Here is a 57,051-nt window from a genome sequence, read left to right as displayed (position 1 = left end):
GACTATCCACCTTTTAACCGCGTAACGATGGATGGGATAGCCATTAGCAGCGAAGCATTTAAAACCGGCAAACGCGAGTTTAAGATTGAAGGCATACAGGCAGCTGGACAAGAGCAACAAACACTTAAAGATCCGCTAAATTGCCTTGAAGTGATGACCGGGGCTATGTTACCCATTGGTTGCGATGCTGTGATTCAATATGAGCTTTGTGAGATTACCAGCGGAATTGCAAAAGTTCAAAGCGATGTAATAACTGTCTTTCAAAACATTCATCCACAAGGCAATGACAGTAAGCAAGGCGATATTTTAATCAAATCAGATACAACCATTACTCCTGCAATTACAGGGCTTTTAGCCGCAGCCGGGCTGACAAAAGTAAGAGTAAAAAGGCTGCCTACTGTTGCCGTTTGCGCCACAGGCGATGAATTAGTTGAGATTGATCAGCAACCACTTCCGCACCAGATCAGGCAATCAAACAGTTACATGTTGTTAGCTGAACTGCAACAAGAAGGCATTGAAGCACAACGCTATCACATAGCCGATGATCCGCAAACTATGCTGGCGCAGCTAAGTACCTTGGTACAATCTAACGATGTGATTATGCTGTCGGGTGCGGTATCTAAAGGCAAGTTTGATCACCTGCCCAATGTATTAAAGCAGTTAGGCATGCAAACCATCTTTCATGGCATTACACAACGCCCAGGCAAGCCGTTTTTATTTGGCGTGATGCCCAACGAAGCACTTGTATTTGCATTTCCCGGTAACCCTATCTCCACGTTTGTATGCTACCAGCTTTATTTCCGTGAGTGGTTATATGCCTGTATCGGCAAAAAACAAAAGACGGCCAAAGCATTTTTGAGCCGTCCTGTATCTTTTAAACCGCAGCTCACCTATCACATGCTGGTAACGCTGAGTTTTGAAGCAGGCTTATTAAAGGCTTCACCTATCAGTAATTCTACCTCCGGCGATTTAATAAGCCTTGCTCATACAGAAGCCATCGTGAGTTTCCCGGCCGACAGGCAAGAATTTGGCACAGATGAACCTTTCGACCTATTGCTTTTAAATTAGTTGGCTTTGGTAAAAGTGTAAGGATCGTACTCCAATCCATCGTTCACCTTTATTTCGGTTGATACTACCTTGCCGTTCTCTGTTTTAAATTTAAGAGGGAAAATACCATAAGCACGATTGTTATAAGTCAACAGCCACTCATTATTGTCCATGTACTGCACAGTAGCTGTCAGGTATTTATGTGAACCAAACTTAATCAGCAGGTCTTTTTTATTGGGTACGATCTCGATTTTTCCATAAAGCTCATTGGTGTAAATCCCTGCATAAGCTTTTAACGGTAATTCAGGCGACTGCCCTTTAACACGCTGCTGCATGCTTTCGGTTTTCTTCACCGTTTCGTCCATTTCCTGGCGGAAACCTTTTAAAGCTTGTTCGCTTCGGTTAACATACGGCACACCTAAGTACGCATCCAATATCTGGTAACGTAAAGCCTCAAAAAAGCTCTGATTATCATTATTGGTTAAAATAGTAATAGCCAGGTGTTCTTCAGGTACAAAGCAGGTATTGGTTACGAAACCGTCTGCGCCACCAGTATGCCAGAAGATCTGCTTGCCATTGTAATCTGCTTCGAATACGCCTAATCCATACCCTTGAAAATGCTGTGGGTAACGTGGCGACAAACGGCTGCTGAGTACGGTGTTCTCATCGCGTGTTTTACGAACAGCCGTCCACGGAATAATTTGCTTGCCCTCAAACTTACCGCTATCCAGCTGCATAGTTAACCATTTAGCCATATCTTTAACATTACTGATAATGCTGCCTGCCGGTGCAAGGTTATCTACGTTATCATAAGGCAGCTCGGTAAGCTTGCCTGTAAAACTGGTGGTGTATGGTTTTGATGCTTCCTTGTAGGTCGCAATCTGGCTGCTCAACGGGTGGGTTGTCGTCATGCCCAGCGGGGTAAGAATATTGTCCTGAACGTACTGCTCCCAGGGTTTACCGCTTACCTTTTCAATCACCTGACCGGCGGTTAAGAAACAGCTGTTGCAGTAACCAAAGTTCTGCCTGAACTCATAAACCGGCTTTAACAGTTTCATCCTGTTCATAATCTCCTGACGAGATAACGTCGAGTTCCAGAAAGTAAAATCACCCTGAAATGTTTTTGTTCCCTGGTGGTGACTAAGCATATCTTTAATGGTTACCAACGCAGTTGTATTAGGATCATACAAACTATAACCCGGGAAATACTTACTGATCTTATCATCCAATGAAAGTTTTTTCTCTGCTTCTAACTGTGCTAATGCCGTGCCGGTAAACAGTTTACTGTTACTGGCAATCATAAACAAAGTATTTTCGGTTACCGGCTCATTGGTTTTAACATCCTTCACGCCATAACCTTTCATTACCACTACTTTGCCATCTTTAACAACGGCAATGGCAAGCCCGGGCAGGTTCCAGTCCTTTAAGCCTTGCTTAACATAGGTATCTAAATCGTTTGTAATAAATGTGGGCTGTTGCGCAAAAGCGGTTACAGATAATAAGCTGGCAAATGCAGCTACCATTAATTTCTTCATACTTTGAGTAGCAGTAGTTATGTGGCGAAAATAGGCATTAGTGTACTTTAAAGAAAATCTATTAAACCAATACGGGTCTTTCTTTGTAATCTAACTAAACATTTACCATTATGGAAACCGCACAAGAAAGAAATATTGCAGCGTTAAATCATTTAATAACAATTGCAACCGATGGCCAGCACGGTTATTCAACCGCTGCCGAACACGCCAAAGACCCGGTTTTAAAAGCTTCGTTTATCAGGTATGCGGCAGAGCGTGCTGAGTTTGCGCACGACCTGCGCACCTTGGTTAATAAAACCGGCTATGAAGCAGACCAGGGCGGTGGCCCGGTGGGCGCATTGCACCGTGCATGGATTGATATTAAAACAGCCGTGACCAGTAACGACAATAAAGCCGTTTTACAAGAGTGTATTACCGGCGACCAGGCTGCCGTTAATGCTTATCAAACCGAACTGAACGACAACTGGCTTACAGACGAGCAAAGATTAGTGTTAGAAAGGCATTTAAAATTGATAAAAGATGCTTTATTTTACGTGGAGGGAGAACATCGCAAACTCAATTAAAAATGCAGATCACTGATGCTAAAAATGTAAAGCGTTTTCAACCCGGGGCTTTTTTTATAAGCCTTGGGATAACGCTTTTTATAGGTATGGTTGCTTCTTACTTTACACGTACACAAATACCTGTATGGTATCGTTTGTTGCTTAAACCTTCATTTACCCCGCCTAACTGGGTATTCCCGGTTGCATGGACAACGTTATACATCCTCATTGCCACAAGTGCCTATCTTGTCTGGAAGCGTCGTTTTACGCGTACCGATTTTAAAAAAACATCGGTTATTTATGCCATACAATTAATGCTTAATTTCTCCTGGTCTATTGTATTTTTCGGTATGCATCAGATATTGGGCGGACTCATCAATATCATTATATTATGGATATTTATCATCCTGAACATCATTGCATTTAGCAAATACAGTAAAACAGCAGCATGGCTACTGGTGCCTTATTTAATTTGGGTGAGTTATGCTACCATACTCAATCTTGCCATTTTGACCTTTAATCCTAACCCTCCAGTTTTGTAACCCCCTGGTTGCAATAATTAATTTTTATTTACTTTTAACAGTAATTTCTGATCACAAAAATCAATGAAAATTAAACTTCTGTTTACTGCGCTACTGCTTTTAGCGGTACGCTTCAGTTACGCCGAAAACGTAGCAATCACCAATTTTATGGCTAAGTCAAATCCATTTGCTGTTGATGAGATTGCCATTGTTGCCACCGATACTGCTAAAAACATTGATGAAAGAGTAAGCGGGAGTTTCATTTTTACCATCAACGGATTTGAGGATACGTTAAAGTTTGATAAGGGTACCGCCTTTTATCATCATAAGATCCAGAAATCAAGCTTCATATATGCCAAGCATCGTAATGACGAAGGCACCTATGGCATGCTATATTATGTTTATAAGCATGGACATGACCTTACCTTGCTACACATTAGCTGGATGTTGTTATTGATTATACCTGTTGGATTAGTGATTATCGCTTACGTGTTTAAGCGCTTTATCATCTTTGCAGTAATCATTTTCTGCATTTTCTTATACTTCAACTACCACAACGGATTAAGCATTCCAACCTTTTTCGAAAGCATTTTTGATGGTTTAAGGCATCTGTTTTAGCAGCAGGCTTTATGATCTTATTTAAAACGGCAAGCCAATACCAAAATTGAGCTGCATGTAATGATAGCGTTCCTGGTTATCACGGTAGTAATTGTCTTTAAATGTGCCGTGGCTAAACAGTTCACCAAAGTGATTAAGCATCACCCACTGATCTGAACCGCTGAATTGTGGGTCTTTAAATTTGAATGCGGCATCAAGCCTGAACACAAAGAAGGTAAGGTCTAAACGGAACCCTGCACCTATATCCATAGCTGATGATTTGAAAAAGTTATTGAATTTGAATATAGCAGCCGATCCGTTTTCTGATCTTGCGGTAGAATCATTTAATCGCCAAACGTTACCAAAATCAGCAAAAAACGCGCCCTTTAGCTTCGAGCCAAAAAAGTCGTTAGCAATCTTATACCTGTACTCGGCATTGGAAATAAATTTGATTTCCCCAAACTGGTCCAGGTATTTAAACCTGTTCAAATCGCTGGAATTATTGTAAAAAGAAGCCCTGTTAAATTGCCCCGGCCCAAGGGTACGTGGCAGCCAGGCACGCATATCGCTTGCACCGCCTGCATAAAAGTTCTTTTCAAAAACCAGTTGCCTGCTGTTGCCATAAGGTATACCAATACCGGGGTTAACACGCAGTATCAGCTGCTGTTCGCCGCCCAAATGCCTGTACCACCTTATATCTCCCTCCAGTTTGGTGTATTGTGAAAACGTATATCCTAAAAACTTACGCTGCCCGAGTGTATCTTTCGGGAAATTCAGCAATTTACTTGCCAGGCTAAGTGTATTGCCACCCAGATCAATAAAGCCACGGAAATAGGTAAAGTCATCAAGCGAATTGAGCTTATTGGCATTTAGCTGGTAGGTGTACTGGCTACCTAAAGTAAATACTGTACGGCCGATTAAGTAAATGTATGAATACCTGTTATAACGCTCTAAAGCCGCTCTGGCTGAATCTACAATAGTACCCCTTGAAAACTCAATGCTGATTGGCGTAAAACTATGCAGCTTGCGAGAAGTCTCCGCCCAGTCATAGGTAAGCGAGTTGATCCAGCTTTGGCGAGTTACCAGGTCCTTTTGATAAAATAACTCATAGTTTGATGAAAACGTAGTATGAGGCACACCGTATTTACCCAGAACAGGCAGTTTAAAAGGAGATATAATACCCGGAAAACTTAAACTACCTCCAATTTTAAAATCCTGATTTTCTATACCGCCTGAATTGGCCGAGTTGCGGTTATTATCAAAGAGGATACTCCAGTTTGTTTTTATTTGCAATATTTCAGCACCTTTAAACAGGTTTCTGTTGGTAAAGGTATTACCAATATTATACCCGTACCTGCCGCCGCTAAAAAGCACCTCTCCCTCTACCCTGTCAGTCATCTGTTTTAACGGAATCATATCAAGCCTTACGTCCAGCCGGTGCGTGCTATCCGGCAGTTTGGTATATGTTGGGTTAGGTACGTTCCTGAACACATTCAGCTCTGACAGCCTTGATGTAGTAAGCGTTTGTTTATCAACATCATACAACTCACCTTTTTTCTGAAACGTGTAGGTTTTAACGATTTTTGGTTTGAATTTATGCGAATAGTCAACAAACCTCAATTGCGAATCAACCTGCACAGTATCCGCCTTGCCAGTTGTTCTGCCATTGCTGTTGGTAACTGAGATGAATGTATTGTTAATGGTGTATACCGGGTGCGATGCCTTACCTATGGGATTACTTATAATTACCTTTAAATCTACCACACTTGCGTTAAAGGTAGAATCATAGTTAAACGTGATGTAAGGCCTTACAAAATCAAAATAACCGTTACGGCGCATTACCAGGTAGAACTCATCGCGGTCATAAGCCAGGCTGTCTGTATCAAACCTGCCACCCGGCTGTATGTGTGAAAACACCGACCTGTTGGTACGATACAATTTACGCACATTAGGGTCGGCTATACTGTCTTGAAATTTCCTGATGTGAAAAAGCGGCCCTTCTTCTGCAGTAAAAGTAAGCGATGCCCTTTTATTTTTAATCGCTACAGAATCGGTAACCTTTGCTTTAAGGTAGCCCTTATTGCGTAAAAATTTCTGTATTTGCAGTCGCGAATACTCTACCAGGTTGCTATCCAAAACTGATGGAGCCTCGCCGATATTTCTTTTCCCGTTTTTACTAAAAGTGAGGTAAAATTGCAGGTTGAGCCAGTTATTGGGCTGCTGTGCCTTATCTATGTACAGGTAAGCGGCTTCGTCGAATTCCTTATCAACACCCTTTATTTTTACATGCCTAACCAACGCCTGGTTATCTTTAAGCTTGCGTGTTAAACTACATGCCGAAAGCAAAAGCAGCGTTAAAATAGTTAATATTGTAAATCGTAAACCCGCGGGCTTGATATATGCTTTCAAAATCTCAAATCAGTTTAATAACTTCCTTACAACATAAAAAATACCGCTGGCAACATCAATTATTTATAGTTGAGGGATATAAATCGGTTACAGAATTTGCACAATCGCATTACGAAACCGACATCATATACCACTTGCCCGAGTTTGCCCCAAAATTGCTGAATTTATCTAAAAAAATAAATTTTCAGGAAATTTCTGCGGCTGAAATGTTAAAAATCAGTTGTCTTAAAACACCGCCCGGGGTACTTGCTCTTGTAAAAATCCCTTTACAATCCGAGCTAAATTACAATTTATTGCACAAAAAGTTTTCTCTGGCGCTTGATGGCGTGCAGGATCCGGGCAATCTGGGTACTATTATCCGTACCGCAGACTGGTTCGGAATCGGTAATATCATCTGCTCTGAAGATACGGTTGATGCTTATAACCCTAAAGTTGTGCAGGCAACCATGGGTTCTTTATCAAGGGTAAATATTCATTATACTAATTTGCCGGACGTTCTACCGCACTTAAACCTGCCTATTTTCGGCGCTTTGCTCAATGGGCAAAATATTTATAATACCAATTTTGGCCATGAAGCGATATTAGTGATGGGAAATGAAGGCAATGGTATACGACCTGAAACAGAGCACATTATAAATACTCCGGTCACTATTCCGCAGGCTGGCAAAGCAGAATCTTTGAACGTTGCTATGGCTACTGCCATTTTTTGTTCAGAAATATCCAGAAATACATTGAAATAAAATTGCCTGTCAACAAATAATTACTATTTTTGCATTCCTTAAAAAATGGTCGGATGGCCGAGTGGCTAGGCAGAGGTCTGCAAAACCTTTTACAGCGGTTCGAATCCGCTTCCGACCTCATCAGGGGATAATTAAAAAATTTAATACCATGGGTGTTACACGTTTAAAAAGAAAAGACAGAAGAAATAAAACCGTATCTCGTTTAGAGGTACAATTCTTGAAACTTGCTACTAACTTAGAGTTAGGCAGCCGTTCAGCAGAGCCAAAAAAGAGCCAGATCGAGAAAAACAACGAAGTTTTAGCTAAACTGGCTGGTAAATAATTTTACCTTTTAAGATCTTTGTTTCATAAAAAAATCCTGTTGGTTTATACCGACAGGATTTTTTTGTTGATCCGCCCTATCAAACCGGGGCCTTCATATATAAAGCCGGTGTATAATTGTATTAATGAGGCACCAGCGTTTAATTTCTCTATCGCATCTTCGGCTGAGTGGATGCCCCCCGCGCCTATTATTGGAAATGCACGGTTTGATTTTTCTGAAAGATAGCGTATCACCTCGGTTGATCTTTTAGTCAATGGCTTTCCGCTTAATCCGCCAGTTTCTTTAGTTATCTTCTCCGGCGAATGCAACCCTTCCCTGCTTATGGTAGTATTGGTTGCAATAATGCCATCAATCCTTGTTTCGGCAACTATTTCAATAATATCGTCTAACTGCTCATTAGTAAGATCCGGGGCTATTTTTAAAAGCAATGGTCGACGGATACCGTTTTTTTTATTCCGTTGCTGCAGTGCCATTAAAATTTCAGTCAAAGGCTTTTTATCCTGCAATGCGCGTAAGCCCGGCGTATTGGGTGAGCTAACATTCACCACAAAATAATCGACCACATCAAACAGCCTGTCAAAACAGATGATATAATCATTTACAGCATCTTCGTTAGCTGTATTTTTATTTTTGCCAATGTTACCACCAATCATTACGCCTTGCTGTACAGCCGGGCGGTTTTTACGCCATTCTGCTATGCGCGCAGCAGCCATATCCACGCCTTTATTGTTAAAGCCCATGCGGTTGATCAGCGCTCCATCAGCAGGCAGGCGAAACATCCTTGGCTTATCATTACCTGGTTGTGGCAGCGGTGTTACCGTTCCAACTTCAACAAAGCCAAAACCAAGGTTAGCCATTTCACTGATGTATTCGGCATTTTTATCGAAACCGGCAGCCAGCCCAACAGGGTTTTTAAATTTCAGTCCAAACACTTCGCGTTCTAAACGCCGATCGTCCACCTGCCAAAGGGAACGGCTTATTGCACTACCGCCAGGGAACTTATTGAAGCGACGAAGATTTTTTACAACAAAGTGATGTACGTTTTCAGGATCGAACTTAAAAAGGAGTGGCTTTATCAACTGATACATGGCGCAAAGTTATCCATTTTTAGTTTCAGGCTTTTATCTTACAAAACAATATTTATATTCGTTGCTGTTGCCGGTTTATGATTAGCGTAATCTGAACCAAAACCTATGAACTACTAACCATAACCCCATGACTAACCGCCGTAATTTCATCACCAAAACCGCTGCTGCAGTTATTGCTTCAACAGCTATACCTAATATCATTTCTTCTGCCTTTGCTGCGGAACGTGGTAAGAAAAAAATCACGCTTGATAACAACAGCATTGTATTGCTTCAGGGTGACTCGATAACCGACTGGGGACGTGATAAAAAAGAGAATACGCCTAATACCTTTGGCATGTTAGGTACTGGTTATGCATATTTTACAGGTGCCGGGTTATTAGATAAGTATGCAAACAAAGGTTTGCAGGTTTGGAACCGCGGCATCAGCGGGAATAAAGTTTATCAATTAGCCGAACGCTGGGACAACGACTGTTTAAATATTAAACCAAACGTTTTAAGCATACTCATTGGCGTTAATGATTTTTGGCACACCCTAAGTGGTGGCTACACCGGCACCGTTGATAAATACCGGACCGATTACAAAGCCCTGCTTGACCGCACCATGAAGGCACTGCCAAATGTAAAACTGATCATCGGTGAGCCGTTTGCACTTAAAGGCGTAAAAGCAGTAGACGATAAGTGGTACCCTGCGTTTGACGAATACCGCACAGCAGCCCGCGAGATTGCCACTCAATACGATGCCGTATTTATCCCCTACCAATCAATTTTTGATAAAGCCCTTGAAGTTGCTCCGGGAAGCTACTGGACAACCGATGGCGTACACCCTAATGTTGCAGGAGCCCATATGATGGCCCAGGCATGGCTGGAAGTGGTGAAAGGATAGTTGATGTTTGTTGCCGGTTGTCTAATGCCAGTTACCGAGTAATATTTATCCTTTTCCTATTGTCATTTGTACAAAGGACTCCTTCGAAGAACGTTAATAAAGAATCTGTTATAATTGATATTTAAGGCAGGGTAGAATAACATTGTTGCCTATTCTACCTCCCCTATTTATTTGCTTCAGTGTGGCTGTTAATAATATTTACAATGCCTTCCTGTTCTATAATTCGCATTCCTAAATGTTCATCGGAAATTCCATCCTTTAACTTATAATCATAAACGGCTTCATTCTCTTCAATAGTAGAACGCAGGCATTTGAAATGCACATTAGGAAGGTCTTGTAATTGAGGAGCCACTTCGGTTATATGGGTTGAAACTATAAATACAGAACCTTTAACTTTAGCCAATGCCCTGATAATAGCAACCGATCCCTCATAGGCATCTTTAACATTAGTGCCTCTGAACAACTCGTCGAATATTACAACTATGCTCTGCAATTCGCCAATAAGGGTAGCTACTTGCTTTATCCTTAACACTTCTGCATAGAAATGGCTATGCCCTACATTGATATTATCGGATAAATTAATTGTAGTAAACAAACCTTTGAAAACAGTAGTGCGCATGCTTTTGGCTGGTACTGCAAAACCCAAATGCGCCAGGTAAACAGCAATACCCACAGCCTTAAGTAAGGTAGACTTGCCTGCCATGTTTGCACCGGTAACAAAACACATATTGCTGTTCTCGCCAAATGAAATACTGTTATCTACCGGATGGGTTAGCATTGGGTGATATAATCCGCCTAATTCTAATACCGGACTGTTATACTCCAACAATTCAGGATAGCAATAATTATCATTTTGCACTTTCTTAGCTACTGCTATGTAAACATCTAACTGGTAAATTACATCCAATACTTCTCTTACCTGTTTGTATGCTGTTTTCCTTAACCATTCGTCCCAAACCTCGGTATCCCATGCGGTAAAACTTTGCGTTTTGTAATTGGATGGCGCACCCTCAAACAGGCTTGCCGTTTTAATAACAGCCGTTTTTAATAATTTGGTAAGTTCCTGATGATACTTTTGCTGTAGCAAATCATGCAGTTGTTTAAATATTTCAACAGCTAACATTACACCACGTTCAATAACATAATAATCATGTTCTGGCATCAGCCTATATTTTAGTTTATCCTTGTATGCTTTTAATTTCGATGCCTTTTTTGTGCGATTAGCACGCAGGTAATGTTCTACAAAATCAATATCATCCCTGTCGAATTTTAATTCGTCAAAATGCTCACCAGTATAACGTATGGCCTCAATTCGCTGTTTAATCAGATTTATATCGGCCAATGGATTTTTAAAGAGGTGTGTTAACAGTTCCACACCACCATAGGTGACCGGGGTAAACAAACTGATGATGCTTCTATCAATGGTTGCCCCAAACAGGGCAAGGTCGCGCTGAGTTTGTTCATCAGTTTTGAAGGATAAGTCTGCCATATAGCCAAAATAAATACTCAACCGGTTAATTAAGACATTAACGATTATTTATTATCCTGAATATAATTTATTACAATGTCTTGTCTCTTGGTTCTTGTCTCTTGGTTCTCTAAACGGTATCTTTGCGGGTAAATGATTGCTATAAATAACCTTACGTTTGAGATTGGTGCGAGGGCCCTTTATGATGAAGCTAACTGGCATATTAAACCCGGAGAAAAGATTGGCCTAATTGGGGCCAACGGTACCGGTAAAACAACATTGCTAAAGCTAATTGTGGGCGACTACTCACCTACATCCGGCACGATATCAAAATCTAAAGAGCTTACCATAGGTTATTTAAATCAGGATTTGCTTTCTTATGCTTCTGATAAATCAATCCTGCATGTAGCAATGGAGGCTTTTGAACGCCAGAACCAACTGCATACCGAGATTGAAAACCTGTTAAAGAAACTGGAAACTGATTACAGCGAAGATTTACTAAATAAGCTGAGCGATAAGCAGCACGAGTTTGAAACACTTGACGGCTATAACATTGAGTATAAAGCACATGAGATTTTAGCAGGTTTAGGTTTTACAGAAGAGCAAACGCACCGCAAGTTAGCCGAATTTTCGGGTGGATGGCGCATGCGTGTAATGCTTGCCAAAATACTGTTACAGGCTCCGGATATTTTACTACTGGATGAGCCTACCAACCACCTGGACTTACCTTCTATCCAATGGCTGGAAGAATACCTGCGCAATTTTGAAGGCGCTATTGTAATCGTATCTCACGACCGTTGGTTCCTTGACCGTGTAATTAACCGTACGGTTGAATCGCGCAAAGGAAAGCTGACTGTTTATGCAGGTAACTACACCTTTTATCTGGAAGAAAAAGCTTTGCGTGAAGAGATACAACGCGGCGAGTTTAAAAACCAGCAGGCTAAAATACGCCAGGAAGAACGCCTGATCGAGCGTTTCCGTGCCAAAGCATCCAAAGCAAAAATGGCGCAATCGCGTATCAAAATGCTGGATAAGATGGAGCGTGTTGATGATGTGGATGATGATAACCCATCAGTAAACTTCAACTTTAAATTCAGCAAGCAATCTGGACGTAATGTTGTAACTATTGAAGACCTGAGCAAAAGCTATCCGGGCCTGCAGATTTTGACGCATACTAATGCCATTATTGAAAAAGGCGACAAGATTGCGCTGATTGGTGCTAACGGACGTGGTAAATCTACCCTGTTACGAATAGTTGCAGGTGCCGACCATGATTTTGAAGGCAAAGCAGAAACTGGCTACAATGTAACCAAAACGTTCTTCGCGCAACACCAGTTAGAATCACTGCACCTGGAGAACGAAATACTTTCTGAGCTGCAATCATTTGCCCCAAAACATACCGACACCGAGCTGCGATCTATTTTAGGTAGCTTCCTGTTCACTGGCGATGATGTATTTAAAAAGATCAAAGTATTATCGGGTGGTGAAAAATCGCGTGTGGCATTAGCCAAGGCGCTTACTGCCGATGCTAACTTCCTGATACTGGATGAGCCTACCAATCACCTGGACATGGCTTCAGTAAATATCCTGATACAGGCATTACAACAGTACGAAGGTACTTTTATTGCCGTATCTCACGATCGTTATTTCCTTGATAATATCGCCAATAAGATCTGGTTTATCGAAGATCAGCAAATCAAGGAATATCCGGGCACATACCAGGAATATGAAGAATGGCAGTCTAAACGTAAACTGGAGCCTAAAGCTACAGCAGCAGCTCAGCCCAAGAAGGAAGAGAAAAAAGAAACAGCCCCTGTTAAGCAACAATCCACATCCGACGATAAGTCTAAACAGATCAAAAAGCTGAACAGCGATCTGCAAAAAATGGAAGAGCAGGTTACCTTACTTGAAAAAGAAGTAAAACAACTGGAAAACAAACTGGCTGATCCACAAGTTTATAACGATAAAACTAAGCTTAACGATACCAATACACAATACAAACAAAAGCAAAACCAGCTGAAACAAGTACAACAGCAATGGGAAACCCTTGCCGAACAAATTTTAGAACTGGAAGCTTAATAGAATGATGATGATGGAGAAAAGACAATTGATTAAAGGGTTACTGTTTATTGTTACAGTTATTCTTTGTATTTTCTCCTTCATTCCGAAATCTGCTGCACAGCAACCAAATTGGGCTGGCAAGTATGAATTTGAAGAGGCTACGTCTGGTTCCTCAAATTCACCTGGAATGGTTATGGAATGGGATTTTACTGTTAAAAAAGTAAATGGTCAATTTCAAGGATCATTAGAAGTTGCAGGACAAACAACCAACTTTACTTATAAAACTGATTTAAAGCTTTCTGGCAATACGATTAATGTGTACTATAACAAGCAAACAGACGGCCCTGTTTATGACGAGGAAGCTTATAAAAAAGGCCAGCTGCTGTTTTCTTTAAGTAATATTAATGGTAAAATTACAACACACTGGGCAGCCTTAAAACCACAGTTAAATGAGAAAGCTCCTGCTGTTTGTAAAAACTGCTTTGTAAGAAAAACTAAGTAATGAAGCAGCTATGGGCTATATTGTTTGTTGCATGTTTTGCTTTTCAGTCACAAGCCCAAATTACTTACACTGACCGTGTTTACCGCCCCAATATAAAAACTGTTGAATTTTATAACAGTGAAAAAGAGGGTTCTTTCCCAATTATATCACTTGGCTCAAACGAACAGCTGCTTTTAGCATTTGACGACCTGACCAACAACAGTGCAACTTACAACTACACCATTGAGCATTGCGATGCTGATTGGAATCCATCACGCATATCGCCTAATGAATATTTGCAGTCGTTCAATGAAGATCGGATAATGGACTATCGTTACTCGGTGAATACTTTAAAAAAGTATGTACACTATGAGTTAAGGTTTCCTAATCAGACCATCGCACCCAAAATTTCCGGCAACTATCTGCTGAAGGTTTATGAGAATGGCGACACTAATAATCCTGTTCTAACCCGCCGCTTTTATGTGGTAAATCAACGTGCAAATATTTTGGCTCAAGTTGTACCTTCAAATAATGTAGCCAGCCGCACCACCAACCAAAAGGTAAATTTTGAAGTTGATTTTCAAGGCTTGCAAATCAATAATCCTTATAGCGATATAAGGGCGTTTGTAATGCAAAACGGCATTTACGAAACTACGCAGATCAACACCAGGCCTACTTTTATTCGTGGCACATCATTGGCTTATAACGATATCAACATAAATGACTTTCCGGGAGGAAACGAGTTCAGGCATTTTGACACACGCTCATTAAGATTAAATTCTGAACGGACACAACGCATTTTTAGGGATACAGCCAACGCAGTTTTGCTTTTACCCGATCGCAGCCGCAGCCAGGAAAATTACCTGTTCACTTACGATAACGACGGTAATTTCTTTATCCGAAACCAGGAAGGACGCGATCCCCGAACAGACGGCGACTATGCACAGGTGTACTTTAACCTGATTGCACCCGGCACATCAACCAATGATGTTTATATAGTAGGTAAGTTTAATAACTACGTAATGGATGCTGCAAGCAAAATGAATTTTGATGCTACACGCGGCGCCTATTACTTTAATACCATGCTAAAGCAAGGTGTTTGCGATTACGAATTTGTTACTCCGGGTAAAGATGGGCACATGGACTTAACCCAGTTTGAGGGTAATCACTTCGAAACGGAAAACACCTACCAGGTACTTATCTATTTTCGCCCGCCCGGATCGCGTTGGGAAGAACTTATCGGCTACAGACAATTAAATTCCACAAACCGATAAGTTTTGCCGATTAATTAAAAGTGATTATCTTTAGAAATATCACTTATTACAATGCAAAATAAAACCAACTCAAAAAAACTTATTGCCACTGTTGTAATAGCGCTTGCGCCACTTACTTATAAAATCTGTAAGGATGTTTATCTGATGGGTGTTAAAGATGGCAAAGCCACACATGCTATGCTCACAAAGGATAAATAGACTTTAGCTTATTAGTTTCCCCTGCTTAAAACTTCATCAATCATACCAAATTCGCGCGCTTCTGTGGCTGTCATCCAGTAGTCGCGGTCAGCAAGGTCGTTGATATGCTGGTAGTCTTGACCTGTGTGCCTTTCAAATATTTCGTATAGTTCGCGTTTTAGTTTAAGGTATTCGCGTATGGCAATTTCCATATCCGAAGCCTGCCCCTGTGCGCCGCCATGTGGCTGGTGCATCATTATGCGTGAATGTGGTAATGCTGCACGCTTTCCCTTAGCCCCTGCGCAAAGCAACACCGCCCCGAAAGACAATGCCACACCCGTACAAATGGTAGCCACATCAGGCGTAACAAACTGCATGGTATCATATATCCCCAAGCCTGCATAAACAGAGCCGCCGGGTGAGTTTACATACATCTGTATATCCTTCTTACTATCGGCAGACTGCAAAAAGAGTAGTTGTGCCTGAATGATGTTGGCCACGTTATCGTCAACTGCTGTGCCCATAAAAATAATGCGGTCCATCATTAACCTAGAAAATACATCCATTTGTGCAACATTCAACTGGCGCTCTTCGGTGATATAGGGCGTCATGGCAAGCGGGGCAGCCATTTCCGAGGTCGCCTTAATATAATCGTCTGCGAAAGTACCGGCAATACGGAGGTGCTTCACAGCATAGCTGCGAAATTCATGTTTATTCATTCCCTTAAATTTTGATTAGTTTTTTGGCCCGAAGATGCTTCTGATCCGCTGTGCGAAGGAACGATGTTCAGGTGTTGACACCAGGTTTTGAAACACAGTTTGAAGTTCAGCCTTAAGCTGTTTACGCCCATAATTGTTTACCAATTCATAAACCTTTTGCTGATCGGCAACTTTACCTTTCAATTCAGGATTAATAATTTGTTTGGCATCAAATAGCAATCGGTCTTCGGCAGTTCCGGTTATAAACAAGTACTGCTCAATGTCCTTCACTTCAATCAATAAAGTCCTCATATTGCAATGCTTGTTGTTTAACGGTGTCTCTTACTTTTTCAAGGCACTTGTATTTTTGTACCGTCGCTGAGCGTTCGCCTGCATAACCAAATACTTCTGCTATTTGCCTCAACGAAATTTTATCGTAGTAAAATGCCTTTAAAAGGTTCATGCATTTTTGCCCTGTGGTTTGCAGGTAATACATCAACCTGTCAGTTGCCGGTTCCGTATAGGCTGATTCGGCAATCAGTATTTCATCTACGCTATCTAAAGACAAATTACCTGCTGCGTTCAGTTTCTTTATCCAGAGGTTTTTGCAGGCTCCCATAATATAGGCTTGCTCATTTTCGATATTCAAACCGGATACAAGCTTTTCATAATAGGCAATAATACCATCCTGAAAAATGTCGTTAGCATCTTCAAGGCTGCCGCCCCTTTTACTGATGTACTTTGCTACAGCGGGAAAAACCATCTGGTACAAAGCAATAAAAAATGATTCGCGTTGAGCTATGGTTGATAGATCTGGCTGCTGTTTCATATCTGCATTTATTACGATGTACCTGATGAATAACAATTATCACCAAAAAGAAAGAATATATTTTACAACTGCAATTAAAGCGTATATGGCTTAAGCAATAAAATTGTGTTAAAAAGTTATCTTTGCCCACTATGATCAAAAAGACACCTACCGATAGCTATACCGTTATGAATGAGTTGGTTTTACCCAATGATACCAACATGCTTGGTAACTTAATGGGTGGCCGTTTATTGTATTGGATGGATATTGCTGCCGGTATGGCTGCACAAAAGCACAGTAACCGCATTGCGGTAACTGCATCGGTAGATAATGTTTCTTTTAAGAACCCAATTAAACTGGGCGATGCCGTGATGATTGAGGCAGTGGTTACCAGGGCATTTAATACTTCGCTTGAAGTGCGGCTGGATGTTTGGTCGCAGAACCTGCCATCGGGAACTAAAATAAAAAGCAACGAAGCTTATTACACCTTTGTAGCGCTTGAAAAAGACGGCCACACCGTAGCCGTGCCCGAACTTACACCAGAAACCGACCGCGAGTTGGAATTATACGATGGTGCTTTACGCCGCCGCCAGCTACGCCTTATTTTAAGCGGGCGTATGCAACCAGACGATGCTACCGAATTGAAAGCATTGTTCACTGCAGCTAAGAAATAACAGCTTTTTATTTCGTTTGTTCTATTAGTCCGTCCTGGTTGATTGACCAGTACTGGGTACCATCATTTACAAATGCCATAAACTGGTGGCTGGTGGCTTCCAATTGTAGCTGATTGTCTTTACCGGCAACTGTAGCCTTTTCAGGGACCGACAGCTCACTTAAACTTGCAGCATACTGTTTATGCTGTTCGTAATATTTTTTCTGCTTGTAGTAAACCAGCCATAATAGCTTTTTCTGATCTTCGCTGTAAGGTAGTACAAACTGAGGCGCTGTTAACTGCTTTGTAAATTGCAGGTATCCCCAACGCTCGGGGTAATGCATGTTGATGATGTTTTGCGGCGACCATACCCAGTTATGTTCGGGGAGCGGATGGCCAAGGCTATCCTTCAATTTTACATACTTGCCATTCTCCACCTTGGTATCCCACTCTACGCGCGAAAAATTGATCCGCCATAAGGTTCCCTCTTTAGGTGCTATATATCTGTCGAACGTAAAAGCCTTAAAGGGAATGGCCATTTCCACCGTCCAGCCTTTGTCCTTGTCAGCCGGATTGTTTAATGTACCCTGAACTTTTACAGCAGAGATCAATCCCGGCGCATCCCAGGCAACAAGTGGGTTGCCGCCATTGCGGTACGACTTATTAAGGAACAGATCGAATATGGTATTTAAGGCATTTACCTCTATCTCAAAATACTCGTGTGTAGTATTCAATGGGTCAATAAATACCTCGAAGTCATTATCATGATAAATCACTTCATCACGCTTTTTCAGTGTTCCCCACACATGGGGGTCATGCAGTTCGGCAGCGATGTACAGGTATTGATCGTCCCAAAGCATTTTTACTTTGGTTGGATAAATAGGCTTCGGGCGGATGTCGCCTTCTATATCTTTAAACTCGCTTGTCCAGGTGGCTTGCTGCCATGCAGCATCGTTGATATTACCGTCGATCTTCGGAGCAGCAGGTGCATACTTAACCACATAATCAAGCGGTGTTTCAAAAAACGGCTTAAAGTCTTTAAAAATATCCTGAGCGAATAAATCAGCCGGAACAGCAAGGCCTAAAAGGCAGGCTATGGAGATAGAAAGTTTTTTCATTACTATGTTAGCTTCCCAATTCGATGATACGGTCAAACTCTTCGGCCTTTAAGCCCATTACCGACAGGCGGCCCTGGCGCACCAAGCCAATATCTTTCAGCTGCTCATCGGTTTTGATCTGTTCTAAAGTAACATGCTTTTTCAAAGCCTCAACCGGCGAAAGATCAACCACTACCCAATTGGTGTCATCAGTAGTAGGATCCTGGTAAGCCTCTTTAACAACTTTAGCAATACCAACAATCTCCTTCCCTTCATTACTATGGTAAAACAGCACCAGGTCTCCCTCTTGCATGGCACGCAGGTTATTACGCGCCTGAAAATTGCGGACACCATCCCAAAAGGTGCGCCCATCCTGATTGAATTTTTCCCAACTGTATTTAAAAGGTTCTGATTTAACGAGCCAGTATTGCATTTCAAATATTTATTTAAAGTATTGTAGAGGCATTTTCTACCGCCAACACCTCAAAGGTGACAAAATGTGGTGAAAATTTAAAATATAAAGTAGCTTAGGTGAAAAAGCAAAAGCAGTATTTAACAATTCGCTTTTGGAGAACTGTTAAGTTTCCTTATTGGGGCCTAAACCCCTAATGGCGTTATATATAAATTGTTTTTTTATGAATTGAGATTAGCAATTCAACGTTGCAATTAAATTTCTATTAATTTAATTAAATTTGAATAACCTAATTACTTAAATATTAATGAACGAACAATTTAAAAAGCATCTTTTTGATGTTGCAGCGACAAGAATTAGACAAAGAGGGATGCCAGTTCCTCTAATGATTTCTGAGTTGCTTAGAGAGACCATAAATACCGGTGTTACTAACATGAGTGAATCTGAATTAAACGACACAAGCAAGAGACAATTGGCTGAGAAAAATCTATTGTTTTTGGTTGATAGTATGATTCAAAGAAGCTTATATGAAGGGCTGCAAACAAGAACATTCTCAAATGCTAGAAAAAGCATTTGTCCTTTATGGCCATTTTGCTAGTTTCTCATGAAAGAAAATCAAAAGAAGGCATTTGATTTTGCAGCAGAGACGACCAAGCAATTAATTACTATAGCGACTGCAATAATAACTCTTACTGTCACTTTTTCAAAAGATATATTGGGTGGTGCTCAAGAGTCAACAAAAACGTTTTTGATTTGGACTTGGGGTGTTTTCATTGTCTCCATTATTATGGGGATAGGCACACTTATGGCTTTAACTGGTCGCTTATTACCAATGAATAAAAACTTAGTTGATCAAACACCACCTTCTGAATCTAATCAACCAGACAATGTAGCCGCTACTATAACTAATCAAGAGGCAATACCAAATGCCAATTCTATAACATCTTCTAATACAGCAGAAACTCTAGTTGATAATACAGATGATATACATATAAATCATCGCAACATTCGATTCTTTTCAATTTCTCAAGCACTATTATTTTGTTTAGCAATTATAATGACTGGAGTATTTGGCTACAAGTCTCTACATATAAAATTGGAGACTAAATCGAAAAATGCATATAAAGTAATAAGGAAATCGATATTAAATGATGATACAGCAACCATCTATATTGATACTTTGTATTTAAAAAAATGATTAGAACTTCATTAATAATTGAAGTATTTTAACTTGTTAAAAATTGAACATTATTCTAAGATACCAGTTCAAGCCAACTTCTCAGAATGCTAAGTACTCATAAAGTACTACTTTGTGCCCCCCTCCTAAAAAAAGCTCTATCCACCATCACCCCAATAACCACCCCTATCGTATAGCACAGAAGATCGCTCCATAAAAAGCCCTGGCCTAAAATAAGCTTGCCCAATAAGGTATGCCTTAAGTTGTTAATCCACGATGCCTGGTAAAGCTGGCTGAACTCTATTGCATAACTGAATATTAGGGAAGCTATAATAGAATAACTTAAAGGTTTGACGATAAATAAGAACCGTGCAATAAAATAGACCATTGTTGCCCAAAGTATATCGCCAATAAACAATGGAATAAATGAAAAATGCCGGGATAGCAGTCCTGCAATTACTGTAAGTGTAGTTAGCAGCAGATATGTTATTCTTGATCGCAGCATAGGGCGGTATTTAAATGCAGGTCAAAGTATATAAAAAAATCGTAATCATTTAAAAAACAATATACTACGTCTTCTTTGTTAGCTTATTTACACAACAGTAAAAGTTTGCTTTTTAACTTAGGGTTGTTAACTTTAGTTGACCTTATGTAAACCCGGCTTAAGCGTTGTAATCACAATAATAACATTTTTGAAGTATGTGCCATGGATACGCTTTTAGCTGTTAACGAATCCGATATTAGTTTTGAGATCTTGTTTCATCAAAATCCGCACCCGATGTGGATTGTTGAAGTAGCAACTTTGCGCTTTCTGCTGGTGAATGATGCTGCCATAAAGCATTATGGCTACAGCTATAAAGAATTTATGCACTCCATCACCTTAGCTGACATACGGCCGAAGGAAGAACAAAAGGATATGCGCACATTGATAAAGCGCATTAAGCATAACCAGACCGTTAAAAAGAAACTTACCCATATCAAAAAAGACCGCTCGCTGATTTATGTTCATATTACTTCATACACGGTATTATTCCATAACCGGGAATGCCGTATGGTATTGATTAATGACATTACCGATCAGATCATTAAAGACCAAAAAATCACGGATGCCTGGAACCGTATCTACCTTACGCTCGAAAGCATTACCGATGGCTTTATTACGATAAGCAATAACTGGCGGATTACTTACTGGAACAAAGAAGCCGAAAAGACTTTTAACATTACGAAGGAAGAAGCTATAGGTAAAAGCTTCTGGAAAGTGTGTCATTATGGGAAAAATGAAACTTTATACGAGGAATTTACGCATGCACAAAAAACCAGGGAAGCAAAAAAGTTTGAGATATACCTCACTTACTATAACAAATGGCTGTGTATCAATATCTATCCCGGCAAAAATGGCTTAACTGTTTACTTTCAGGATATTACAGCTAACAAAAACGTAGAACAACAAATCGAAAATAAGGATAAGCGGCTTGATGAGATCGCCTATCTTAATTCGCACATTATCCGCAAACCTATCGCCAATGTAATTGGAATTGTGCATACACTTGAAGATGACCTGAAAGACGAGCCTCACTATCATCGCTGTTTGGAAATGCTAAAACAAAGCGCCGAGGAGTTAGATGATGTGATTAAGGTGATCAACGCCCGCGCCGAAGATAAATCTGTAGTTCGCCATATGTAAGCTTACATCGGTTCATAAACATTTTATCAATAGCAACTGTTAGTCTTCATAATATATTTGATATGAAGAACGGACTATTTGAATACGGCGACCAGGTTACCATTTCTGCTACGGATGAAAAGGGCATTGTAAATACACAGCAACTTAATGAAGAGGATGCTGTAGAAGTAAAATTAAATTCGGGAGAAATTAAACAGTACGACGCTGACGATCTGGAATTTGATCTCGACTTTCAGCCGGATACTGGCGAGTGATCTTAATGCATGATCTTAAAAACCAGTTCTTTCAGCAGCTCGCCATGTTCAGCTGCTGAATCAACACCCTTGCTTTTAAGGTCGTACTCGCGCAGCAAACCGATGATATACATGGTTCTGTATTGATCATAACTACGGGAAGCCTGCTCATAATCTTTAGTAAAATATGGGCTTATCCCTAATTCTTTGGCAATACTTGCTGACGATTTGTCCTTGAGGTAATGCACCTGCAATATTTTGCTGAAAAAACTATACAAGTTGGCCATTAAAACCACAATAGGATTGGCCTTTGGGTTGGCATCAAAGTAATTAATGATCTGGTTGGCTTTTACTACGTCGCGCTTGGCCAAGGCTGCCTGCAGTTCAAATACATTATATTCTTTACTGATACCGATATTGTCATGTATCTCCTTTAAGGTAATTTCGCCGCCTTCCTGAATATTTAACATCAGCTTATCCAGCTCATTCGCTATTTTAGACAGGTCGTTTCCCAGGTACTCGGCCAGCATGTTTGACGCCTGCGAGTTGATGCGATATTTCTTATCGCTTACATAACCTTCAATCCAGCCAGGAATTTTATTATCATATAGCGATGCTGATTCAAATATCAACCCGTTTTTTTCGATGGCTTTATAAGCTTTCTTCCGCTTATCAAACTTGCCGTACTTATAACAAAAAACTAAAATGGTACTGGCCAGCGGCTTGTCGAGGTAGCTTTGCAGGGGGTTTAGCGTTTTTTTATCATCATCTTCCTTCCCCCACTTTAAATCCTGTGCCTCCTTAACCATTACCACCTGGTAATCGGCCATCATAGGATAGCGCTTCGCGGCATTTAAAACACTGATCATGTCGGTATCCTTGCCGTATAATATGGTTTGATTAAAGCCTTTTTCTGCATCTGGCAATACATGATGTTCGATATAATTGCTTACTACATCAATAAAGTAAGGCTCATCGCCATGCAGCAGATAAACAGGTTTAAACTTGCGGTTTTTTAGATCTTTAAGAATTTCAGGAGCCGTCATACCAATACGGTGCAAATTACAAATTATGCGGCAGGAATAAGGAATGGCCAGGGATTAAAGTTTGTGCGTAGCAGTGCCTTTGCTTTAATATACCCCTTATTAAAGTTACTGCCGGTACAAAGTCTTTAATGTAATATACCCCTTATCAGAGTTTGTGCCGTAGCAAAGTCTCTAATGTAATATACCCCTTATCAGAATTTGTGCCGTAGCAATGCCTTTGCTTTCCCCTTTAAAGGGGAAGACTACCGCCGGTGCAACCTTTAGAAGCGTAAATAAGGGGTCACAATTTTTAATATATACCTCTTATTAGATCTTATGCCGTTAAAAGTCTTATAATGTAATATACCCTTATCAGGGTTACTGCAGGTGCAATGCCTCTGCTTTCCCCTTTAAAGGGGAAGACTACTGTTAGTACAACACCGCACTTGCATTAATAAGGGGTCAACATTCCGCACATTTATAATTATCCATCAAGTTTTGGTAATTTCGCATTGTGAGTTTGTTGCAGCCTTTAAATTTACCACCCTATCCTTTCAAGATCACCGACAACAACGGACAACTTTTCATATTAGATGAAATACGTAAAAAACAAATCGTACTTACGCCCGAAGAATGGGTTAGGCAGCACTTTGTTCAGTACTTAATTCACCATAAAAAATATCCCAAGGGACTTATAAAACTGGAAGGAGGCTTAAAGCTGCATGGTCTTCTTAAAAGATCAGACATTGTGGTGCATGATGTAACGGGTAAAAAGATATTGCTTATAGAATGTAAAGCGCCAACTGTTAATATAGACCAAAAGGTGTTTGACCAGGCAGCCCGTTATAATATGGTACACAAAGTGCGGTTACTGGCTGTTACCAACGGCCTGGTAAATCACTGCTGTAATATTGATTATGAAAATAACAGCTATTCTTTTTTAAAAGAATTGCCCGATTATACAGATTTAAGCCATAGCAAGTAAACCCAGCATTTTTTCTTTCAGCTCGTCGGGTTTAAAAGGCTTAGAAACATAATCATTCATACCTGAACTAAACACCTGTTCTCGAATGTCAACTAATGCCGAAGCTGTTAAAGCAATAATCGGCAAATTGGATTTTCTGTTATCAGCCAGGTTTCTGATCTCTGTAGCAGCTTCAAAACCGTTCATTACCGGCATTTGCAAGTCCATCAGGATAATATCAAAATTACCATATTGAACCATCTCAACCGCTAATGCGCCATTTTCGGCAAATTTTGGTGTAATATCCCACTTAGAGAGCAGTTTTTTCATCAACATTACGTTCACCGGGTTATCCTCAGCAATAAGTACACGCACATCACTAAAATTACCACTAAGTTGTTCTTGCTTGGGATGTTCTAATACAGGGATTAGCTGCTCCGCTGGCTTTTTCACTTCAACATCAGTAGGCACCGTAAATTCCATATTGAATGAAAACTCTGATCCAACGCCCGGCTTGGTATCAACATACATACTTACCCCCTGCAATTCTAACAAGCGTTTCACTATGGATAACCCTAAACCCGTACCTCCATATTGGCGCGTGGTACTCATAGACTCCTGCGCAAAGGGTTCAAAAATAGTACTCAGATTGTCCTTATCTATCCCTATACCGGTATCTTTAACAGAAAAGTGTATAGCTAATACATTGTGACGATCCTGAATACAATTTACATTAACCCATACATTGCCTTTTTCTGTAAATTTAATGGCATTGCTCACCAGGTTGAAGATCACCTGCGTAAGGCGTGTTGGATCGCCTATGATGGTACGGTACTTTAACGAACTATCTACATTAAGACTAAAATTAAGTCCCTTTTCAATTGCTTTAATAATTTGTGCCCCGCAGATATTATGCATCAGTTCGCCCATGTTAAAGCGCACGTTTTCAAAGATAAGCTTACCCGACTCGATCTTGTTAAAATCAAGCACGTCATTCACAATGGCAAGCAGATTATTGGCAGAAAATTTAAGTATCTCCAGGTTTTCCTTTTGGTCAAGGCGCGGATTGCTCATCATCAGTAGGTTAGACATACCAATAACCGCATTTAACGGCGTACGGATCTCATGCGACATGGTCGACAAAAATTCAGACTTCGCCTGAGACGATTTTTCAGCCTTTTGTATGGCAACTTCCATCTGCACATTTAGCTGCTTCTGCTTTTCGCTGGTTTGTTTCAGCTGTTTAATGTTTTTTAGAAAAGCACCATAAAAGTGGCTATGTATGAAAATGATAAGTATGAAATTGCTAAGTACGGATACTATGGTAAGCGATTGATCTACTTTTTCGGGCTTAAAATTAATGATATAGCTACTATAGTACTCCAGCACCATAAATGCCAATACCGGTATAATGTTAACCAACGAATAAAACAAACCAAAGCTTTGTCCAAGCATATAAAAGCTGAACAAAACGGTGATCAGTATTAATTGAATGGTAACCAGGCTAACACTTTGAACCAGTACATAAACATTGCTAAGGTTCAGCAGCGTAACCATTGTCAGCAGCACGTGCGATATTCTGCGCCAGTCGGGACGCCAGGTCAGGTATTTAAATAAACCCAGCAGCAGTACGGCTGTAAAACCCGAAATAATAGTATTCACTGTACTTGCCTGCGCAAAGCTTGTAAATATTAAAGCTAAATCGGCAATAAAGGCAAGCCATAAACCAAAATACAACAACCTGATACGCGCCTTATCAAGTATTGAATGTTCAGCGGTGAGTATGTTATTTAAAGAAATGTTAAAAAAACTTGCCTGATGCATAATTGGTTAAAGCCCCTGTATAAATCAAGATAGCACGATGTGTAATAACCATCATGCTATCAGACTTATATATAAGGCAATTAACCTGCCAAAGATGCAAGGCTCTCTTGTATCACCTTGATCTTAGCTTCAGTATCCGCTTTTTTCTTTAACTCGTTTTCTACTATTTCCGGCTTGGCATTTTGCATAAAACGTTCGTTTCCAAGCTTTGCGTTAACCGACTTCAGGAAACCGTTAAGATATTCTATTTCTTTTTGTAGTCTTTCGGCCTCTGCAGCAGGGTCAATATTTTCTGCAAGTGGTATAAAAAACTCGTCGGTAAGTACCATAAAACTGGCAGCACCTGTTACCTTTTCATCAGCAAACTCAACTGTGCCCAGATTACTTAAATGAGTAATTACCGGCAAATAGGAATGATAATTGATATTTGAATTTTGCTTTATCACTAAATCAAGCATTTCTTTAGGAGAAATCTGCTTAGCATTACGAATATTCCTTATTCCACTAACAATTAGTTTAACTGAATTTAATTCATTGTTAAGCTGTAGATTTATATCCCCAACTTCGGGCATTTTTGCCACGATGATACAATCCTTTTCAGTACGTTCACCAAATATCTCATCATGCCATAATTCCTCTGTTAAGAACGGCATAAAAGGATGTAAAATCTTCAATATCTGTTCAAAGAAAGCTACTGTTGCTCTGTAAGTTGCTGCATCTGCCGGCTGCTGATACGCAGGTTTTATCATTTCCAGATACCATGCGCAGAAGTCGTCCCAAACCAGCTTATAAGTAGCCATTAATGCTTCTGATAAGCGATACTGGCTAAAGTTTTCTTCAATCTCTTTTAAGGCTTCATTAAAGCGGCTTGCAAACCAGTCGATCGCAATCTGATTTTTATTTTCAAGGCTTTCGTCAACTTCCCATCCTTTAACCAAACGGAAAGCATTCCAAACCTTGTTAGCAAAGTTACGCCCCTGTTCGCAATAGCTTTCGTCGAACATCAGGTCATTACCTGCCGGTGAAGATAACAGGATGCCTACCCTCACACCGTCTGCGCCGTACTGTTCAATAAGGCCAAGCGGATCGGGCGAGTTGCCCAATGATTTTGACATTTTACGGCCAAGCTTATCACGAACGATACCAGTAAGGTAAACATTGGTAAAAGGCTTTTTTCCGCGGAACTCGTGGCCTGCCATAATCATACGCGCCACCCAGAAGAATAAGATCTCCGGTGCAGTTACCAGATCATTAGTTGGATAATAATAATTGATATCTGCTCCATCCGGATTTTTAAACCCGTCGAATACGGAAATAGGCCATAACCATGACGAGAACCAGGTATCAACCACATCCTCTTCCTGGCGAATGCTGGTCACTTCTATACCTTGTGCCGCAAATTCTGCTCTTGCTTCTGCTTCGGTTTTGGCAACTACCCACTGCCCTTTTTCATTGTACCACGCCGGGATGCGTTGTCCCCACCATAACTGGCGGCTGATACACCAATCCTGAACGTTTTCCATCCAGTGACGATAAGTATTTACAAACTTGTCGGGTATTAGCTTAACATCACCATTTAACACATCGGCAAGGGCGGGTTTAGCCATTTCGTCCATTTTGCAGAACCACTGCATAGAAAGGCGTGGCTCAATAACGGCATCGGTACGTTCAGAAAAACCTACCTGCGATTTATATTCTTCTACCTTCTCCAAAGCACCTGCTTCTTCAAGCATGGCAGCAATTTTTTTACGGGCAGCAAAGCGGTCTTCGCCAACTAATATTTCTGCAAGATTATTTAACGAACCATCATCATTCAGGATGTCGATAACCTGTAAATGGTGTTTCTGCCCAAGCTCATAGTCATTTAAGTCGTGCGCCGGGGTAACCTTTAAACAGCCGGTACCAAAGTCCATGGTTACGTATTCATCCGTCATGATCGGAATTACACGATTCACCAACGGAATAGATACGCTTTTGCCATGCAGGTGTTTATAACGCTCATCATTAGGGTTAACAAAAACCGCAGCATCCGCCATAATAGTTTCCGGGCGGGTAGTGGCAATCACAACATAGTCCGGAAGTCCGGAAGTCTGAGAGTCCGAAAGCGCGTCTTCCTGACTTGCGGACTTACTGTCTTGCGGACTTATTTTATATTTAATATAATACAGCTTCTGATTCACTTCCTTACGGATAACTTCCTCGTCAGATACGGCAGTTTTACCTTTCGGGTCCCAGTTTACCATGCGCACGCCACGGTAAATCCAACCCTTTTTATATAAATGAATAAAGGTATCAATAACGGCTTCGCTCAGATCCTCTTCCATCGTAAAACGGGTACGGTCCCAATCGCATGATGCACCAAGCTTCTTTAATTGTTCAAGGATGATACCGCCGTATTTTTCTTTCCACTCCCAGGCATGTTCCAGGAACTTTTCGCGTGTTAAGTCTTTCTTCTCAATGCCCTGCTCTTTCAGCATAGCAACAACCTTAGCTTCGGTAGCAATACTTGCATGGTCGGTACCGGGTACCCAGCAGGCATTTTTACCCTGCATACGCGCACGGCGTATCAGCACATCCTGAATAGTGTTGTTAAGCATGTGGCCCATGTGCAGCACACCGGTGACGTTTGGCGGAGGGATTACAATTGTATATGGCTCGCGCTCATCGGGCACCGAACGGAAAAAACCGTTAGCTAACCAGTAATTATACCACTTGGCTTCTGCTTCTTTTGGCTGATAGGTCTTAGAAATACTCATAAGCCGCAAAAATAAGCTTTTTGTTGGATGTTATGAAGCATGAAAAACCTTTACTGTAGCTGCTTAAATAACCCTGTTTTTGCAGTACATCATAAATGTTACAGTTAAGTTTTATGTGGGTTTTATTTAAAATTATCAGTGTAGAAGCACAATAACCTATTAAAGCACGAAATTTATTTAACCCGCCTTAGGTTTAATAAGGCAAGCTATTGTAAGGGTAAAGTATAATTAAGTAAATTCAACTTTTCTTAATTAATTGCATGAACTCAAAATTTACTCACTTAGTGCTTGCAAGTGCGTTGTGCTTATCAGCAAACGCTTTTGCTACAGGCAGCGGTAACGATGCAAAGAAATCTGATCCGCCTCAGAAATTTATAGATCCGACCAACATGGATCCTGAAGTTAAGCCTGGCGATAACTTCTTTGAATATGCTAACGGTGGCTGGTTAAAAAAGAACACCATCCCGGCTAAAGAAACCCGTTGGGGAAGCTTTGGTATCCTTGCTGAATCGAACAACAAAAAAATGCGCACCATTTTGAACGAAGTAAGCAAAGGCCCGACTCAGCCTAAAGGCAGCGTTAAACAACGCGTAGGCGACCTGTATACCAGTGGCATGGATAGCTTAACCATCGAAAAACGTGGCTACGAACCGATTAAGCCAGATTTGCAACGTATCGACAAAATCAGCAGCCTTAACGGTGTAATTGACGAGATTGCTTACCAGCGTACCGTTGGCGAAGGCAGTCCGCTGTTCCGTTTTGGCGTAGGCCAGGATTCTAAGAACGTTACAAAATATATTACCAGCTTAGGCCAGGGCGGCACCAGCCTGCCAGACCGTGATTATTACCTGGTTGATAATGCACGTAACAAAAAGATTTTAGACGCTTACAAAACTTATCTTACTACCCTGTTCACTTTAACAGGAACAGACCAAGCTGTGGCAGAAAAAAATGCGGCAACCATTATCCGTATAGAAACTGAACTGGCTAAAGTACAAATGAGCCGTGTTGCCATGCGCGACCCTCAAAAAACTTATAACAAGTTTGCCGTTGCTGATTTAAGCAAAACTACACCTCACTTAAACTGGGCAGTTTTATTGCCTAAAATGAAAGTGAACGGACAGGACAGCATATTGGTTGCACAACCCGACTTTTTAAAGAGCGCTGATGCGATGTTAGCCTCTGTACCGGTTGAAGACTGGAAAGTTTACCTGAAAGGTTACATTTTGCGTGGTTCTGCCAGCCAGCTAAGCTCACCGTTTGCTAATGCAAGCTTTGCATTCAGCAGCGTGTTAAGCGGACAGAAAGTACAGGCTCCGCGCGAAGAGCGTATGGCGGGTTTGGTTAACGGCGCATTAGGCGAACTGTTAGGCCAGATCTACGTTGAAAAATACTTCACACCTGCTGCTAAGCAATATATGGTAGGCCTGGTGAACAACCTTAAAGGGGTTTTAGGCGACCGTATTAAACGCTTAGAGTGGATGACCCCTGAAACTAAGGAACGTGCGCTAAAAAAACTGAATGCATTTACTGTTAAAATCGGTTATCCTGATAAATGGGAAACTTATAATGGTGTAACCATTAATCGCGATGACTATTACGGCAACCTTAAACGCATTTCAGTTTGGAGTTACAACGAAATGATTGGCCACTTAGGCAAACCTGTTGATAAAACCCGTTGGGGCATGACACCTCCAACCGTTAACGCATATTACAATCCGGTTAATAACGAGATCGTATTCCCTGCAGGTATCTTACAATTCCCATTCTTTGATTTTAAAGCTGATGATGCCATTAACTATGGTGGTATCGGTGCTGTGATCGGTCACGAAATGACCCACGGCTTTGACGACCAGGGCCGCCAGTATGATGCCGATGGCACACTGCGCGACTGGTGGAAAAAAGAAGATGCTGACAAATTTAAAGTGCGTGCCGATATGGTAGTTGACCAATACAACCACTACACCGTTCTTGATACCATGCACGTTAACGGCCGCTTAACTTTAGGTGAAAACCTTGCCGATCTTGGCGGTTTAAACATTGCTTACGAAGCATTCAAAAAAACAAAAGAAGGCCAGTCTGGCGCAAAAATTGATGGATTTACTCCAGATCAAAGATTCTTTTTATCTTGGGCACAAGTTTGGAGAAGCTTACAGCGCCCGGAATCAGCTGCATCACGCATCCTGACAGATCCGCACTCTCCTGAACAATACCGCACCAATGCACCATTAACAAATATTGATGCATGGTACCAGGCATTTGACGTAAAACCAGGCGATAAAATGTATAAAAAGCCTGAAGACCGCATTAAGGTATGGTAAACAGCCTTAATTTTTAAATCCAGGCCACCGGAAAATCCGGTGGCTTTTTTTATTTACATACCCGCTACACAAGCCATTTCAGTAAATAAACAATACCCTTATCTTTGCGCCAATGTTTATACATCAGTTTTATGATAAGGGCCTTGCACATGCTTCATACGCAGTGCTCAGAGCCGGTAAAATGATCGTAATTGATCCGGCACGCGACCCACAGCCTTACTATGACTTTGCTACACTGCACGAGGCAGATATTGTTGGCGTGATTGAAACACACCCGCATGCCGACTTTGTAAGCTCGCATTTAGAAATACATGAGCAAACCGGTGCTACCATTTACGTGAGCAAACTGGTTGGCGCAGGCTATCCGCACCAAACATTTGACGAAGGTGATGTTATAGAACTGAACGACATTAAACTTAAAGCAATTAACACACCAGGCCATTCCCCCGATTCTATCTGCATTTTGGTAGAAGATGAAACTGGAAAAAGCACAGCCATTTTTACTGGCGATACGCTGTTTGCCGGTGATGTAGGCCGGCCTGACCTACGTGAGAATGCAGGCAACATCACAGCTAAAAAAGAAGAACTGGCACGAGACCTATATCACTCTACCCGCGAAAAGCTGATGACCTTGCCGCAGGATGTAATTGTTTACCCTGCACACGGCCCCGGCTCTTTATGCGGCAAAAGCATGAGCCCTGATCTGCAAAGCACTATTGGCAAAGAATTGCGTGAGAATTACGCCCTGCAATTGATGAACGAACTACAATTCGTTGAACTAATGACCGGCGATCAGCCATTTATGCCACGTTACTTTGGTTACGATGTTGAACTGAATAAACAAGGCGCACCTGCTTTTACAGCTTCTGTTAATGCAGTACCAAGATTAGCAGCAGATGCAGAACTTGAAGCCGGAATATTCATTGTAGATGTCCGCCCGGAACAGGATTTTAAGAAAGGCCACATTAAAGGTGCTGTAAACATTCAGCTTAACGGCAAGTTTGAAACATGGCTGGGTGCTTTGCTAAATGGTGATGAACCTTTCTACATTATCGCAGCCGATAATGAACATTTAGACCAGGCTATTGCAAGAGCAGCTAAAATAGGTTACGAACAAAATATTAAAGGTGCTATAACTGCTCCGGCTCATACTGATACCACGTCGCCAGTATTGAATCAGGAAGATTTCAAATCACATCCTGAAAACTACACAATAGTTGACGTGCGTAACTGGAATGAGATCAACCAGTCGAAGATATTTGATGAGGCATTGACCATACCCCTTCCTGAACTGCGTGAGCAATTGAATAATATCCCTACCAATAAACCAATAGTTGTACACTGTGCAGCGGGCTACCGCTCGGCTGCCGCAAGCAGTATTATTGCCACACAGGTAAATAATGTACCCGTTTATGATTTAGGCGATGCCATTGCTGGTTTTGCAAGCCGTAAGAATGGATAATCAATTGCAACTTGTTACCACTGCTGATGGGTCGAAAACTATTTTCAACCCGCAGGTTAGCGAAAACTACCATTCTAAACATGGCGCCTTGCAAGAGAGCCAGCATGTTTTTTTAAATTCAGGTTTAAGGTACTTTCTTGCAGGTAAGGATGTAAATGAAGTCAGCGTGCTTGAGGTGGGCTTGGGTACAGGTTTAAACTTCTTACTCACTGCCGAATTTTGCACAGCAAAAGAGATCAACCTGAATTATACCGGCATAGAGGCATATCCATTGTCGCAGGAAATGATCTCGCAAACAGGGTATGACCAATATCTGTCACCCGCAACATGGCAGGCTTTTATGCAGCAGTACCAGGCATCTTTAAAACAGCCTGTCCCGCTTAATCCTTTTGTTACCCTCACTACCGATACCCGTCAGCTTATTTCATTCAATACCGGTCAGCTTTTTGATGTTGTTTATTTTGATGCATTCGCGGCTATTCATCAACCCGAAATGTGGAATGAAGAAGCCATAAGCCATACTGTAAAATTTTTAAAACCGGGCGGGGTATTTGTCACCTATGCCATTACAGGTAATTTAAAACGCATGCTTAAAGCATTAGGGCTAAAAGTTGAGAAAGCACCCGGCGCACCAGGTAAGCGCGAAATGCTTAGGGCAATAAGGTAGTTTACGTTGATTAATGAATTACATGATTCATTAATTTAAAATTCACTCCTTCGCAATGGTAAACTCCATACATTTGCTGTATGGCATTAACACCTCCAGTACAATCAGATACTCCCGGCGGAGCGTTCAATCGCTTGCTTACCATTATGAATGATCTTCGTGCAAACTGCCCGTGGGACATGAAACAAACCATGGAAAGCCTGCGCCACCTTACCATAGAAGAAACTTATGAGCTTTCTGACGCTATTTTGAGCGGCGATATGGATGAGATCCGTAAAGAGCTTGGGGATATTATGCTGCACATGGTTTTCTATGCTAAAATAGGCTCTGAAACCAATGCCTTTAATATTACTGATGTACTTAACGGCATTTGCGATAAACTGATCAACCGCCATCCGCATATTTACAGTGATGAGGAGGTGAACAACGAAGACGACGTAAAACGCAACTGGGAAAAGATAAAGCTTAAAGAAGGTAATAAATCTGTTTTGGGCGGCGTGCCGGCATCATTACCTGCATTGGTTAAAGCATCGCGCATACAGGAAAAAGCACGCGGCGTGGGCTTCGACTGGGAGGATAAAGGCCAGGTTTGGGAAAAGGTTGAAGAAGAGATCAAAGAATTCAGAGATGAATTTAATGTGGAAAATGAAGCCGCTATTGACCATGAAAAAGCAGAAGGCGAATTCGGCGACCTGCTGTTTTCATTGATCAACTATGCAAGGTTCATTAATATCAATCCTGAAGATGCGCTGGAGAAAACTAACCGTAAGTTTATTAAACGTTTCCAGTATCTCGAATCAAAAGCTAAAGAAAACAACCGCCAGTTACAAGATATGACCCTTGCAGAAATGGATATTTTCTGGAATGAAGCAAAAAAATTATAAAATATTAAACTAAACGTAGCGTTTACACTCTAACCTACGTATAAGTCTTAAAGAACCTGATAAGAAGTTAGTATGCATCGTAAAATTCTCTACCTACTACCCTTTCTGATAATGGCTTTAAGCAGCTGTTTAAAAGATAACACCGACACTACACCGCTACCGGTACCTTCGGGAACTTTCAGCGGGCAATTTATTATCTATCACAAAAGTAAAGCTACGGGTAAAATTGATACTACTAAATCAAATTTTACCATGGATATGAATACCACTGCGGTTGCAGGGTATAAGGTTACAAGTGATACCACAACTACGCATGCTGGCAGCTATGGTGATTTCAGCATTAACCCTCAGTATATCTTATTTGTTGATAAAACGGCAAGTACCACTGGTGTGCCTCCTGCTAAAGTACATTTAGCTGGTGTTTACGTTTACCAGTTTGATGGGTCAAGCGTGTTTAAGTTTTATACAACTGCATCAGATACGATCATCTATCAATACGATCTGAAGAAAATAAAATAAGCATAACTTATTTAAATAAAGGCCTGTGCAATAAATGCACAGGCCTTTATTTTTATCAGGATTTTACGTACTCGAACCTGTTATTATCGTTATTGCGTTGACGTATAAGCTTGCCTTCGTTAGATAGTTTAAGCAGTATCCCAGAAAGCTCTGATGTTTTAAAGTCAGCTTCGAATTGATCTCTGCAATGCTCAGCTATTGATGAAATGGATTGCGGTATATTAAAAAAGTCACTTGCGAGTAACTGGTATAAAATTTTAGTGGCGCCTGGTTTCTTTTTACCTATCAGCCTCTCTTCATCCCCGTTTCTTGGTGTGCGCTTACCTAAATTATCCACATCTGCTTCGCCACGCTCGGCTTCGAGCATCGTGTCAAGCAATTTATCCACAATCCTCAGCTGTACCGCCTCTGATTGGAATGCGTTGACAACTTCTGAAATTTCCAGCAGTTGTTTTTTTAGTTTCTCGGTGTGTTTGCTCATTATTACCCCTAAAATGAAAAATAACAAACCGGACCGTTGATATAGCCGGCCGTTAATTATAAAATACTATTTTGTTTAGTTATTAAACGATATCACACAAGTATAATATCTTAATTGCAAAAACAGGGGTACATATAGTGTTTAACTTACACGTGTAGCAAGATTATTACATATTTAAAGTTCTGTTAAAACAGCCTTCATAATATTTACACCTTCATCTATATGGGCTTTGTCCATTATTAATGCCGGGCGGAAACGAATGGTCTTTTCACCACATCCTAAAAACATGGTATTGTGGTCCAGTCCTTTTCTTACAAAAGCATCTCTTGTTGCAGCATCAGGAAAGTCAAATGCTGTTAGCAAGCCCTTGCCGCGTATATTACTGATTTGGTTATAGCTTCTGCTCAATTCGTTAAGGCAATGCTGAAGATAAGTTCCTGTTTGGGCTGCATTGGCACACAATCCGTCTTCTTCAATAATTTCTAATATTTTGGCTGAGCGCACCATATCTGTCAGGTTGCCGCCCCAGGTTGAGTTAATGCGCGATGGTACACTGAATACGTTTTCAGGATTTTCTTCCACACGCCTGCTGGCCAGTATACCGCAAACCTGCATTTTTTTACCAAAAGCAATAATGTCCGGGCGTGCCTTGTCTCCAAAGTGTTCATGGCACCAAAATTTGCCTGTAAGTCCTACCCCGGTTTGCACTTCATCATAAATCAACATGGCTTCATGCTCATCAGCCATAATACGCAGCTGCTCTAAAAATTCCTTTCGCACATGATTATCGCCACCTTCAGATTGTACAGGTTCTATAATAATGGCGCATATATCGTCTTTGTTATCAGCAAAGGCTTTTTCAATTTCTGCTAATGATTGTTCTTCGCGCAGGTAAAGCGATTCCGGATCGTTTTTAAATTCATCAAAATCAATGTAAGGGATGCTTACACGCGGCCAATCGAACTTGGCAAACCATTTGGTTTTAACCGGCTTAGTGTTGGTTAAGCTTAAGGTATAACCCGAACGGCCATGAAAAGCATGTTCAAAATGGATTACTTTAAACCCTTTTTCTGATCTGTAGCCTTTGGCGAAGTTTTTCTGTACTTTCCAATCCATTGCCGTTTTTAGTGCATTTTCAATAGCCAGTGAGCCACCTGAAATGAAGAAGGCATGTGGAAGGTAATCTGGTATGCCTACACGCTCAAAAGTTTGCACAAAACGGGCATATTGTTCAGTGTAGATATCGCTGTTTGACGGGTTGGTTAATGCGGCCAGTAAAAGGTCCTTTTTAAAGGCTTCATCATTCAGCATTTTAGGATGGTTGTATCCTAAAGGTACAGATGCAAAGCAGGTAAAAAAGTCGAGCAGGGTACGGTTATATTTAGAATCGTAGATATAAACGCCCTGGCTTTTCTCCATATCAAAGGTTAGGTCAAAGCCATCGGCAAGTACGTGTCTCTTTAAAACTTCGTGTACATTCTGGGCAGTTACTGGCATCATATTCATAAGGAAGCGATTTTCTCAAATGTACGAAAATGCCTTAAAATAAGCTATTTAAGCCGTTTTTGTACTCAAGTGATATAAAATATGTTTAAACTGTTTAAACCTTGCTTTTATACCAAAGCGCAAATTGGTTCGCATAATTTTTTACAGATTGTTGTAAAAACTCTTTGCTGTTACAGCAAATCTCCGCTTAAAATAAGTTGATGTAAACGTTTAATATCATCGGCAAAAATACGGTCGTCGCTAATAAAGGGTACTTGCTCCCTTACCATTTTATGGCAGCGTTCAAGTATTGATGATGACCTTAGCGGCCGCCTGAATTCCATTGCCTGTGTGGCATATAATAATTCAATGGCCATAATGTACTCCACATTATCAAGCACCTTGTGCAGTTTACGTCCGCTGATACTGCCCATTGATACATGGTCTTCCTGACCAAGCGATGTTGGTACACTATCGGCGCTGGCCGGGAAACAAAGAGTTTTATTCTCGGTAACTAAGGCTGCAGTGGTGTATTGCGGTATCATTAAACCCGAATTAAGCCCGGCATCAGGTATCAGCAATTTGGGCAAGCCATAACGACCTTCATTCATTAGATAACAGCGGCGGTCGGCAATGTTGCCTAATTCTGCAGCTGCAATGGTGGCATAGTCAAGCGCCATAGCCAATGGCTGGCCATGAAAGTTGCCTCCGCTTATGGTATCATCAGCATTAAAAATGATCGGGTTATCGGTGACAGAATTCAGCTCAATTTCAACCAGGTCATTCAGATGTTTCCAAGCATTGCGCGATGCACCATGTACCTGCGGCATACAACGCAGCGAGTATGGGTCCTGCACACGGTCGCAATCGGCATGGGCCACCATGATTTGTGAACCTTGCAGCAAGCGGCGAAGATTAGCGGCTACTTGCTTGCAACCCTCAAACGGCCTTAACTCATGCAGGCGGGCATCAAAGGGGCTTGCTGATCCCATTAAACCTTCGAGCGACATGGCGCCTACCACATCAGCAGTAAGCAGCAGTTGATCTAACCGTTCAACAGCTTGCACGGCAAATGCCAGTATAAACTGTGTGCCATTGATAAGTGCAAGGCCTTCTTTGGGGCCAAGTTCAAGCGGCAATAACCCGTGTTTTTCTAATAACTCCTGTGCCGGTACACGGTTGCCATCCTCAAACACTTCTCCCAAGCCAATAAGCGGCAGGAACAAATGCGACAAAGGCGCAAGGTCGCCGGAGGCACCTACTGATCCCTTTTCGGGCACCACAGGGATAATGTCCTGTTCGATATGCCATAAGATACGTTCAAGCGTAGTAAGTGCAATACCTGAATAACCTTGAGCAAGAGCGTGCACTTTTGTAATCAGCATGATCTTGGCAATCTCAACTGGTACAGCTTCCCCTACCCCTACGCTATGGCTTTTTAAAATATTGGTTTGCAGTTTACGGGCATCCGTAGCAGATATCTTCGTATTACATAAAGGCCCGAAACCCGTATTAATGCCGTAAACAGATGTATTTGAATTAAGAATCTCTGCCACATAGCTTTCTGAGCGTTTTATATTTTCAACTGCCTGCGCACTTAATACACCTTTAATCTGGTTGCGTGCAATAGCAAGGCAGGTGTCAACATTCATGCGGCCTGTACCGTATGCAAATAGCTTATCCATGTTTTAACTGATTAATAATTTGTTGCGTAAGTGCTTTGGGGGTAAGGTTCTCCTCTAAAGAGGATAACATTGGCAATACCGCCATTTCAAGAGAGAATGTTTGCCTTTCAACTACTGATTGTATTGCTTGCCATACTGGTTTTACTTTCTTCAATAAGTGTTTGCCTTTATCTGTAAGACTTATTTGCTGGGATCTGGCATCATCAGGGTGTTGTACAGATGCCACCAAACCATGTTTTTTCAGGGCAGTAACTAACTGACTTGCTGCGGGATGACTGCTGCCCATTGCCTCGCTTAATTGTTTAATGGAAATGGCTTTGTAATGATCGAGCAGGTAAAATGCAGGGAACCATCCAGCTTCAAAACCGATATTGAGTTGCTGATAAACATTATTTACTGCTAACAGAAAATCCTCGCTAAGCCGCCTGAAACGGCTGCCTAAGATCAACACACCGGCACTTTGATAATAATTCACAAAGCAAATTTATATAAGTACTTATATAAATTCAATAATTATTTGTTGAATTTGTCGCGCATGCCAAATAAACCCATTATACCGCCGGTGTGAATAGCTAAAAGGCTGCTACCGGGTTTAAACATATTTTTTCTGACCTGATCAAACAGGGCATAAAACATTTTACCGGTGTAAACAGGCTCTATTAAAATACCTGTTTGTGCAACAAAATCTTTAACAAAGCTGATCAGTTGGGGAGTAGTTTTGGCGTAGCCGCCAAAGTGGTAATCGAGGTGCAGTTCAAAATTTGCATTAGGGTCAATGGCATAATTCCGTATTTCATCGCCAATAAAGCCTCCATTTTTTAAAACGGGCACAGCGTGTAAAATGGTGGTCAACTGATGTGTAATTATTCCATTCAGGATGCCAGCTGCTGTAGTGCCGGTTCCGCAGGCGCAAAAAATATGATCAAAAATTTGGGGCAACTCATCCATAAGTTCGCTGCAACCTCTGGCTGCGGCTTCAGATGCGCCACCTTCGTCAATATAAAAGGCATTATCATCATTACCGAAATGCTTGTCAAACAGGGCTGGCTTATTGCGGTAGCTTTCACGGTCAACAAATATCAATTCCATGCCATGCATGCGGCACAGCATTAACGAATCGTTGTGGATATCTTCGCCTCGTACAAAGCCTGTAGATTTAAAACCAAAGGTAGCTGCCGCAGCCGAAGTGGCCAGCAGATGATTAGAATAGGCGCCGCCGAATGTGACCAGGTGATTTTCGCCGCCTTTATTGGCTTCGGCAAGCAAGTATTTAAGTTTGCGCCATTTATTACCCGATATCACCGGGTGAATCATATCATCGCGCTTTACAAAAACTTTCAGCCCCTTCTCATCAAATAGCGGGTGCCTGATCTGTTGAACTGGGCTGAAAATTTCTAAATCAAATACCATAAAGCTATTTAAAAGCCTAAACCTATGCCGGCGTTTACCATGCTGTAACTTTCGGCAAGGCCATAAGAAGCATAAAAACGAACCACCGGCAGCTTGATCTGGAAGCCGATATCAGCGCGAACACCATTGATACTGCGTTCGTCAATGTTTACAGGATTACTGTAAGTAGTATAAAATTTCTGGTTTAAAATGCTGCCACTTGTTATCGGGTAATTACCCTCAAGCGCTACATTAGTTTTAGAAGTATTGTAACCAACTGCAAGGTAAGGGGTAAAAAATAAGATTTGTTTAGAAATGATGGCTTCAAATAAAAAGCTATTTAAATGCCCGGTTATGTGCTGGTTGCTAAAATCATTTGATTGTTGTGCATCCGCAGGCAAGGCACCGCTTTCGGGCTGTACATTTAAGTTTTTGTTATAGTTAAGCCTGTTGTAGTTAAATGCCAGTGCCAAATCAAACGGAATCAGCTTCTCAGTACGCGAGCCGAAGATATCTCCCATAATATTGTGCTTAATACCAAAACCGATCATGGATACTGAACCAATATCATCGCTTACATTTACTTTAGGCAATGCTCTTAAAGTAACATCGGTATTATGGATCAATCCAACAGTTACCTGTAATTGCGGTGTGGGTATTACCGATTTCAACTGTCCGCTTGGCATGGTGAACGAGCTTACTTTGTTGCCGTTATCATCGTAAATATTCATTAACGGGCCGTTGGCTTTAGTGTTACCGCTAAAGGTGGGCGCAATAACATCATTCGGGTTGTTTGGCCTTACACTGTTTGATAAACCGATCTGTGTAACGTTAAAAGATTGATCTGACGATGGCGCAAAAGCCGCAGTAGCAGTAAAGCGTACATCAAAGTGTAAAAGCCCAAGTGTTTGTGCGGTATTGGTCCATCCGCTGTTTGTGCCTAAACCTAATCCTTTAAAAAGAGGCTTTGCATAGGCATCGGTTAGTTTGGTAGCATCTGCAGGGCCCGATTTAATTAACTGATCGAAACCGCTTTGTGCCTTTACGCTTTTTGCAGTAAAGAACGAAATGCCCAACAGGGATAAGTAGAAGATTTTTTTCATAGTAAGAGTTTAGCTGCAAACTATTAGCAAAATTCATTCCTTATTGTTTACTAATTTACAATAATTCAGCGATTTTATCTTTAATAAGAGGAAATCGTTTGTAAACCTGCTCATCATGCCCAGGTATGATATATTGATCGCTTGGAACCATCTTTTTCATTCTTTTCATCTGGTTTACATAGGCAACCGGATCAAGCGTGCCGCCCGGAGCGGCAGGTAGCATGTACTCCAAATTTGAATAGATCCATACATTGTCTGATGCCAGTATGATTTTTCTGTTTGCAGAATTGACCAGAACATACTGGGATCCATAAGTATGTTTTGACCCGGTGTAAACATGAATGCCCGGAAATATTTCTTTATTGTCACCATTTACCAGCGTTAAACGCCCTGATACATTCAATTCTACAAGCTTTACCACATCGCGCTTGGCGAAACCACCAATATCAAGCGGCTTTTGCCATGCCTTGCCTACAAAATAATTGTAGTCGTCTTTTTGTATCCAAAAGTGTGCTTTAGGAAATAAATTCACACCGTCAATATGATCCCAGTGCGGGTGGCTGATGATTACGTCTGTTATATCTTCGGGATGAATATTCAGCGGTAACAAAGCAGAATCCGGCCTTGTATAAGATGTTAATTTAAACTCTTTGGCATCTTCAATATCATACTCAAACCCGGCATCAACTAATATTTTTTTATTATTACTCTTAATAAGCCAGAAGGAGAAAGTGATGTTGACTTTTTCTGATTTTGAACCACCTTTAGCCCAATCGGCTGCCGTAAACGGATATCCTGAAGTTGCAAACTTTACAGCATAAACCTTATAAGGGAGGTCTTTTGCATTTAAGTTACAATGGAAGAGTAGTAATAAAGCAATTACCGTTTTAACAAGCGCTTTCATAGTTATTGCAAACAGGTTACGGCTTAAATATAAGCATACTAAATGTGAGAAATGTTACTGATGCTTGTAAGTATGTTCAGGAAAGTTTATAAGTATTAAAAAACCAGTATTTTTGCCTGATGATACAGGAAACAGACTCATACGATAATGAAGAGCAGGATTTGTATGAGCACTTTCGGATTGTAGTAGATAAGGGGCAGTCGCTATTGCGGATTGACAAGTTTTTAATGCACCGCATTGAGAACGCTACCCGTAACCGTATACAGAATGCCATTGAGCTGGGTAACGTACTGGTTAATCAAAAAACTGTTAAGTCCAGCTATAAGGTAAAGCCTAATGATATTATCTCGGTGGTTTTACCGCATCCGCCGCGCGATACCGAGGTTTATCCTGAAAACATTCCGCTCAACATTGTTTATGAAGATGATGATGTACTGGTAATTAATAAGCCGGCAGGCATGGTGGTCCACCCAGGTTATAACAATTACACGGGCACCCTTGTAAACGGATTGGTATATCATTTTCAGCAATTGCCGCAACTGCCGGGTAATGATGGCCGCCCGGGCTTAGTGCATCGTATTGATAAGGATACGTCAGGCTTATTGCTGATCAGTAAGAATGAGCGTTCGATGACCTATCTGGCCAAACAATTTTTTGACCATACCATTACCCGCAAATATCTGGCCTTGGTTTGGGGCGATTTAACAGAAGACGGAACCGTAACCGGCTATATTGGCCGGAGTTTAAACGACCGCCGTGTAATGGCTATTTACGATAGTGAGGAGAAAGGCAAATGGTCTGTAACGCACTATAAAGTACTGGAGCGTTTAGGTTATATAACGCTGATAGAATGCCAGCTGGAAACCGGCCGCACGCACCAGATACGCGCCCACATGAAACACATAGGTCATCCTCTATTTAGTGATGCAACCTATGGTGGCGATAAAATTTTGAAAGGCACCGTTTTTGGCAAGTACAAGCAGTTTGTAGAAAACTGTTTTGAAATGATGCCCCGCCAGGCACTGCATGCGCAAACACTGGGCTTTGTGCATCCGGCTACCAAAAAATATATGCATTTTGAAGCGCCTATACCACAGGACTTTGAGTCTGTTTTAAACAAATGGCGAAAATATATTGCCGCTACATCAGATCAAAACGCTTAGTTAAACGTTTAGCCTTTATCTATGCAACCTCTGTTTATCAATTACAATGGCGAGTTTATAGCAGCAGACAGCCCTGTATTAACATCGGCTAACCGCGCTTTTAAATATGGCGATGGTATTTTTGAAAGTATGCGTGTGGTTAAAGGCCAGCTGATGTTTGCCGACCTGCACGCCGACCGCCTACAGAATGGCATGAAAGGCCTTAAAATAGAAGGCTACTCGCAGCTTGATGATTGGTTTTTGAAAGAAAAAGCCGCTGATCTTGCAGTACGCAACAAAATTAAAAACGGACGGGTAAGGCTTACCGTTTACCGCGATTCGGATGGTTTATATACCCCGGTTCAAAATAAAATGGGGTACTGCATGGAAATAGAACCCTATGATAACTGGCATTATGAGTTAAATACCAAAGGCCTGATCATGGATATTTTTACCGAAGTGCCTAAGCCTTTAAATTACCTGTCGAACTTAAAAACCTGCAATTCGCTGCCGTATGTAATGGCAGGTATCTATAAATCTCAAAATAAACTTGATGATGCTTTCCTGCTAAACCAAAATGGTTTTTTGTGCGAAGCCATTAGCTCAAACATATTTGTCTGGTACAAAAATCACCTTTATACACCCGCATTAAGCGAAGGTTGTGTGAGCGGTGTAATGCGTAAAGTAGTGATTGATCTTGCGCTTAAAATGGATTTACCCGTTACCGAAGCACAAATTAACCCTAACATATTGTACGAAGCTGACGAGGTGTTTTTAACCAATGCGACTCGTGGTATACAATGGGTAATGGGCTACGGCGTTAAACGTTACTTCAACCGGTTGAGCAAATCCCTTATTGATGAGTTGAACAAATTGTAGTTCATTTGTTCAATGGTTCATTAATATGTTAATGGATACAATGACTAATGACAAGTGAACTAATGAACTATTATACTAACGTGCCAATAGCTTCTGAGATGCCGTTCCAAAGGTTAATGCGTTGCTGTAATGCTTCTTTAACGGCCTGCTCGGCTTCTGCCCATTTATTTTCATCATCACCGCAAAGTTCGGCTGTCATTTGGTAAGCTAACTGCGAGTGGTGGTCGCCGTCAACCTCAATGTGCCTTTCCAGGTAATATAAAAACTGGTCCACCTTGCCCGGAAACTGTTTGTTGATTTCCTTTACCATGCTAATAAACATGCCGGGGATCAGATCTTCGCGCCCGAAAGTAAATACAGCCGCTTCTATATGTGGTTTGTTGGTAGCTATAACATTAAAAGTATGCTGCACAAAGCTTTTTGCTGCCTGTGGCATGTCAATAGTTAGCAAAACCTCATTTATTGTCTGTTTATTTTGTAAAGCAGCCAGCAAGTCATGCATGGCGGTATGGTCAGCACCGGCTTGTTCCATTGTTTTAAGATAAAGCTCAAAATGGCTGCTGCGATTGCCTTGCTCGTCAACATCGCTTTCTTCCCCGGTTACTATTTCATTGATCAGGTAGCGTGTGTTGGCACTACCTATAGGCATCCAGGGTACTTCAACGCAAGTAAGCGCGCGCTGTAAGGCTTTAAGCAACGACATAAAATCCCACACGGCAAATACGTGATGCTGCATAAAAACGTGTAAATCTTCGAGCGATGTAATCTGAGCATAAAGCGGGTGTGCTATTAACTGTTCGCGTAAAGGTGTAATTGCGTTTTTAAGGGCTAAAATGCGTGGGTGGATCTGTGTCATAACAATAAAATTACGGCGGCAAAGGTACTTCGGATTTTCTATCTCTGTCATACAAATGTATCTTATGACGATTTGCTGATGCTGATTTAATGCACCCCAAACTTTTTCTTAAAAGCAGCATTCTATTTTCGGTAATAAATAATTGCTGCTATGAACCAGATCCCGCTCGATCACGGACTGATATATACAGAGACCAACTTAAATCATTTCTTCCCGGAACCATGGAACATGGTTACTTCGGCATTCTTCCTGATACCGGCTTTTTACTGGCTAATTAAATTAAAGGGCTTTAGCCGGGAGTATGTGTTCCTTAGTTTGGCTACTTGGTTGTTACTTATTGGCTGTATCGGTAGTACAGTTTATCATGGCTTAAGGCGCTGGCACATTTTTATTTTTATGGATTGGGTGCCTATAGCTTTATTGTGCCTTATGGCAAGTGTGTATTTCTGGATGAAGGTTTTGGGCAAATGGGTTTATGGCTTCCTTGCGTTGCTCATTTTTATTGGGATGGAATTTGCCGTACGCAAATTATTTACAGGCTATGATGTGCAACTGATGATCAGCCTTAATTACGGCATGATGGTGTTAATGATTCTGTTGCCTTTGATCTTACTGCTTGTTAAACTGAAAGGGCATAACGCCTGGCTGGTAATTACTGCGCTGTTAGCATTTGGTGCTGCATTATTTTTCAGGGTAGCGGATAGATGGGCTATATTACCGATGGGTACCCATTTTCTGTGGCATACCTTCGGTTCAATAGCTACATCGCTGATGTTTGTGTTTATTTACAGATTGTATAGTGTGAAATAGTCAGCTGTCATTAGTCATTGATGCTGAACACCGATAACTAATGACCAATGAATTATTGAACTTTATATCCTCTTAAAAACTCCTCTACTCCCATCCGCTTTTTGCCTTCCAGCTGCAAGTCGGTTAAGCTGACATAGCCATCTGTCCCTGCAAATTTCAGGTAAGTTTTACCGTCGGTACTGTAGCTACCGGGCGCATCATTGACCTCACCCGATTCTTTTTCGGCCTTGAAGATTTTAAGTGTTTTACCGTTAAGCGTTGTAAATGCAGTGGGGTATGGACTTAATCCGCGGATGCGGTTATAAATTTGTTCAACCTGATTGTTCCAGTCTATACGGCAATCGTCTTTAAATATTTTAGGGGCATGTTTCAGCGACACACCTTCTGCCAACTGTGCCTGTGGCTGCTCTGTGTATTTACCGCTTTCCACTGCTTTTACCGTTTTTACCAATAGGCCTGCACCTTTGTTCATTAGTTTATCGTGCAGGTCGCCAGCAGTAAAATCTTCAGGAATGGTTACTTTCTCAGTAAACAAAACATTGCCTGTATCAATTTCGTGCTTTAGCAAAAAGGTGGTAACACCGCTTTCTTTCTCGCCATTAATTACAGCCCAGTTAATAGGTGCCGCACCGCGGTACTGCGGCAGTAAAGAAGCATGCAGGTTAATGGTACCCAGCGGCGGCATGTTCCAAACAACTTCGGGCAGCATCCTGAATGCAACCACTACCTGTAAATCTGCACGTAGCGCACGTAAGCTTTCTATAAATGCAGGATCTTTCAGCTTTTCGGGCTGCAAAACTTTGATGTGATTGGCAACGGCAAACTTTTTAACAGCAGACTCTGACAGTACCTGGCCTCGGCCTGCCGGTTTATCGGGCGCGGTTACAACGCCAACAACTTCGCAACCTGCATCAATCAGTGCTTCTAAAGAGGCAACCGCAAACTCGGGCGTGCCCATAAAAACTATCCTCATTTAATATCTTAGCTATGCTAACGGATAAGCGTTAACTATTTATACAATAAATATTTTTGGCGCATTTGCTTGTAATTGCTTAGTGCCGGTTCCCAGCTCTGGCGTATTTCCTGTTCAGACTTACCGGCTTCAAGTTGTTTACGCAAATTCTCTGTACCGGCAAGCCTGGTAAAGTAGCCATTAAAGAAATGCGCTTTATCCGGGTATGCCTTATACATGCTTATCAACCAGTCTATGTTAAGTTTGCCGTTTTTTCTGATCTCATTAGTATCGAAATTGCAATAATCAATGCCGTAGCAAACCTGGTCTTTCAAAGGAGGGTTATCGCTTACACCCGGTATGCTTACCGGTTTAAACGAAAACGGATAAATGCCTTTTAAAGCAGGGCTGCCAACAACCGTGAACGGAAAACTTGTGCCACGACCAAGGCTAAGCGTTGTACCTTCAAACAAACAAATACCGGGATATAACAAGATAGATTGCTGAGTGTTTAAGTTAGGCGACGGATGTACAGGTAGCTCATATGGCGTATCATGTGTATAGTTAGCTACCTTAATAATTTTAAGTTTACATTTTACATGATTTTTCAGCCAGCCTTGTCCGTTTATCATTTGCGCATATTCGCCCAGTGTCATGCCGTGTACGATGGGTACAGGGTGCATCGCTACAAAAGCATGTATGCCGGTATCTAAAACCGGTCCGTCAACATAAAAGCCGTTAGGGTTAGGTCGGTCGAGTATTAACAGTTCAATGTTATGCTCGGCACAGGCTTCCATTACGTAATGTAAGGTTGATATATAGGTGTAAAAACGTACGCCTACATCCTGCATGTCAAATACCATTTCATCAATGCCCTGTAAATCTTCGTCGGTTGGTTTATAGTGTTTACTGCCATAAAGCGAAACCACGGGCACACCTGTTTTTGCATCAATTTCATTCCCTACGGTAGCGCCATTGCTGGCATTGCCCCTAAAACCATGCTCGGGCCCGAAAATCTTCTTGATGGTAATACCCAGCTTTAAAAGGCTATCCGGGCTTGGTGTAAGCTTTTTACCGATAACCGATGTTTGGTTAACTACCATGCCCACCTTTTTACCTTTTAGGTAGGGCACGTACAGGTTAGTTTGATCGGCGCCGGTTACAGGTACAGACTTAAACTCCGGCGAATCATATTTTAAAGTCGTCCTTGTTTTTGGATTGATTTTTTGAGCGCAGGCAACATTGGTAATAATACCAAGCGCAAGCAAAAATTTAACGGGTATTTTCATAGGTAAGTACAAACAATTTGTTGCAGTGCTGTATTTAACTGCAAAACCGCATATTTGCGAAAGTACAAAATAAACATAAGCAGTTGAGTTTTTCTTCATTCATAGCAGGCCGCATTACGTTTAAAACTAAACGTACATTCTCTAAGCTGATTGTGCGTATAGCGATTATCGGTATTATGCTGGGCCTTGGGGTGATGATACTTTCTGTAGCTGTAGTTAATGGGTTCAAGCAGGAGATACAGACAAAGATCAGGGGATTTTCTGGCGATATGCAGGTGATCAAATATGATAACAACAACTCTTACGAAAACTCACCTTTTAAAAATGACCCGGAATTTTTAGCACGCGCTGACAAGGCTGGATACATTAGTAAAGTAATGCCTTTTGCCACAAAGCCTGGGATTATTAGGGCTAATGATGAGATAGAGGGCGTAGTGATGAAGGGCGTTGATAAAACCTACGACTGGTCGTTTTTTAAATCAGTGATGGAAAGCGGTACTGTTATCAATTTTGCCGATTCTGTTGCTGCATCTAAGCAGATACTAATATCAAAATATACCGCTAACCGCCTAAAGCTTAAAACAGGTGACGATTTCATCATGTACTTTGTACAGGAGCCTTTACGCAAGCGTAAGTTTACTATTGCCGGCATATTTGACAGTGGCGTTGACGAGGTTGATAAAACATTTGTGGTTGCAGACTTAGCCATTATTAAACGTTTAAACAACTGGAAACCAGACGATATTGGCGGATACGAAATACGCGTAAACAACTTTGATAAACTTGCCATATATGCGCAGTCTGTTACCCAGATACTGCCCATTAATTTACGGTCATACACCGTTAACGAAACTTATCCCACCATTTTTGAATGGCTTAGTCTATTAGACGTTAATGCACAGGTAATGCTGGTACTGATGTTGCTGGTAGCTGTAATAAATATGATATCGGCATTGCTGATTATGATCCTGGAACGTACTACGATGATCGGCATGTTCAAAGCATTTGGTGCAACTAACTGGGCCATACAGAAAGTTTTTCTCTATAACGCCACTTACCTGGTTGGCATAGGCTTGGTTTTAGGAAATCTGTTTAGCCTTGGTTTGGGCTGGTTTCAATACAGCACGCACTTTTTTAAGCTTGACCAAGCGTCTTACTATATGAAGTTTGTGCCGATAAAGTTTACCTTACCCGATATATTAATTCTGAATGCAGGTACGCTGGTAATCTGTATGCTCGTGCTGATTATTCCGTCAATGCTGGTAAGCCGCATTACACCGGTACGTGCGATCAGGTTTAAGTAGCAAAAAATAATTATTTCTTAGACGACTGGAAATTCAATTTCAGGTTAACGCCGCCTGCTCCGAAGCGCAAATCCTGCTGGCCTACACCACCAAGCGGGTATTTAACAAACGGTTCAATCACCAACCTGTTTCGTTTGCCCAGCGGATAGCCCATACCAAACGAAAAGTTTAAGGTTTTAGCAAAGTCAAACGTACTGAAATGCTGTCTTGTGGTTGTTTGCTGCTCCACCTCAGATACATTGTTGGCAGTAGCCGAGTTTGTAAAACTGTAAGGATTATAGTTGTTAGTGTAGCTGTAAGCAGAGCTATATTTCTCGTCTATAAAAGTACCCGAACTGATACCGGCAGATACAAATGTATCGCCGTTTTTGCCGAACTGATATTTTAAGTTCAGTGGTACATCTATACCTATTAAGCTGGCATTATAGTTTTTAACAACGGGGACAGGAGTAGCAACTTTAGAAGAGAAAAACATCTGCGGGGCGTTTGATGCTACCGCCGAACTCATGGTACGTGCATTAGCTTGTTGAGGGATGTTTTCTGAGCTGTTATAATTTAACGAGTTTTGTGCAATAGCTACACCCGTAGAAAATTTCAGCCTGTTTGTAAGTTTAAAATCAGAGCTAAACCCTGCACCTACATTTACTGCATTATCACTTCCTTTTGCATAATTCACATAGGTAGCCGCATATACGCCCAGTACTACAGATTTTTGTTTAATAACTTCGCTGGTGTTCTTATCCTTACCGGATGCCTTCTCTTTTGCTTTATCACTGGCCATCATCCTTAAAACGGCATCACCTTGTGGCTGTAGAACAACCGACTGTTTCTGGCTGTCGTTTTCTTTTACATCGGCCGATGCGATTTTATTTTCAGGCTCTTTATTAAGCTTGGCTTTATCATTTCCTAAAGCGTCTTCTTTAACCGAAGCCTGCTGATCTGTAGTTTTCGACTGAGATAAGTAATTGCCAACTGTAGGAACGATTGAATTATTGCCTGTATTAGATTTTTGAGTAGGGTTTACATCTGCAGCAATTTGTTCCGTTACACTATTGTTTGTAGCTGATGATTCAGTGTTAAAGGTCACCCGTTCAGGCTGATGATCATTGTTTTTGTTTTTTATTACAGGTTGATGCTGGCCTGCGCTACCATCAGCAATACGTTGATTTTTTGAAAGATCATTGTGATCTTCATTAGTACCATCATTTGCTGATTGGCTGTCGCCTTGTGAATTTCCCTTCTTGTTTTCTGAACTATTTTGAGGCTGGTTTTTAGAAATGTTCTGATGATTGTTGATTACTTGCTGAGGGCGCAATAACCAAACGCCAAGACACAGCAATACAATGGCAGCGGCCGTGTACCACCACCTGGCAATAGGGCGTACTTTTTCCGGCTGTTCAGGAAAACGCTGGCGCAATAGCTGCCAGCCTTCCTCAGCCGAAGTATCCTCGTAATTGTCGAATACTTCCCGGATGCGGTTTTTAAAATCGTTATCCAGATTATCGTTCATGTTGCTGCGCTTCGGTATTTATTAAATTTCTAAGTTTTTCTTTTGCCCTGCTCAGGTACACCCTCGACGAACTTGCCGGTATATCCAGCATTACGGCAATCTCTTCGTGGTTGTAACCATCAATCTCGTACAAGTTAAAAATGGCACGTTGTACAGCAGGCAGAGCATCCATTATTTTTAAAATATCATTTACGTTTAACCTGTCAACCGTAGTTTGCGAACTTGGCAAGGGTAACGAATCATCTATCTCTGTGGTAAACTGATGTTTCATGTCCTTGCGGCGGCGGTCAATAGCTGTGTTCACAACTATTGTGCGCAACCAGCCTTTAAATGCCTTGCTGCTATCATAGTTACCAATGGCATTAAATACTTTAATAAAGGCATCGTTCACCACTTCCAATGCATCGTCGCGGCTAAAGCTGTAACGCAGACTTATACCCATAGCGTAGCCATAGAACTGCTTATATAGCAATTCCTGGTGCTTCAGGCTGCCTTTTTTACATTGACTGATCAGTATATCATCAGCAATGCCATGGTTTTTCTGCATTAATTTATACTTGGCCCGGCTGACGATTTATTCTTTGTTGCCATGTACGTACATGCAAAGCAAAGTGATACATCACAACCAAAATTAATTTTGCAGCGTTACTAAGATTAAGCTAAATCAAAAAGACTATTAACACCCAGCAAACTGCGCGACGTAAAACCTTCGGCAAACTTAACCCCTATTGCTTTACCGTATTCACGTGCGCGTGCTTCAACAACCTGTATAAATTCGGGTGACGAGATATAGGTTTGTGGTTCGTTTTCCCGGTAATCGGGGTGATGAAATTGTGAAGTATAGGCAAGCACGCTTGCAATTTTTGCATCCCAGTATTCGGTTACATCTACTACAAAATCGGGTTTTATGTAACGGTCCTGTATAAAATGCAAAAGCTGGCGCGGACGCCACTCTTTTTGTAATTCTCCGTTAAGCGTGGTCTCTATTTTCCTTAAACCCGACAAAAATGCAGCATCCTGAACCAATTGGCTTGCACGGCCATGATCGGGATGGCGGTCATGATAAGCGTTGGTGATCAAAATATCTGGCTGGTACTTACGTATGGCAGCAATCACCTTTAACTGATATTCTTTATTATTCTCAAAAAAGCCATCCGGAAAACCCAGGTTTTCACGTACACTAAGGCCTAAAATTTTTGCAGCTTTAGCGGCTTCTTTATCACGTAATTCAGCGGAGCCTCTTGTACCCAGCTCGCCACGGGTAAGGTCTACAATGCCTACGGTATAACCCATTTTAACATGCTTCAGTATTGTGCCCGAGCAGCCCAGTTCGGCATCGTCAGGATGTACTGCAACAACCAGTATATCTAATTTCATTGTGCTGTTAATTGCTTTTCTGTAAGCAAATGTGCTATCTTTTTTCTGATCCTGGAAGATACAGGCTTGGTAAACGGGTAAAAGAAGTCAACCACGCGGCCATTACGGTCAATCAGGTATTTATGAAAATTCCATCTTGGCGATGCATTTACCCGGCCATTCTGCTTTTTATCAGATAAAAACTGGTATAAAGGATGCGCATAAGGCCCCCTCACGTGTATCTTATCAAGCATCGGGAAATTAGTATCAAATCGTTCGCAAAATTGCCCCAGCGCCTCCCCTTCCAAAGGTTCCTGGTTTCCAAAATCATTTGACGGAAAAGCCAGTATCTCAAAGTCTTGGCCTTCAAATTGTTTTTTCAACTCAACAAGTTCGCTCATTTGCGGGGTAAAACCACATTGCGAAGCGGTATTCACTATCAGTAAAACTTTGTTTTTGTAGTGTGCAAGGTTAAGTTGGGCACCGTTTAATGTTTCTACATTAAAGCGGTAAATATTACCTGCGTCCATTGGATATAATTAGTACAAATATGAGGTATAACCAGCCTGGTGTAAAATGGTTTCGATGTCGCGTTCTGTAGTAATATCGTACTCTTCCTTCAGGTTGTGCCCAAAAATACGTGCTACAGACTGGTACATAAAGGCATGCAAACCGCCTTTTAAATCTTTGGCCAGATCAAAGGTAGTGGTGCCCGTTTCCCGGCTGATGAGTTTGATCAGTACCTCGCCCTGGTTAATGGTAAGGTTCTTTATTTCGCGGTTAAATAGATCTTTAATTTCTGTCTCGCAAGCCTTTACCAGCTCTTTCTGCTTTTTCTTATCGCCTGTTAAAGCCAGATCACGTTGTAGTTTCTGATAACGCTGACTTGCAAAACGGGCATAAGGCAACACCTTCATTACGTTATACTTCAGGCGGTAATAAGCCTGGCGGTCAGCTTCGCTTTTAAATATGCGGACGTCTCTTATCTCCACTTCCGGCGTTACAATCCATGGAATAAGCTCGCCCTCGTATTCGGTGAGGTATGTCTTTACAGTATCATTTTTACCAACCTTAGGATGCGGCAAGGGATTTTGCGCCGAAACAGCACAAGCAAGCAAGCAAAAACCTATTAAAAGCGGCAAAAATTTCATATATTTACTATTAACAAAAATAATTAATTTTTTCCGTTGCATTATGCAGCAACTAATAATTAATTTTTGTGTTAGCACTTAGTTATTAAAGAGATACGCAGTAGATATACTATGAAAGAATTAGTGATAGATCTGGAGGCCGAGAAGAACGAGATATTGAAAAGATACAGGGCTTTGCTGCGTGCCTGTAAACCTACTTTGCAAAAGGGTGATAAAAAGCTGATCAGGCATGCGTTTGACATGGCGCTTGAGAGCCATAAAGACATGCGCCGTAAATCTGGCGAGCCTTATATATACCATCCTATAGCGGTTGCACAAATTGCAGCGGAAGAAATTGGATTGGGCACTACCTCAATTGTATGTGCACTTTTGCATGATGTTGTTGAAGATACCGACGTTACCCTTGAAGATATTGAACGTGAATTCGGCAAAAAGGTAGCCAAGATCATTGACGGGCTTACTAAAATATCGGGGGTATTTGATACCAACAGCTCATTACAGGCCGAGAACTTCCGTAAGATGCTGCTTACCCTTGCCGACGATGTAAGGGTAATTTTGATTAAACTGGCCGACCGCCTGCATAACATGCGTACGATGGAGTTTATGCCGCGCGATAAGCAGCTTAAATTATCATCAGAAACGGTTTACCTGTACGCTCCCCTTGCCCACCGCCTGGGCTTATATGCTATAAAATCTGAACTGGAAGACCTTTCTATGAAATATATGGAAAGCGAAACTTACCAGTTTATTAAAAATAAGCTTAACGAGAAAAAGGCCGAACGCGAGCGTTTTATTCGCGACTTTATTGACCCTTTAAAAAAGGTATTGGAAAGCCAGGGTTTACATGCCGAAGTTTTTGGCCGGCCTAAATCCATCCACTCCATCTGGAATAAGATGAAAAAAAAGGCGATCCCTTTTGAAGAGGTATATGATCTTTTTGCCATCCGTGTTGTTTTAGACAGCACCCCAGAAAATGAAAAATCAGATTGCTGGAAGGCCTATTCGATAGTTACCGATTTGTACCGCCCTAACCCCGACCGCCTGCGCGACTGGATATCGTCACCTAAAGTAAATGGCTACGAGTCTTTGCACACTACCGTAATGGGGCCGCGTGGACAATGGGTAGAGATACAGATACGCACCAAGCGCATGAACGAAATTGCAGAAAAGGGTTTCGCGGCGCACTGGAAATACAAAGAATCGTCATCAGATACCGGGCTTGACCAATGGATACAAAAGGTGCGTGAAATGTTGCGTAACCCGGAATCCAATGCATTGGATTTCCTGGATGATTTTAAAATGAACCTTTTCTCTGACGAGATTTTCATTTTTACACCTAAAGGAGCATTATTGCAGTTGCCTGTTAACGCAACCGCATTGGACTTTGCTTTTGAAATCCACTCTGATGTAGGTGCTACGTGTATCGGCGCGAAGGTTAATCATAAGTTGGTACCGTTAAGTCATAAGCTACAAAACGGCGACCAGGTAGAAATCATCACCTCCAGCAAGCAAACCCCTAAAGAAGACTGGCTAAACTTTGTGGTTACTGCAAAGGCTAAAGCCAAAATTAAATCGGCGCTAAAGGAAGAGAAACGGAAAATTGCAGAAGATGGTAAAGAGATTCTGGAGCGTAAACTAAAATCGCTAAAGATCACTTATAACTCTGAAAATATCCATAAGCTTAGCTATTACTTTAAACTGCCTTCCACACAGGATCTTTTCTACAATGTAGCAAAAGGCCTGATTGACATGAAGGACCTGAAAGATTATCTGGCCTCTGAAAAGAGCGTTGAAAATAAGCCGCAGGAAAAGATCGAGCAGGAACAGGTGCAAAGCATGCTGCGCAGCATCAAGACCAAAGACAGCGATATACTGCTGATCGGCGAGGATATGCAGAAGATTGATTACAAGCTTGCCAGCTGCTGTAACCCTATTCCGGGCGATGATGTTTTTGGCTTTATTACCGTTAACGAAGGTATTAAGATACACCGTACCAATTGCCCTAATGCAACCAAGCTGATGTCAAACTACGGTTACCGTGTGGTGAAAGCTCGCTGGACCAATCAGCACGAGCTGGCATTCCTGACTGGTTTACGCATTACAGGTATTGATGATGTGGGCCTGATCAACAAACTGACCACTGTTATATCAAACGATTTTAAAGTGAACATCCGTTCTATTACCGTTGATAGTGACAATGGCATTTTTGAAGGCAGCATTATGGTGTATGTAAATGACCGCGACCACCTTGATAATTTAATTAAACGTTTAAAAATGGTTAAAGGCATAACCGGAGTTACCCGATTTGATTCGGCGCCGGTGGAGGTGAGTTAGTCATTGGTCATTAGGCAATATTCATTAATACTTATATTTCTAACAATGACTATTGACCGATGACCAATGACAATTTCCCTAAATTATTTTTACCTTTGGCCTGTTAAATACTTACTATGCCTCAGCAAGAAACCATAGATATGGTTAAAAAAATTTTCGAGGCGTATCTCGAAAATAAAAGTCTCAGGAAAACCCCCGAGCGTTTTGCCATACTCGAAGAAATTTATTCACGTAATGACCATTTTGATGTGGAGTCTTTGTACATCCACATGAAAAATAAAAAATACCGTGTTAGCCGTGCTACAGTTTATAACACACTGGAGTTACTGGTATCATGCGACCTGGTTACCAAACACCAGTTTGGTAAAAACATGGCGCAGTTTGAAAAATCATATGGGTACAAGCAGCACGATCATATTATTTGTATCGACTGCGGCAAAGTAGTTGAGTTTTGCGATCCGCGCATACAGCAAATACAAAGCATGATGGGCGAATTACTAAAATTCGATATCAAACACCACTCTTTAAACCTTTACGGAAACTGTGTTAAATTAAAAGAAGGTTTCTGTGACAGAAAAGTATAACTTTGCCACCTTTCATTTCACACTCACTTTAACAAATGGCTGTTGATGTTTTATTAGGCCTTCAATGGGGCGACGAGGGCAAGGGAAAGATCGTTGACGTGTTAAGCGCAGATTATGACCTTATTGCCCGTTTTCAGGGTGGACCAAATGCTGGCCACACGCTTGAATTTGACGGTAAAAAATTCGTTTTAAATACTATACCTTCAGGTATCTTTTTTGAAAACACCATGAACCTTATCGGTAATGGCGTTGTGATAGACCCGATCACGCTTAAAAAAGAACTTGACAAATTGAAAGATGCCGGACACGATTTGCTTGCTAAACGCAACCTTCAAATTGCAAAAAAGGCACATCTGATATTGCCTACCCACCAGTTGCTTGATGCAGCTAACGAAAAGAAAATGGGCGAAGGTAAAATCGGTTCAACGCTTAAAGGAATTGGCCCTACTTATATGGACAAAACCGGGCGTAACGGCCTGCGAATTGGCGACATTACCCTACCCGACTTTAAAGATCGTTACAACAAACTCGTTGAAAAACACAAATCAATGCTACAATCGCTTTATGGCGAGGTAGTTGATTTTGCAGAACGTGAGCAGGCTTTCTTTGACGCGCTTGACGTGATCAAACAATTCCCACTGGTTGATTCTGAGCACTTAGTTAACGATTACCTTAAACAGGGTAAAAAAGTATTAGCTGAAGGTGCACAGGGCGCTATGCTGGATATCGACTTTGGTTCATACCCGTTTGTTACCTCATCAAACACTACTGCGGCAGGTGCTTGTACCGGTTTAGGTATTGCTCCCCGCCAGATTGGTGAAGTGATCGGCATATTTAAAGCTTACTGTACACGTGTTGGTGGTGGCCCCTTCCCTACCGAATTAGATAATGAGATGGGTGAAGAACTTCGTCAAATTGGACACGAGTTTGGCGCCACTACAGGTCGCCCACGCCGTACCGGCTGGATTGATCTGCCTGCATTAAAATACGCTATTATGCTTAACGGCGTTACCGAACTGGTAATGACCAAAGCTGACGTGTTAAGCGGATTTGAAAAGATCTATGCCTGCACGCACTACAACTATAATGGCGAAGTGATTGATTATATGCCTTACGATATCTGTTCTATTAAACCAGAGCCTGTATTAAAAGAAATTGATGGCTGGCACGAGGATATCACCGGCATAACTGAGCCTTCACAAATCCCTGCGAAACTGAAATCATACATTGATTTTCTTGAAGCTGAATTGGGCGTTCCGGTTAAATATTTATCAGTAGGCCCCGATAGAAAACAGACGCTTACTTTGGCTTAAGTTCAGAAACAAGAATTAAGATATTATATAGAATTTAAAGGCTCCTTTTTAAAGGGAGCCTTTATTATTTTTGTGCAGTGATTTTTAAAACAGATAGCATTTCATCTTTCAAACAGAAAGCCCTGCATTGGGCAGCTAATTTTGAGGTATGCTGTTATCTCGATTCCAACAATTTTACTGATCCTTATTCCAAGTT

General features: G+C 41.4%; 58 protein-coding genes and 1 tRNA gene (2 of these 59 only partly in view). 31 read left to right on the top strand and 28 right to left on the bottom strand.

The annotated features are described in order from the left end of the window. On the top strand, window positions 1-1,068 hold the 3' portion of the coding sequence (locus PQ461_RS07600; RefSeq protein WP_274302937.1) for a molybdopterin molybdotransferase MoeA. Its footprint begins 123 nt before the window's first position; only the last 1,068 of its 1,191 coding nucleotides appear in the window; its start codon lies beyond the left edge, outside the window; its stop codon occupies window positions 1,066-1,068. Here the strand turns inward: PQ461_RS07600 and PQ461_RS07595 are convergent. After that, the gene (locus tag PQ461_RS07595) at window positions 1,065-2,582 is read right to left on the bottom strand and encodes a serine hydrolase (RefSeq protein WP_274302934.1); all 1,518 of its coding nucleotides are present in this window, start codon (window positions 2,580-2,582) and stop codon (window positions 1,065-1,067) included. The genes PQ461_RS07600 and PQ461_RS07595 overlap by 4 nt on opposite strands. A 110-nt stretch (window positions 2,583-2,692) precedes the next feature. On the opposite strand from PQ461_RS07595, the gene PQ461_RS07590 reads away from it, so the two are divergent. The 3 genes from PQ461_RS07590 (at window position 2,693) to PQ461_RS07580 (ending at window position 4,263) form a co-directional block, all read left to right on the top strand. Further along, window positions 2,693-3,145, top strand: coding sequence for a ferritin-like domain-containing protein (locus tag PQ461_RS07590; RefSeq protein WP_274302931.1), 453 nt, complete (start codon window positions 2,693-2,695; stop codon window positions 3,143-3,145). 2 nt (window positions 3,146-3,147) lie between these two features. Next, window positions 3,148-3,666, top strand: a complete 519-nt coding sequence (locus PQ461_RS07585; RefSeq protein ID WP_274302929.1) for a TspO/MBR family protein — start codon at window positions 3,148-3,150, stop codon at window positions 3,664-3,666. A gap of 63 nt (window positions 3,667-3,729) precedes the next feature. Next, window positions 3,730-4,263, top strand: coding sequence for a hypothetical protein (locus PQ461_RS07580; RefSeq protein WP_274302926.1), 534 nt, complete (start codon window positions 3,730-3,732; stop codon window positions 4,261-4,263). 21 nt (window positions 4,264-4,284) lie between these two features. Here the strand turns inward: PQ461_RS07580 and tamL are convergent, their stop codons facing one another. After that, window positions 4,285-6,651 (bottom strand): translocation and assembly module lipoprotein TamL, encoded by a 2,367-nt coding sequence (gene tamL / locus PQ461_RS07575; protein WP_274302924.1) that lies wholly within the window; start codon window positions 6,649-6,651, stop codon window positions 4,285-4,287. On the opposite strand from tamL, the gene PQ461_RS07570 reads away from it, so the two are divergent. The 3 genes from PQ461_RS07570 to PQ461_RS07560 all read left to right on the top strand — a co-directional run bounded on the left by PQ461_RS07570 (window position 6,642) and on the right by PQ461_RS07560 (window position 7,713). After that, complete coding sequence (locus tag PQ461_RS07570) at window positions 6,642-7,391, top strand: TrmH family RNA methyltransferase (protein WP_274302921.1); 750 nt, start codon at window positions 6,642-6,644, stop codon at window positions 7,389-7,391. The two genes, tamL and PQ461_RS07570, sit on opposite strands and share 10 nt — an antisense overlap. 47 nt (window positions 7,392-7,438) lie before the next feature. Beyond that, window positions 7,439-7,509 (top strand) — tRNA-Cys (locus PQ461_RS07565). A gap of 30 nt (window positions 7,510-7,539) precedes the next feature. Then, window positions 7,540-7,713, top strand: coding sequence for a spore protein (locus PQ461_RS07560; protein ID WP_274302918.1), 174 nt, complete (start codon window positions 7,540-7,542; stop codon window positions 7,711-7,713). Window positions 7,714-7,757: 44 nt separating this feature from the next. Here the strand turns inward: PQ461_RS07560 and PQ461_RS07555 are convergent, their stop codons facing one another. Further along, on the bottom strand, window positions 7,758-8,801 hold the full coding sequence (locus tag PQ461_RS07555) for a quinone-dependent dihydroorotate dehydrogenase (RefSeq protein WP_274302915.1): 1,044 nt from the start codon (window positions 8,799-8,801) through the stop codon (window positions 7,758-7,760). Window positions 8,802-8,928: 127 nt separating this feature from the next. On the opposite strand from PQ461_RS07555, the gene PQ461_RS07550 reads away from it, so the two are divergent. After that, the gene (locus tag PQ461_RS07550) at window positions 8,929-9,684 is read left to right on the top strand and encodes an SGNH/GDSL hydrolase family protein (RefSeq protein WP_274302913.1); all 756 of its coding nucleotides are present in this window, start codon (window positions 8,929-8,931) and stop codon (window positions 9,682-9,684) included. Between the two features lie 163 nt (window positions 9,685-9,847). Here the strand turns inward: PQ461_RS07550 and PQ461_RS07545 are convergent, their stop codons facing one another. After that, window positions 9,848-11,173: a MutS-related protein gene (locus PQ461_RS07545; RefSeq protein ID WP_274302910.1), complete on the bottom strand. Its 1,326-nt coding sequence runs from the start codon at window positions 11,171-11,173 to the stop codon at window positions 9,848-9,850. A 132-nt stretch (window positions 11,174-11,305) separates the two neighbouring features. Here PQ461_RS07545 and PQ461_RS07540 point away from each other — a divergent pair, with 132 nt between their 5' ends. The 4 genes from PQ461_RS07540 to PQ461_RS07525 are packed head-to-tail and all read left to right on the top strand — an operon-like array spanning window position 11,306 to window position 15,166. Next, entirely contained in the window at window positions 11,306-13,231 is a 1,926-nt protein-coding gene (locus PQ461_RS07540; RefSeq protein ID WP_274302908.1) for an ABC-F family ATP-binding cassette domain-containing protein, read from the top strand. A 7-nt stretch (window positions 13,232-13,238) separates the two neighbouring features. Beyond that, the gene (locus PQ461_RS07535; protein ID WP_274302905.1) at window positions 13,239-13,715 is read left to right on the top strand and encodes a DUF5991 domain-containing protein; all 477 of its coding nucleotides are present in this window, start codon (window positions 13,239-13,241) and stop codon (window positions 13,713-13,715) included. Next, the gene (locus PQ461_RS07530) at window positions 13,715-14,968 is read left to right on the top strand and encodes a type IX secretion system plug protein (RefSeq protein WP_274302902.1); all 1,254 of its coding nucleotides are present in this window, start codon (window positions 13,715-13,717) and stop codon (window positions 14,966-14,968) included. Before PQ461_RS07535 ends, PQ461_RS07530 begins: the two co-directional genes overlap by 1 nt. A gap of 51 nt (window positions 14,969-15,019) precedes the next feature. Continuing rightward, window positions 15,020-15,166, top strand: coding sequence for a hypothetical protein (locus tag PQ461_RS07525; RefSeq protein WP_274302900.1), 147 nt, complete (start codon window positions 15,020-15,022; stop codon window positions 15,164-15,166). An 11-nt stretch (window positions 15,167-15,177) separates the two neighbouring features. Here PQ461_RS07525 and PQ461_RS07520 read toward each other — a convergent pair whose 3' ends face one another. Genes PQ461_RS07520 through PQ461_RS07510 form a run of 3 tightly spaced genes read right to left on the bottom strand, consistent with a single transcriptional unit; the run spans window position 15,178 to window position 16,672 of the window. Beyond that, window positions 15,178-15,864 (bottom strand): ATP-dependent Clp protease proteolytic subunit, encoded by a 687-nt coding sequence (locus PQ461_RS07520; RefSeq protein WP_274302899.1) that lies wholly within the window; start codon window positions 15,862-15,864, stop codon window positions 15,178-15,180. A 15-nt stretch (window positions 15,865-15,879) separates the two neighbouring features. Continuing rightward, window positions 15,880-16,155: a hypothetical protein gene (locus PQ461_RS07515; protein WP_274302896.1), complete on the bottom strand. Its 276-nt coding sequence runs from the start codon at window positions 16,153-16,155 to the stop codon at window positions 15,880-15,882. Then, window positions 16,136-16,672, bottom strand: a complete 537-nt coding sequence (locus tag PQ461_RS07510) for an RNA polymerase sigma factor (RefSeq protein WP_274302895.1) — start codon at window positions 16,670-16,672, stop codon at window positions 16,136-16,138. Before PQ461_RS07510 ends, PQ461_RS07515 begins: the two co-directional genes overlap by 20 nt. 131 nt (window positions 16,673-16,803) lie before the next feature. Between PQ461_RS07510 and PQ461_RS07505 the strand changes: the two genes are divergently transcribed. Beyond that, window positions 16,804-17,325, top strand: coding sequence for an acyl-CoA thioesterase (locus PQ461_RS07505; RefSeq protein ID WP_274302894.1), 522 nt, complete (start codon window positions 16,804-16,806; stop codon window positions 17,323-17,325). A 7-nt stretch (window positions 17,326-17,332) separates the two neighbouring features. On the opposite strand, the gene PQ461_RS07500 is transcribed toward PQ461_RS07505, so the two are convergent. Further along, window positions 17,333-18,421: a carbohydrate-binding family 9-like protein gene (locus tag PQ461_RS07500; RefSeq protein ID WP_274302893.1), complete on the bottom strand. Its 1,089-nt coding sequence runs from the start codon at window positions 18,419-18,421 to the stop codon at window positions 17,333-17,335. Window positions 18,422-18,428: 7 nt separating this feature from the next. Beyond that, on the bottom strand, window positions 18,429-18,833 hold the full coding sequence (locus tag PQ461_RS07495) for an EVE domain-containing protein (RefSeq protein ID WP_274302890.1): 405 nt from the start codon (window positions 18,831-18,833) through the stop codon (window positions 18,429-18,431). Between the two features lie 286 nt (window positions 18,834-19,119). Here PQ461_RS07495 and PQ461_RS07490 point away from each other — a divergent pair, with 286 nt between their 5' ends. Beyond that, window positions 19,120-19,410, top strand: coding sequence for a hypothetical protein (locus tag PQ461_RS07490; protein WP_274302887.1), 291 nt, complete (start codon window positions 19,120-19,122; stop codon window positions 19,408-19,410). 6 nt (window positions 19,411-19,416) lie between these two features. Next, complete coding sequence (locus PQ461_RS07485; RefSeq protein ID WP_274302885.1) at window positions 19,417-20,010, top strand: hypothetical protein; 594 nt, start codon at window positions 19,417-19,419, stop codon at window positions 20,008-20,010. A gap of 97 nt (window positions 20,011-20,107) precedes the next feature. On the opposite strand, the gene PQ461_RS07480 is transcribed toward PQ461_RS07485, so the two are convergent. After that, window positions 20,108-20,494, bottom strand: a complete 387-nt coding sequence (locus PQ461_RS07480; protein ID WP_274302882.1) for a ribosomal maturation YjgA family protein — start codon at window positions 20,492-20,494, stop codon at window positions 20,108-20,110. A gap of 201 nt (window positions 20,495-20,695) precedes the next feature. On the opposite strand from PQ461_RS07480, the gene PQ461_RS07475 reads away from it, so the two are divergent. After that, window positions 20,696-21,673, top strand: a complete 978-nt coding sequence (locus PQ461_RS07475; protein WP_274302881.1) for a PAS domain-containing protein — start codon at window positions 20,696-20,698, stop codon at window positions 21,671-21,673. Between the two features lie 62 nt (window positions 21,674-21,735). After that, window positions 21,736-21,927: a hypothetical protein gene (locus tag PQ461_RS07470; protein ID WP_274302880.1), complete on the top strand. Its 192-nt coding sequence runs from the start codon at window positions 21,736-21,738 to the stop codon at window positions 21,925-21,927. Window positions 21,928-21,929: 2 nt separating this feature from the next. On the opposite strand, the gene holA is transcribed toward PQ461_RS07470, so the two are convergent. Further along, entirely contained in the window at window positions 21,930-22,952 is a 1,023-nt protein-coding gene (gene holA / locus PQ461_RS07465; protein ID WP_274302879.1) for a DNA polymerase III subunit delta, read from the bottom strand. A gap of 493 nt (window positions 22,953-23,445) precedes the next feature. Here holA and PQ461_RS07460 point away from each other — a divergent pair, with 493 nt between their 5' ends. Next, window positions 23,446-23,916, top strand: a complete 471-nt coding sequence (locus tag PQ461_RS07460) for a type I restriction enzyme HsdR N-terminal domain-containing protein (protein ID WP_274302877.1) — start codon at window positions 23,446-23,448, stop codon at window positions 23,914-23,916. Here PQ461_RS07460 and PQ461_RS07455 read toward each other — a convergent pair. Together PQ461_RS07455 and PQ461_RS07450 are read right to left on the bottom strand one after the other, a co-directional pair. Then, window positions 23,899-25,719 (bottom strand): ATP-binding protein, encoded by a 1,821-nt coding sequence (locus tag PQ461_RS07455; protein ID WP_274302875.1) that lies wholly within the window; start codon window positions 25,717-25,719, stop codon window positions 23,899-23,901. The genes PQ461_RS07460 and PQ461_RS07455 overlap by 18 nt on opposite strands. A gap of 80 nt (window positions 25,720-25,799) precedes the next feature. Next, window positions 25,800-28,475, bottom strand: coding sequence for a valine--tRNA ligase (locus PQ461_RS07450; RefSeq protein ID WP_274302872.1), 2,676 nt, complete (start codon window positions 28,473-28,475; stop codon window positions 25,800-25,802). A 260-nt stretch (window positions 28,476-28,735) separates the two neighbouring features. Between PQ461_RS07450 and PQ461_RS07445 the strand changes: the two genes are divergently transcribed. The 5 genes from PQ461_RS07445 (at window position 28,736) to PQ461_RS07425 (ending at window position 34,328) form a co-directional block, all read left to right on the top strand. After that, a complete protein-coding gene (locus PQ461_RS07445) occupies window positions 28,736-30,796 on the top strand; it encodes a M13 family metallopeptidase (protein WP_274302870.1) in 2,061 nt (686 codons plus the stop codon). A 112-nt stretch (window positions 30,797-30,908) separates the two neighbouring features. Further along, window positions 30,909-32,258, top strand: coding sequence for an MBL fold metallo-hydrolase (locus PQ461_RS07440; protein WP_274302867.1), 1,350 nt, complete (start codon window positions 30,909-30,911; stop codon window positions 32,256-32,258). Continuing rightward, window positions 32,251-32,925 (top strand): tRNA (5-methylaminomethyl-2-thiouridine)(34)-methyltransferase MnmC2, encoded by a 675-nt coding sequence (gene mnmC2, locus PQ461_RS07435; protein WP_274302864.1) that lies wholly within the window; start codon window positions 32,251-32,253, stop codon window positions 32,923-32,925. Before PQ461_RS07440 ends, mnmC2 begins: the two co-directional genes overlap by 8 nt. 80 nt (window positions 32,926-33,005) lie before the next feature. Continuing rightward, a complete protein-coding gene (gene mazG / locus PQ461_RS07430) occupies window positions 33,006-33,809 on the top strand; it encodes a nucleoside triphosphate pyrophosphohydrolase (RefSeq protein ID WP_274302863.1) in 804 nt (267 codons plus the stop codon). 111 nt (window positions 33,810-33,920) lie between these two features. Then, complete coding sequence (locus tag PQ461_RS07425) at window positions 33,921-34,328, top strand: hypothetical protein (protein ID WP_274302862.1); 408 nt, start codon at window positions 33,921-33,923, stop codon at window positions 34,326-34,328. A 55-nt stretch (window positions 34,329-34,383) separates the two neighbouring features. On the opposite strand, the gene PQ461_RS07420 is transcribed toward PQ461_RS07425, so the two are convergent. From PQ461_RS07420 to PQ461_RS07390, 7 genes are all read right to left on the bottom strand, one after another. Beyond that, a complete protein-coding gene (locus PQ461_RS07420) occupies window positions 34,384-34,809 on the bottom strand; it encodes a hypothetical protein (protein ID WP_274302861.1) in 426 nt (141 codons plus the stop codon). A gap of 174 nt (window positions 34,810-34,983) precedes the next feature. Beyond that, a complete protein-coding gene (lat, locus tag PQ461_RS07415) occupies window positions 34,984-36,315 on the bottom strand; it encodes an L-lysine 6-transaminase (RefSeq protein WP_274302860.1) in 1,332 nt (443 codons plus the stop codon). Between the two features lie 170 nt (window positions 36,316-36,485). Then, on the bottom strand, window positions 36,486-37,979 hold the full coding sequence (hutH, locus tag PQ461_RS07410) for a histidine ammonia-lyase (RefSeq protein WP_274302859.1): 1,494 nt from the start codon (window positions 37,977-37,979) through the stop codon (window positions 36,486-36,488). Continuing rightward, entirely contained in the window at window positions 37,972-38,454 is a 483-nt protein-coding gene (locus PQ461_RS07405; RefSeq protein ID WP_274302858.1) for a MarR family winged helix-turn-helix transcriptional regulator, read from the bottom strand. Before PQ461_RS07405 ends, hutH begins: the two co-directional genes overlap by 8 nt. Before the next feature lie 38 nt (window positions 38,455-38,492). After that, window positions 38,493-39,389 (bottom strand): 1-aminocyclopropane-1-carboxylate deaminase/D-cysteine desulfhydrase, encoded by an 897-nt coding sequence (locus PQ461_RS07400; protein WP_274302857.1) that lies wholly within the window; start codon window positions 39,387-39,389, stop codon window positions 38,493-38,495. An 8-nt stretch (window positions 39,390-39,397) separates the two neighbouring features. Continuing rightward, on the bottom strand, window positions 39,398-40,471 hold the full coding sequence (locus PQ461_RS07395; protein WP_274302855.1) for a DUF6588 family protein: 1,074 nt from the start codon (window positions 40,469-40,471) through the stop codon (window positions 39,398-39,400). A gap of 55 nt (window positions 40,472-40,526) precedes the next feature. After that, window positions 40,527-41,375 carry an N-acyl homoserine lactonase family protein gene (locus PQ461_RS07390; RefSeq protein ID WP_274302854.1) on the bottom strand — a complete coding sequence of 283 codons (849 nt, stop codon included), beginning with the start codon at window positions 41,373-41,375 and terminating at the stop codon, window positions 40,527-40,529. A gap of 119 nt (window positions 41,376-41,494) precedes the next feature. On the opposite strand from PQ461_RS07390, the gene PQ461_RS07385 reads away from it, so the two are divergent. Then, window positions 41,495-42,538, top strand: coding sequence for an RluA family pseudouridine synthase (locus PQ461_RS07385; RefSeq protein ID WP_274302852.1), 1,044 nt, complete (start codon window positions 41,495-41,497; stop codon window positions 42,536-42,538). A 21-nt stretch (window positions 42,539-42,559) separates the two neighbouring features. Next, window positions 42,560-43,396 carry an aminotransferase class IV gene (locus PQ461_RS07380; protein ID WP_274302848.1) on the top strand — a complete coding sequence of 279 codons (837 nt, stop codon included), beginning with the start codon at window positions 42,560-42,562 and terminating at the stop codon, window positions 43,394-43,396. 70 nt (window positions 43,397-43,466) lie between these two features. Here the strand turns inward: PQ461_RS07380 and PQ461_RS07375 are convergent, their stop codons facing one another. Next, window positions 43,467-44,303: a DUF3050 domain-containing protein gene (locus PQ461_RS07375; RefSeq protein WP_274302846.1), complete on the bottom strand. Its 837-nt coding sequence runs from the start codon at window positions 44,301-44,303 to the stop codon at window positions 43,467-43,469. Between the two features lie 99 nt (window positions 44,304-44,402). Here PQ461_RS07375 and PQ461_RS07370 point away from each other — a divergent pair, with 99 nt between their 5' ends. Then, the gene (locus PQ461_RS07370) at window positions 44,403-45,062 is read left to right on the top strand and encodes a hypothetical protein (RefSeq protein ID WP_274302844.1); all 660 of its coding nucleotides are present in this window, start codon (window positions 44,403-44,405) and stop codon (window positions 45,060-45,062) included. A 52-nt stretch (window positions 45,063-45,114) separates the two neighbouring features. Here PQ461_RS07370 and fmt read toward each other — a convergent pair whose 3' ends face one another. Next, complete coding sequence (gene fmt / locus PQ461_RS07365; RefSeq protein WP_274302841.1) at window positions 45,115-46,035, bottom strand: methionyl-tRNA formyltransferase; 921 nt, start codon at window positions 46,033-46,035, stop codon at window positions 45,115-45,117. Window positions 46,036-46,070: 35 nt separating this feature from the next. Beyond that, complete coding sequence (locus PQ461_RS07360; protein ID WP_274302839.1) at window positions 46,071-47,303, bottom strand: exo-beta-N-acetylmuramidase NamZ family protein; 1,233 nt, start codon at window positions 47,301-47,303, stop codon at window positions 46,071-46,073. Window positions 47,304-47,386: 83 nt separating this feature from the next. On the opposite strand from PQ461_RS07360, the gene PQ461_RS07355 reads away from it, so the two are divergent. Then, a complete protein-coding gene (locus tag PQ461_RS07355; protein ID WP_274302836.1) occupies window positions 47,387-48,607 on the top strand; it encodes an ABC transporter permease in 1,221 nt (406 codons plus the stop codon). Window positions 48,608-48,617: 10 nt separating this feature from the next. Here the strand turns inward: PQ461_RS07355 and PQ461_RS07350 are convergent, their stop codons facing one another. From PQ461_RS07350 to PQ461_RS07330, 5 genes are all read right to left on the bottom strand, one after another. Further along, the gene (locus tag PQ461_RS07350) at window positions 48,618-50,117 is read right to left on the bottom strand and encodes a FecR family protein (RefSeq protein WP_274302834.1); all 1,500 of its coding nucleotides are present in this window, start codon (window positions 50,115-50,117) and stop codon (window positions 48,618-48,620) included. Beyond that, on the bottom strand, window positions 50,107-50,664 hold the full coding sequence (locus PQ461_RS07345) for an RNA polymerase sigma factor (RefSeq protein ID WP_274302832.1): 558 nt from the start codon (window positions 50,662-50,664) through the stop codon (window positions 50,107-50,109). The genes PQ461_RS07350 and PQ461_RS07345 overlap by 11 nt, the downstream gene beginning before the upstream one ends. Window positions 50,665-50,771: 107 nt before the next feature. Then, on the bottom strand, window positions 50,772-51,494 hold the full coding sequence (gene bshB1 / locus PQ461_RS07340; RefSeq protein WP_274302830.1) for a bacillithiol biosynthesis deacetylase BshB1: 723 nt from the start codon (window positions 51,492-51,494) through the stop codon (window positions 50,772-50,774). Continuing rightward, on the bottom strand, window positions 51,491-52,003 hold the full coding sequence (locus PQ461_RS07335) for a glutathione peroxidase (protein ID WP_274302827.1): 513 nt from the start codon (window positions 52,001-52,003) through the stop codon (window positions 51,491-51,493). Before PQ461_RS07335 ends, bshB1 begins: the two co-directional genes overlap by 4 nt. A gap of 9 nt (window positions 52,004-52,012) precedes the next feature. After that, a complete protein-coding gene (locus PQ461_RS07330) occupies window positions 52,013-52,624 on the bottom strand; it encodes a DUF4294 domain-containing protein (RefSeq protein ID WP_274302825.1) in 612 nt (203 codons plus the stop codon). A gap of 111 nt (window positions 52,625-52,735) precedes the next feature. On the opposite strand from PQ461_RS07330, the gene PQ461_RS07325 reads away from it, so the two are divergent. The 4 genes from PQ461_RS07325 to PQ461_RS07310 all read left to right on the top strand — a co-directional run. Next, window positions 52,736-54,958, top strand: coding sequence for a RelA/SpoT family protein (locus PQ461_RS07325; protein ID WP_274302823.1), 2,223 nt, complete (start codon window positions 52,736-52,738; stop codon window positions 54,956-54,958). A 116-nt stretch (window positions 54,959-55,074) separates the two neighbouring features. After that, a complete protein-coding gene (locus PQ461_RS07320; protein WP_274302819.1) occupies window positions 55,075-55,542 on the top strand; it encodes a Fur family transcriptional regulator in 468 nt (155 codons plus the stop codon). Between the two features lie 35 nt (window positions 55,543-55,577). After that, the gene (locus PQ461_RS07315; protein ID WP_274302817.1) at window positions 55,578-56,855 is read left to right on the top strand and encodes an adenylosuccinate synthase; all 1,278 of its coding nucleotides are present in this window, start codon (window positions 55,578-55,580) and stop codon (window positions 56,853-56,855) included. 77 nt (window positions 56,856-56,932) lie between these two features. Continuing rightward, a protein-coding gene (locus tag PQ461_RS07310; RefSeq protein ID WP_337993498.1) for an anthranilate synthase component I family protein crosses the window boundary here: on the top strand, window positions 56,933-57,051 show its beginning. 1,168 nt of this gene lie beyond the right edge of the window; the window shows 119 of its 1,287 coding nt (coding positions 1-119); it begins with the start codon at window positions 56,933-56,935; its stop codon lies beyond the right edge, outside the window.

It is taken from the genome of Mucilaginibacter sp. KACC 22063 (assembly GCF_028736115.1).
Lineage (GTDB): Bacteria > Bacteroidota > Bacteroidia > Sphingobacteriales > Sphingobacteriaceae > Mucilaginibacter.
The sequence above is the reverse complement of the archived record's forward strand: the minus strand, read 5'-3'. Positions and strand labels throughout refer to the sequence as shown.

What these genes read in the sequence shown, in the direction of transcription:
- PQ461_RS07450 (WP_274302872.1), bottom strand. Translation starts at nt 28,475, where the DNA reads ATGAGTATTTCTAAGACCTATCAGCCAAAAGAAGCAGAAGCCAAGTGG.
- PQ461_RS07375 (WP_274302846.1), bottom strand. Translation starts at nt 44,303, where the DNA reads ATGACAGAGATAGAAAATCCGAAGTACCTTTGCCGCCGTAATTTTATT.
- PQ461_RS07505 (WP_274302894.1), top strand. Translation starts at nt 16,804, where the DNA reads ATGATCAAAAAGACACCTACCGATAGCTATACCGTTATGAATGAGTTG.
- PQ461_RS07585 (WP_274302929.1), top strand. Translation starts at nt 3,148, where the DNA reads ATGCAGATCACTGATGCTAAAAATGTAAAGCGTTTTCAACCCGGGGCT.
- lat (WP_274302860.1), bottom strand. Translation starts at nt 36,315, where the DNA reads ATGAATATGATGCCAGTAACTGCCCAGAATGTACACGAAGTTTTAAAG.
- PQ461_RS07540 (WP_274302908.1), top strand. Translation starts at nt 11,306, where the DNA reads ATGATTGCTATAAATAACCTTACGTTTGAGATTGGTGCGAGGGCCCTT.
- PQ461_RS07480 (WP_274302882.1), bottom strand. Translation starts at nt 20,494, where the DNA reads ATGCTGCGATCAAGAATAACATATCTGCTGCTAACTACACTTACAGTA.
- PQ461_RS07315 (WP_274302817.1), top strand. Translation starts at nt 55,578, where the DNA reads ATGGCTGTTGATGTTTTATTAGGCCTTCAATGGGGCGACGAGGGCAAG.
- PQ461_RS07330 (WP_274302825.1), bottom strand. Translation starts at nt 52,624, where the DNA reads ATGAAATTTTTGCCGCTTTTAATAGGTTTTTGCTTGCTTGCTTGTGCT.
- PQ461_RS07520 (WP_274302899.1), bottom strand. Translation starts at nt 15,864, where the DNA reads ATGAATAAACATGAATTTCGCAGCTATGCTGTGAAGCACCTCCGTATT.
- PQ461_RS07570 (WP_274302921.1), top strand. Translation starts at nt 6,642, where the DNA reads ATGCTTTCAAAATCTCAAATCAGTTTAATAACTTCCTTACAACATAAA.
- PQ461_RS07550 (WP_274302913.1), top strand. Translation starts at nt 8,929, where the DNA reads ATGACTAACCGCCGTAATTTCATCACCAAAACCGCTGCTGCAGTTATT.
- PQ461_RS07515 (WP_274302896.1), bottom strand. Translation starts at nt 16,155, where the DNA reads ATGAGGACTTTATTGATTGAAGTGAAGGACATTGAGCAGTACTTGTTT.
- PQ461_RS07485 (WP_274302885.1), top strand. Translation starts at nt 19,417, where the DNA reads ATGAAAGAAAATCAAAAGAAGGCATTTGATTTTGCAGCAGAGACGACC.
- PQ461_RS07440 (WP_274302867.1), top strand. Translation starts at nt 30,909, where the DNA reads ATGTTTATACATCAGTTTTATGATAAGGGCCTTGCACATGCTTCATAC.
- PQ461_RS07350 (WP_274302834.1), bottom strand. Translation starts at nt 50,117, where the DNA reads ATGAACGATAATCTGGATAACGATTTTAAAAACCGCATCCGGGAAGTA.
- holA (WP_274302879.1), bottom strand. Translation starts at nt 22,952, where the DNA reads ATGACGGCTCCTGAAATTCTTAAAGATCTAAAAAACCGCAAGTTTAAA.
- PQ461_RS07370 (WP_274302844.1), top strand. Translation starts at nt 44,403, where the DNA reads ATGAACCAGATCCCGCTCGATCACGGACTGATATATACAGAGACCAAC.
- mazG (WP_274302863.1), top strand. Translation starts at nt 33,006, where the DNA reads ATGGCATTAACACCTCCAGTACAATCAGATACTCCCGGCGGAGCGTTC.
- PQ461_RS07595 (WP_274302934.1), bottom strand. Translation starts at nt 2,582, where the DNA reads ATGAAGAAATTAATGGTAGCTGCATTTGCCAGCTTATTATCTGTAACC.
- PQ461_RS07525 (WP_274302900.1), top strand. Translation starts at nt 15,020, where the DNA reads ATGCAAAATAAAACCAACTCAAAAAAACTTATTGCCACTGTTGTAATA.
- PQ461_RS07535 (WP_274302905.1), top strand. Translation starts at nt 13,239, where the DNA reads ATGATGATGGAGAAAAGACAATTGATTAAAGGGTTACTGTTTATTGTT.
- PQ461_RS07445 (WP_274302870.1), top strand. Translation starts at nt 28,736, where the DNA reads ATGAACTCAAAATTTACTCACTTAGTGCTTGCAAGTGCGTTGTGCTTA.
- bshB1 (WP_274302830.1), bottom strand. Translation starts at nt 51,494, where the DNA reads ATGAAATTAGATATACTGGTTGTTGCAGTACATCCTGACGATGCCGAA.
- PQ461_RS07320 (WP_274302819.1), top strand. Translation starts at nt 55,075, where the DNA reads ATGCCTCAGCAAGAAACCATAGATATGGTTAAAAAAATTTTCGAGGCG.
- fmt (WP_274302841.1), bottom strand. Translation starts at nt 46,035, where the DNA reads ATGAGGATAGTTTTTATGGGCACGCCCGAGTTTGCGGTTGCCTCTTTA.
- PQ461_RS07390 (WP_274302854.1), bottom strand. Translation starts at nt 41,375, where the DNA reads ATGAAAGCGCTTGTTAAAACGGTAATTGCTTTATTACTACTCTTCCAT.
- PQ461_RS07345 (WP_274302832.1), bottom strand. Translation starts at nt 50,664, where the DNA reads ATGCAGAAAAACCATGGCATTGCTGATGATATACTGATCAGTCAATGT.
- PQ461_RS07425 (WP_274302862.1), top strand. Translation starts at nt 33,921, where the DNA reads ATGGCTTTAAGCAGCTGTTTAAAAGATAACACCGACACTACACCGCTA.
- PQ461_RS07580 (WP_274302926.1), top strand. Translation starts at nt 3,730, where the DNA reads ATGAAAATTAAACTTCTGTTTACTGCGCTACTGCTTTTAGCGGTACGC.
- PQ461_RS07500 (WP_274302893.1), bottom strand. Translation starts at nt 18,421, where the DNA reads ATGAAAAAACTTTCTATCTCCATAGCCTGCCTTTTAGGCCTTGCTGTT.
- PQ461_RS07400 (WP_274302857.1), bottom strand. Translation starts at nt 39,389, where the DNA reads ATGGTATTTGATTTAGAAATTTTCAGCCCAGTTCAACAGATCAGGCAC.
- PQ461_RS07335 (WP_274302827.1), bottom strand. Translation starts at nt 52,003, where the DNA reads ATGGACGCAGGTAATATTTACCGCTTTAATGTAGAAACATTAAACGGT.
- PQ461_RS07395 (WP_274302855.1), bottom strand. Translation starts at nt 40,471, where the DNA reads ATGAAAAAAATCTTCTACTTATCCCTGTTGGGCATTTCGTTCTTTACT.
- PQ461_RS07470 (WP_274302880.1), top strand. Translation starts at nt 21,736, where the DNA reads ATGAAGAACGGACTATTTGAATACGGCGACCAGGTTACCATTTCTGCT.
- PQ461_RS07455 (WP_274302875.1), bottom strand. Translation starts at nt 25,719, where the DNA reads ATGCATCAGGCAAGTTTTTTTAACATTTCTTTAAATAACATACTCACC.
- PQ461_RS07380 (WP_274302848.1), top strand. Translation starts at nt 42,560, where the DNA reads ATGCAACCTCTGTTTATCAATTACAATGGCGAGTTTATAGCAGCAGAC.
- PQ461_RS07420 (WP_274302861.1), bottom strand. Translation starts at nt 34,809, where the DNA reads ATGAGCAAACACACCGAGAAACTAAAAAAACAACTGCTGGAAATTTCA.
- PQ461_RS07490 (WP_274302887.1), top strand. Translation starts at nt 19,120, where the DNA reads ATGAACGAACAATTTAAAAAGCATCTTTTTGATGTTGCAGCGACAAGA.
- PQ461_RS07590 (WP_274302931.1), top strand. Translation starts at nt 2,693, where the DNA reads ATGGAAACCGCACAAGAAAGAAATATTGCAGCGTTAAATCATTTAATA.
- PQ461_RS07495 (WP_274302890.1), bottom strand. Translation starts at nt 18,833, where the DNA reads ATGCAATACTGGCTCGTTAAATCAGAACCTTTTAAATACAGTTGGGAA.
- mnmC2 (WP_274302864.1), top strand. Translation starts at nt 32,251, where the DNA reads ATGGATAATCAATTGCAACTTGTTACCACTGCTGATGGGTCGAAAACT.
- PQ461_RS07560 (WP_274302918.1), top strand. Translation starts at nt 7,540, where the DNA reads ATGGGTGTTACACGTTTAAAAAGAAAAGACAGAAGAAATAAAACCGTA.
- PQ461_RS07510 (WP_274302895.1), bottom strand. Translation starts at nt 16,672, where the DNA reads ATGAAACAGCAGCCAGATCTATCAACCATAGCTCAACGCGAATCATTT.
- PQ461_RS07530 (WP_274302902.1), top strand. Translation starts at nt 13,715, where the DNA reads ATGAAGCAGCTATGGGCTATATTGTTTGTTGCATGTTTTGCTTTTCAG.
- PQ461_RS07475 (WP_274302881.1), top strand. Translation starts at nt 20,696, where the DNA reads ATGGATACGCTTTTAGCTGTTAACGAATCCGATATTAGTTTTGAGATC.
- PQ461_RS07555 (WP_274302915.1), bottom strand. Translation starts at nt 8,801, where the DNA reads ATGTATCAGTTGATAAAGCCACTCCTTTTTAAGTTCGATCCTGAAAAC.
- PQ461_RS07325 (WP_274302823.1), top strand. Translation starts at nt 52,736, where the DNA reads ATGAAAGAATTAGTGATAGATCTGGAGGCCGAGAAGAACGAGATATTG.
- hutH (WP_274302859.1), bottom strand. Translation starts at nt 37,979, where the DNA reads ATGGATAAGCTATTTGCATACGGTACAGGCCGCATGAATGTTGACACC.
- PQ461_RS07545 (WP_274302910.1), bottom strand. Translation starts at nt 11,173, where the DNA reads ATGGCAGACTTATCCTTCAAAACTGATGAACAAACTCAGCGCGACCTT.
- PQ461_RS07385 (WP_274302852.1), top strand. Translation starts at nt 41,495, where the DNA reads ATGATACAGGAAACAGACTCATACGATAATGAAGAGCAGGATTTGTAT.
- PQ461_RS07360 (WP_274302839.1), bottom strand. Translation starts at nt 47,303, where the DNA reads ATGAAAATACCCGTTAAATTTTTGCTTGCGCTTGGTATTATTACCAAT.